Here is a 57,671-nt window from a genome sequence, read left to right on the forward strand (position 1 = left end):
GCGCTCACCAGCATCCCGAGCCCGCCCAGCACGGCCGAGATGTTCGTGACCGCGTCGGGGGAGTTGAGGAGCTGCGAGGCGCCGTCGATCGCGTGCGGCATCAGGAACGGCACGAGCAGCAGGACGGCGGCGTAGACCCACGTGGCCGGCCGCCGCAGCGCGTACGCCAGCTCGAAGCGGAAGACCTCGCCGACCATCACGAGGCCGCCTCCGCCTGCGCGCCGGCACGGGCCCCGAGGACTCCGTTCATCACGCTGAAGTAGACGTCCTCCAGGTCCGGCTCGGCGGGCTCGAAGCCGGGGCCGGGCGCCGCCTCGCTGTGGACGTGCACGAGCGTGCGTCCGCCCAGGAGCCGAGTCGAGATCACCGCGTGCGCCCGCTCCACCTCGGCCAGCGCGCTCTTCTCGATCACCCGGCGCCAGATCCTCCCCCGCATCGCCTCGATCGCCGCGAGCGGCTCCGCCTCGAGCAGGATCTCGCCGCGGTCGATGATCGCCATCCGCGTGCACAGCTCGGAGACGTCCTCCACGATGTGGGTGGAGAGGATCACCGCGCTGTTCTCGCCCAGCTCGCTCAGCAGGTTCAGGAAGCGCACGCGCTCGGCCGGGTCCAGCCCCGCCGTGGGCTCGTCCACGATCAGCAGCCGGGGGTTGCCCAGCAGCGCCACCGCCACCCCGAAACGCTGCTTCATCCCCCCCGAATAGCCGCCCAGCTTCTGCCCGCGCACCTCCCACAGGTTCGTCTGCCGCAGCAGCGCGTCCACCACCTCCCTGCGCGTCCGGCGCTCGGCGATCCCCTTGAGCAGCGCGAAGTGGTCGAGCAGGTCCTCCGCGCTGACCTTGGGATACACCCCGAACTCCTGCGGCAGGTATCCCAGCGTCCTGCGCACCTCGTCCTTCTGGCCCACCACGTCGATGTCGCCCAGGCGGATGCTCCCTTCGTCGGGCTCCTGCAGCGTGGCCAGGATGCGCATCAGCGTGGACTTGCCGGCGCCGTTGGGGCCGAGCAGGCCGTACATCCCCACCGGGATCGTGAGGCTCACGTCCTTCAGCGCCTGCACGCCGTTGGCGTAGGTCTTGGAGACGCCGTCGATCTTCAATTCCATGATTGCGTGACGGTGGTGGACGAACGGGGAGACGAGGTCGGCGGACGCAACCGCAATCGATTGTGCATTCTGATCGGATGTCATTCCGAGCGGCGCCGCTGCTCCGAACCTTCAATCGCGCTGATGCCAGGCGGCGCCCGAGGAATCTGTGACATGCGTCCGAGCAACAGGCGGCCTGTGGCTCGGGAGCCATTCCCGTCCGCCACCGGTTCAGCGGAATCCGAAGATCAGCGGGAAGACGAACGCGACGACCGCCGCCCACCCGGCGAGGACGTAGAGGTAGGTCGTCTGCCAGTCGAGCAGGCGCGAGAAGGCGACGCGACCCCGGAGGAAGCGCGCGTACAGGAAGGCGGAGCCGGCCAGGTTCACCAGCAGGACCACGTTCTCGCCCAGCGCCGCGACCCGGTTGGGCGTGAACCCGAAGTCCGAGATGCGCGTCCCCACCGCCCACAGCGCCAGGAGGTCCACCAGCAGGGCGGTTCCCACCAGCGTCAGCTGGACCCAGTCGTTCAGCGCGGGGCGGGCGAGGTGGTCGCGCGCGGAGAACGAGTAGAGGAGGAGCGCGAAGACCACCACCAGCAGGAGGTCGAAGGCGATGAGGATCTCCCGCGCCGGGTCGATCCCCTGGCCCGTCGCCACCATCGTGGCCATGAAGCCGAGCAGGAGCAGGGCGAAGAGCGGCGAGAAGATCCGGGTCAGCACGGGCGCCATGTTCTCGATGACGCTCTGCTTCGCCTCCACCAGCCAGGTGGCGACGACGGTGGCGCCCGCGAAGCCGGCGGGCACGATCCATTCGCCCACCAGCATTTCCGCGTCGATGCCGATCGCCTGGAAGAGGGCGTGCGTCGTCCCGATCAGCACGCCCCCGCCCAGCGCGATCAGCACGAAGTAGATGAACAGCTCGCCCGTGAAGCGGACGAAGTCCATCCGCCTCTCGTTCCCCCGCCAGCGCCCGCCGACGTAGGCCACGCCCACGCACAACCAGAGCGCGATGGGCAGGTGGATCACGGTGAGGATCAGCGTGTCGGCCTCGGGCGACGTCGTGAAGGGGAACGCGTTCACGGCGGCGGCCGCCACCGCGAACGCGGCGGCGAGCCACATCCGGACCGGGCCCGAGAGCGGACGCTCCCACGCGAAGTACGCGACGATGAACGGGAGGGTGAAGAAAGCGAGGTTGAGCGGATAGAACGTCTCGTCGCCGAAGCCGATCCCGAAGAGCGCCGGGAGCTTGATGGCCACCCCGGCCGCCACGGCCAGGGCCAGCGCCACCCACATCTTTCGCGAGCCGTACGCCGCCGCCGGCTCCGCGCCGGCGTCCGGGCCGTCTCCCGAGAGGACGAGCTGCTTCCAGAGACGCTCCGAATGCTCCCGGGCGAACTCGCGCGTCAGGGCGTCGATCGCCCCCATCCGCTTGACCGCCACCAGGAACGCCTCGTCGGCGGAGAGCCCGTCGGCGCGCAGCGAGGCGATCTGCTCGCGCAGGTGGTCTTCCAGCTCCGCAGCGTCGGAGCCGGTGATCGTCCGGCTCCGGCGCAGGTGCGCCCGCCACGCCTCGATCTGCTGCTCCAGGGCGTCCGCCGCCGCGTCGTCGGGATTCGGGTTCATGCTCAGCCGCGCTGGGGAAAGAAGATGAGGTGCGGAGGGATGGACGCCATCAGTGCCGGCCAGACGTTCCGCAGCGCCTGGTCCACCGTACGCCACTGGCGCCGCTCCTCGGCCAGCTGCTGGCGGCCGGCCTCGGTGACGCGGTAGTACTTCCGCCGCCGCCCCGACTCCGCCTGGTCCCAGCGAGCCTCGACCAGCCCGGAGCGTTCCAGCCGGTGCAGCACCGGGTAGAGCATCCCGTCCGTCCATTCCAGCTCGCCGCCGGACAGCTCGCGCACCCGCTTCAGGATGGCGTAGCCGTAGCTGTCCCCCTCGGCCAGGATCGCCAGCACCAGCGGGGTCGACGAGGCCGCGACGAGGTCCTTGTTGATGCTCATCGGACCCGCGCGCTGCATGTGAGCCGGGGGGCGTTCACCGCGGCGGTGCGAGGCCGCGCATACATAGAGCCGGGATACATAGGACTACAATGTATCGTGGATGACGTACACGTCAAGTACTCTGCGATACAAAGCCGAGCCACGCAACACGTCCGCACAGGAATGTCATTCCGAAGGCGCTCGCCGCCCTGTCGTCCCCGAAAGAAGACTCACACGGAGGGAACGGAGGAAACGGAGGACCTATTTCGTCTTTTCTCCGTTACCTCCGTTCCCTCCGTTCCCTCCGTGTGAGACATGCTGTTGGCTGATTGGGGATGCACCCCCAATCGACCGGAATGGCATCACGATTCCTCCATCTCCTCCGTCTCGCCGGACTGGTAGGCGGCCAGCAGCCGGTCCAGCCGCGGCCGCGAGATGCCGAGGATGCGCGCCGCGCGGCTCTTGTTGCCGCGCGTGTGGGCAAGCACCCGCTCCACGTGCCGCTGCTGCGCCTGCGCCAGCGTCCCCAGCGGATCGCCGCCGTCCTCCTCGTCGTCCGCGGCGGCGAGCGAGGGGGCCAGGGAGAAGCCTTCGGGCGAGAGCGCGGAACCGCGCGCCACCACCGCCGCGCGCAGGATGGCGTTCTCCATCTCGCGCACGTTGCCGGGCCAGTCGTGCTCCTGCAGCATCCGCATCACCGTTGGCGAGATGACGGAGACGTCCTTCCCCAGCTCGCGCGCGGCGCGGGCCAGCAGGTGCTCGGCGAGGACGGGGATGTCTTCCTTGCGCTCGCGCAGCGGCGGGATGCGGATCTCCACCACGCGCAGGCGGAAGTACAGGTCCTCGCGGAACTTCCCCTGCCGCACCAGCTCCTCGATGGGGCGATGGGTGGCCGCGACCACGCGCGCCTGCGTCTTCCGCGCGCGCTCGCCGCCCACGGGGTGGAACTCCTTCTCCTGGATCACCCGCAGCAGCTTGGCCTGGAACGCCGGGCTGGTGTCGCCGATCTCGTCCAGGAAGATGGTGCCGCTCCCCGCCAACTCGAACTTGCCGCGCCGGTCGGCCACCGCGCCGGTGAACGCGCCCTTCACGTGGCCGAACAGCTCGGACTCGAGCAGCGACTCGGCCAGCGCGGTGCAGTTGATCGCGACGAACGGCTCCGCCGCCCAGGGGCTGTACTCGTGGATCGCGCGGGCGACCAGCTCCTTCCCCGTCCCCGTCTCGCCGCGGATCAGCACGGGGGTGCGCGTGGACGACAGCATCCCGATCAGCTTGTAGATCTCGATCATCTGCGGCGAGCGCCCCACGCCGTAGCGCAGCGTGTCGGCCGCGCGGCCGTCGCCGGTCTTCGCGCGCGAGCGGGCGGCGCGGTCGCGCAGGCACCGGGCGACCAGGAGATCGAGCTGCTCGAGGTCGACGGGCTTCACCAGGAAGTCGTACGCGCCGCCGCGGATGGCGCCGATGGTGGTGCCCATGTCCTCGTAGCCCGTCATCACGATCACGTCGGTGTCGGGCATGCCGGCGTTGACCTTCTCCAGCAGCTCCAGCCCCGTCATCCCGTCCATGTGCACGTCGGTGACGAGCACGTCGGGGCGGAACTCGTGCAGCTGCGAGAGCGCGGACTCGGCGCTCCCGGCGGTGCGCACCTCGAAGCCGGCGCGGCGGAAGTGGACCTCGAGCGCCACCGAGGCGGCGGGCTCGTCGTCCACGATCATGATCCTGCGGCTCACGGCATCATCGCGGGTTGTGGAAGCATCTTCGCGTGGATCGTATCGTCGAACTGCAACGGAAAACTGCAACTGCGGATTCGGGCGTGTCCCCCGCTGCGCGGGGGCCGGGCTGCGCGCGCCGTAGGCCACGGTACTACTGTGGCCAACGGCGCCGGGCCCCCGCCGCGCCGGCCATCCCCGCGGACGCCGGCGACGGCTCGCGCGCGGCGGTGTCCCGGCCCTCCGGGCGCGCATCCCTCACGCAGACGCTCGTCGCCGCGCTGTGTTCTCCCCTCCCCTGCGCAGCGGGGGAGGGGCCGAGGGAGGGGGCCAGCCGGGGCGGGTACGATGCCCGGCGAAGCGCACGGATGCCTGTCCGGCTACCCCTCCCGGTACGGGCCCGGTACGGGAGGGGTGGCGAGCCTAGGCGAGCCGGGGAGGGCGCCTACCGCCGCGACGGGTGCGGCGGGCCGGGAGGCGGCCCCGGAGGCGGCCCGTGCGGCGGTCCGGGGATCTGGCCCGGCGGCGGCGGGTTGCCCACCGGGCCGCCGTCGCCCGTTCCCTGGAACTGGCAGCATCCCGACGCGCAGGCCATCCACGCGTACGACAGCCCGGTCTGCAGCAGCCGCTCGACGTCCCACACCACCCCGGGGCCGCCGCCGGACGCCGCTGCGCCACCGGGCCGCATCGCCCCCGTGGCGAGGAAGGTCTGCCGCCACTGCGCCGCCGGCGGGCGCACGGTGGAGTCGGGGTGCTCCTCGTAGGTGAACTGCCACCCCGCCGTCACGCTCTCGTAGATCACCCGCGTGCGGCCGCCGGGCGTCTGGAACAGCGCGATCCCCGTGTCGCCCTTCACCATCAGGTACACCTGCTGGTTGGCGTTGCGCGTGCCGAACCCGATCGACGCCGGCTTGGCGCCGGTGGACCAGGTCACCAGCCCCAGGATGCGCAGGCTGTCCTGCTCCGCCATGGCTTTCGTCAGGCAGTTCACGCCCTTCGCCGCCCAGATGGTCATGTCGGCCGGGCCGCACCCCTGCCCCCGGCAGGGCACCACCGGCCGGGCGTCGCCCACGGGAAACATCACCCCGTAGTCGATCAGGAACCGGGTCACCTGCGACCACGGCTGCCCGTTGGCGGCGGTGAAGTAGCTGGGCGGCACCGCGGGCGGCGGCGTGCACGGCACCTGCGCGGCGGCCGCTGCGGGCGCCGCGGCGGCGGCCACCAGCGCCAGCCCGCGCCGGAGCCGGTGGGAAACGCGCTTTCCGGAACGCATGGGACTTCGTCTCCTGGACTGAAAGGGCGGGGTACCCGGCCGGCCCGGTGCCGGCCGGGGTCACGCTACCGGCGCGGCGGCGCCGGGGGAGGACCCGGAGGAGGACCTGAAGGCGGGCCCGGAGGAGGACCTGGAGGCGGGCCCGGAGGTCCGGGCGGCGGCGGGAGCGGCCCTTGCGGCCCCTTGGGCCCGGGCTTGGGGGGACCGTCGCCGGTGCCCTGGAACTGGCAGCACCCCGACGCGCATGCCATCCACCCGTACTGCAGCGTGACGAGATCCTGCGAGCGATTGCCGCTGTCCGGCACCGCCGGGCCGGCGGCCGCGGACGCGCCCGCGGCCGGACCGAGCAGCTGCTCCACCGTGGTGTCGCGCCACCGCGCCGCCGGGCCGGCCGGCACCCGCACGCTGTCCGCGTGCGTGTGGGCGGTGGTGTCGTAGGCGAACCGCCATCCCGGCGCGGTGCCCACCGGCTGCCGCGCGAACGCCGTCACGCTCCCGCTGCGATAGAGCGCGTACACGGTGTCGCTGCGCACCAGCAGGAACACGGTGCTGTCGGAGTTGTCGGGGCCGAACCCGTACGCGGGGAGGAGGCCCGGTCCCTGTCGCGTGACCCGCCCCACGATCCTGAGCTGGCGCTCGAAGTCCGCCGGCATCAGGCAGTTCGCCCTGTGCTCCGACTGGATCCAGAGCGTCTTCGGCGTGCAGCTCTGGAAGGACCCGTTGCAGAGCGTCACCACCGCGGTATCGGAGACGCCTTCGTCGAACGCCACCCCCGCGCTCGCGAAATAGGCCTCCACCCCGCTCCACGGCTGGTTTCCGCCGATGCCGAAGTACCGCGAGGTGTCCACCGCCGGCGTGGTCTCGCACTGCACCGCGTTCGCTTCGGCGGCGCGGGCGCCCGCCCGCCGGTCGGAAGCCGGCGCGCACGCCAGCAGGATCGCCGCGGGGACCAGCGCCGTCCGCCATCGTGCCGTTCGTCGCATTGTCGCCTCCATTGATGAAGGACCCGGTATGGCTCCGGAGCGGCTCCGGAGCAGTCGCGGCGCGGCGGTGCCGGGCCGCGGTCATTTCGTTCTCGTAAAGGGGATGGAGGAGATCGGGGTGATTGGTTCGGCCCCCAAACTACTCCCCCCGCCGTCGCGCACAAGAAATCCTGTTTCCCCTCCGCGCCTCTCCCGCCGATCCCTCGCCGCACCAGCCGTCCGGGACGATGGACCCGGCGGAATCCCCGGAAAACGGCGACGGGACCGATCCCCGTCTCCACCGTTCGGCGTGTCCCGATCCCGTCGTGGCAGGGGCGGCGGAGGCGCGCGAACCTGGTACACGGTGGCGCATCAGGACTGCCGCGGGCCTTGCATCCGCCGCCCGTGCCCCCCACTATGCGTTTCCCGGCTCAACCAGTTTTCCCCGCGCTATCACCCCCCGCGAATCCGCCGTGTTTTCGCTGAAGCTGCTGGGCTGCGCCGCGCTCGAGAACGACGGCGTCCCGGTCACCGGCCGCGCCGTGCACCGGCGGCGGCTGGCGCTGCTGGCGGTGCTGGCGGCGGCGCGCGGGCGGATGGTGGGGCGCGAGCGGGTGATCGGGTACCTGTGGCCCGAGCATTCGGGCGACGCCGCGCGCCACCTCCTTTCCGAGTCCCTCTACATCCTCCGCAAGGCGCTGGGCGACGAGGCCTTCCTCTCCGCCGGCGACGAGCTGGCGCTGGACCTGTCGGTGGTGCGGAGCGACGTCGCCGACTTCCACCGCGCGCTCGAGGACGACAATCCCGAGCGCGCGGTGGCGCTTTATGCCGGGCCCTTCCTGGACGGCTTCTACGTGGCCGACGCGCCCGACTTCGAGCGCTGGGCCGAGCAGGAGCGCGACCGGCTGGCGCGCGCCCAGGCCCGCGCGCTCGAGGCGCTGGCCGAGGCGGCCGAGGCCGAGGCGCAGCCGCTGCGCGCGGCGGAGTGGTGGAAGCGGCTGGCGCGCGAGGACCCGTACAGCTCGCGCATCGCGCTGCGGGTGATGCAGGCGCTGGAGGCGGGGGGAGAGCGGGCGGCCGCCGTGCGCCACGCCTCGGTGCACGCCGCGCTGGTGCGCAGCGAGCTGGGCGCCGAGCCCGACGCCGAGATCGAGGCGTTCGCCCGGCGCCTGCGCGACGCCCCGCGCCCCGCCCCCGCGCCGCCGCCCGTCGCCGAGCCGGCGCCCGCGCTCGCGGCCGCATCGGCGGGAGAGGGGGCGACGGCGGTGCTCGAGGCGCCGCCCGCGGTCGCGGCCGAGCCGGCCGTATCCCCCTCCCCCGCGCCGCGGCGGGAGGAGACGGTCGTTCCCACGCGCCCCCGACCGCGCCTCACCCGGCTGCGCATCGCGGCGATCGTCGGGATGGTCGCGGCGATCGTGCTCGTCTCCCTCTTCCTCTACCAGCGCGCGTCGAGGGAGCAGGGCGACGCGTCGCTCTTCATCGTCCTCCCCTTCAAGCAGGGGAGCGGGCCGGGGGCGAGCGCGCTCTCGCCCGACCAGGCCGAGCTGCTGGTGTACGACGCGCTCTCGCGGTGGCGCGACGTGCGCGTGGTGGACGCCCAGCGCGCGCGCGACCTGATGGCGCGCCGCGGCACGCCGTCGACGCTCGACCAGGCGCGCCGCATCGCCGCCGACGCGGGCGCGGGGCGGCTGCTGTGGGGCGAGATCACCCCGCTGGGCGACAGCGTGGCGGTGCGCGCGGCGCTGTACGACCTGTCCGACGGGGGCTCGCTGGCGCAGCGCACCGTGCGCGTGGGCCGCGACCTGCACGGCGTGTCGCAGCGCATCGGCGACCTGGTGGCCGCGCTGGTGGGGCGCGGCGGCTCGAGCGGCGAGGCGGCGGGGACCAACTCGCTGGCGGCGTGGCAGGCGTACCAGCGCGGGCGCACGGCGCTGGCCAACTGGGACCTGGACCGCGCGCGCGACGAGCTGGGGCGCGCCGTGGTGCTGGACCCCGGCTTCGCGCGGGCGCACCTGTGGCTGGCGCAGGCGCAGGAGTGGAGCGGCCCGGGGGTGGTGCCGCGGGTGGAGTGGCGCGGCCACGCGGCCAGCGCGCTCTCCGACTCCATCCGCCTCTCGCCGCGCGAGCGCGAGCTGGGGTGGGCGCTCTCGCTCCTCGGCGACCGCCGCTTTCCCGAGGCCTGCGCCGCCTACCGGGCCATGGTGGCGCGCGACTCGACCGACTTCACCGGCTGGTACGGGCTGGGCGACTGCCAGAACAACGACCGGGTGGTGGTGCGCGACCCCGCCAGCCCGTCGGGGTGGCGCTTCCGCAGCAGCGCCAACGCCGCGCTGATGGCCTACGCCCGCGCGCTGCGCACGGTGCCCAGCGCGCTGCAGGCGTTCCGCGGCTCGGGGTTCAAGCGCCTGCAGGAGCTGCTGCAGACCAGCGGCTTCGTGCGCCCCGGCATCGCCACCGGCCCCGCTCCGGGCGACACCCTGCTCTTCGCGGCGTACGCGGCGCTGGAGGGCGACACCATCGTGTACGTCCCCTGGCCGCGCGAGGACGTGGCCGCGCTGAAGAAGGAGACCATCCCCCCCACGCGCGGGCTGGCCGACACGCACAACCGCGGGCTGCTGGTGGACGTGCTGAAGGAGTGGACGCGCGCCTTCCCGCGCAGCGCCGACGCGCACGAGGCGCTGGCGCGCGGGCTCGAGGAGGCGGGGCAGATCCGCGCCGTGCGGCAGGGGGCGCCCTCGGCGTTCAGCGAGATCGCCCTGGCGCGGGGTCTGGCCGAAGACCGCGAGCAGCGGCTGCGGCTGGCCGTGGCGCAGGTGCGGCTGGACCTGCGCGTGGGCGACTTCGCGCGGGCCCGGGCGCGCGCCGACTCGGTGTTCGCGCGGTGGCCCGAGCCGGGGCCGCGCGACGCGCTGGCGATGGCGCCGCTGGCGGTGCTCACCGGCCGCGCCGGGCGGGCGGGCTCGCTGCTGCGCACCGCCGCGCCCGAGCGCGGATGGTTCTTCACCCCGCGCGGCGATTCGGTCGAGATCGCCGTGCCCGTGGCCGAGGCGCAGGCCGACGTGCTGGCCGCCGCGGCGCTGGGGACGCGCGCCGAGGTGCGGCAGGCCGAGGCGCGGCTGCAGCAGCTGCTGGCCGCCTGGGTCGACGCGCCGCGGGTGGGCGCGGCGCGCTCGGCGCTGCTGAACGGGCCGCGGCGCCTGGCCGGCGCGTACGGCATCGCGCCCGAGGCGCCGCTGGCCGACGCCGACTACATGGTCGAGATGCAGCAGATGGTGGCCGCCGGCGACGCGGCCGGCGTGCGCGCGCGGATGGCCGCCATGCGCGAGGCGCTGGGCACGCGCCGCCCGGGCGACATGGACCTGTCGTTCGTCTTCCCGCAGGCCGCGCTGCGCCTGGCGCTGGGCGACGCCGCCGGCGCCCAGGAGGAGCTCGACCGCACGTTGCTGACGCTGCAGGCGCTCCCCTACAAGGTGCTCGACACGCCGGAAGAGGCGGGCGGGCTGGTGGGGATCATTCGCCAGCGCATCCAGCTCGCCACCGCCACGGGCGACACCCGCACCGCGGCCTACTGGCGCAACGCGCTCTCCACCCTCTGGGCCAACGCCGATCCCGCGCTGAAGACGACGGTGCGCTAGTCTGACATTCCAAATTTCACACAGAGGACACAGAGGATAAAGAGAGGCACAGAGGACTGCGGTGAGTTCTCTGTGCCTCTCTGTACCCTCTGTGTCCTCTGTGTGATTGTTTTTCAGGATTGCCGTTCCTCGCGACTGCGGTTGCGGCACAGGGTGATGGATCGGATCATCAGGAGCTTTCCTGACTGAGTCCTGACGCGATCGACGTTTCGTGACGGAGATACAGAACCCCGAACCACACGTCGCGGCGCCGCGGCTGCGCGGCACCGCGCGCGAGCTGGCGCGCTTCGCCGGGCGGCCGAACCTGGCGGCGGGGCTGCGCGCGGCGGTGGCCACCGTGCTGCCGATGGCCGTCGCCGGCGCGCTGCACGTGGACGGTGCGTCGTGGCTGGGGCTGGCCGGCTTCTCCGTGGCGATCGGAGACAAGGGCGGCGCCTACGTCACCCGCGCGCGGACGATGGGCGCGCTGACGCTGGCCATCGCCGTCGCGGGCGTCCTGGGCGGGCTGGCGGGCGAGCGGCCGGGGATCGCGGTGCCGGTGGTGTTCGCGTGGGCGTTCGCGGGCGCGCTGCTGCGGGCGTTCGGCGCGGCGCCCACCTCGGTCGGCATCTCGTCGACCATCACCTTCGTCATCGCGCTGGCGGCGCCGGCGGCGGGGGTGGGAGATGCGCTCGGGCGCGGCGGGCTGCTGCTGGTGGGCGGCGCGCTGGCGCTGGCGCTCTCGCTCTTCCTCTGGCCCATCCGCGCCTATCGCCCCGCGCGCCTGGCGCTGGCCGCCTGCTACCGTGCGCTGGCCGGCTACGCCGACGCGGTGGCCGCCGCCGCGCCGCGCGACTTCGGCGCGTTCCGCACCGCGCTCGAAGCCGCGCGCGACACGCTGGCCGCCACGCGCCGCGGCCGCCCCGGCGAGACCGGGCGCGGCGAGCGGCTGCTGATGCTGGCCGAGGCCGCCGACCGCACCTTCGCGGCGACGGCGGCGCTCGGCGGCGCGACCGACGTCACCCCCGCCGATCCCGCCGACGAGGCGGCGCTGGCGCGGGCGAGAGAGGCCGCCGCGGCCGCCGCCGTCCTCGCGCGCGATCTGGCCGACGCGGTGGAGCGCGAGCGCACGCCGGGCGATCCTCCGCCCTTCCCCGTCGCCACCGAGCCGGAGACGGAGACGCTGGCCGGGCGCCTGGCCGCGTCGCTCCGGCGCGAGGCCATGCGCGCGTGGGAGGCGGCCGCGGGGGTGGAGAGCGGCCGCCCCGTCCGTCTCCCCGAGTCCCCGCCCGCCGATCCCGGCCCGCCGGTCGGCGAGGTGCTGCGCGAGAACCTGACGCTGCGCTCGGTCACCCTGCGGCACGCGCTGCGGGTGGGCGTGACCGCCGCGGCGGCGACGGCGCTGGCGCACGTGCTGGGCGTGGAGCGCGGCTACTGGGTGACGCTGACGGCGCTCATCGTCCTGCAGCCGTCCGCGGGCGCCACGTGGGTGAAGGGGCTGCAGCGGATCGGGGGGACGATGGCCGGCGGCATCGCGGCGGCGGGGATCGGCGCGCTGGTGCACGATCCCCGCGCGCTGCTGCTCGTCACCTTCGTCCTCGCCTGCGCCACCGCGTCGATGCTGCAGGTGAACTACGCACTGTATTCGGCGCTGCTGACGCCCACCTTCGTGCTGCTGGCCGAGGCCGCCGCGCCCGACCGGCACCTGCCGATGGTGCGCATCGCCAACACGCTGATCGGCGGGGCGCTGGCGCTGGTGGCGGCGCGGCTGCTCTGGCCCGCGCCCGAGCGCCTCGCCTTCCGCGGGCGCCTGGCCGAGGCGGTGCGCGCCTGCGCCGCGTATGTCCGCGTGGCCGCGCGGCGCCATGCGGGCGGGGCCACGCGCGCCGAGGCCGACGCGGCACGGCGCGCGACGGGCCTCTCCGTGCTGAACGCGGAGGAGTCGCTGCAGGTGGTGCTGTGGGAGGGGCGCGCGGGGCACGCGCCCGAGGCGGGGATGGCCGCGCTCGCCTACCTCCGCCGCCTAGGCGAGGCCGCGAACGCGCTGGCCTACGCCCCCGCCGCCCCCGACGGCGCAGGAGACGCCGTCGTCTCCTTCGGCGCGGAGGCCGGCGACGCGCTCGACGGCCTGGCCGCGGCGATCGAGACGGAGGGCCGGCAGGTGCGGATCGCCGAGCTCGACGTGCCGCCCACCCCCGACCCGGCGGTGGCCCAGCGGCTGGCCGTCGTCTCCGACGTCGTGGTCGCGCTCGAACGCGTGCTCGCGCGCGGAATCCTGGAGATCGAGAGCCAGCGCACGGAGCAAGCGTGAGAGGGTGTCGCTGAACCTGCGGACACCCCGTCGGGTGTCATCCTGAGGGCGCGGAGCACCGAAATCGCGTTCAACCGAATCCCTGCGCGCCCGAAGGATCTTGCAGGGGCGGACCGGATGTCTGCCCGGAGAAGCCGGAATCTCCCGCGGAGCCGAGTAGATCCTTCGGCCTGCAAACGCTTGCACAGACGCTGATTACGGTCTGGCCGGCCTCAGGATGACGTCCGTGTGGGATCGGTCCGGGTGCAACGATTCCCGAACGAATCCCCGCGGATCCGGGATCAGCCGAAGCGGACGCGGGCGAAGTGGCGCTTGCCGCGCTGCAGCACCAGCTCGCCGGCGGCGGCGACGCGCGCCATGCGGTCCGTCACCTTCTCGCCGCCGACGGAGACGGCGCCCTGCTGGATCTGCCGCTGCGCGTCCGCGTTCGACGAGACCAGGCCCGCGCGCACCAGCAGCTTCGAGACGAGCACCTGCCCGTCGTGCGCGCCCAGCTCCGCGTCGCCGGGCGAGAGGTCGAACTCCGGCATCTCGTCGGGGATCTCCTTGCGCCGGAAGAGCGCGTCGAACGCCTCCTCGGCCTGCTGCCCCGCGCCCGCGGGGTGGTACTGCTCCACGATCAGCCGGCCCAGGCGGCGCTTGGCCTGGTACGGGTTCGACCTCGCCTCCCCCACCGCCGCCTCCAGATCCCCCGACGCCAGGCCGGAGGCGAGCCGGTACCACTCCTCGAGCAGGTCGTCGGGGATGGACATGGTGCGGCCGAACTGCTGGTCGGGCGCGTCGTCCAATCCCACGTAGTTGTCGTAGCTCTTCGACATCTTGCGCTCGCCGTCGGTGCCGCGCAGCAGCGGCATCAGCAGGCACACCTGCGGCTCCTGGCCATAGCGCGGCTGCAGGTCGCGCGCGACCAGCAGGTTGAACTTCTGGTCCGCGCCGCCCAGCTCCACGTCGGCGTTCAGCGCCACCGAGTCGTACGCCTGCATCAGCGGGTACATGAACTCGACGATGGAGATGGGGCGGTTCTCCTCGAAGCGCTTCTCGAAGTCGTCGCGCTCCAGCATCCGCGCCACCGTGTAGCTGGCCGTGAGGCGCAGGATGTCCTTGAGCTGCATCGGCGCCAGCCACCGCGAGTTGTACTCGATGCGGGTGCGGCCGCGGTCCAGCACCTTGTACACCTGCTCGGCGTAGGTGCGGCCGTACTCGCGCACCACCTCCTCGCTCAGCTGCGGACGCAGGTCGCTGCGGCCGCTGGGGTCGCCGATCAGCGCGGTGTAGTCGCCCATCACGAACACCACGTCGTGGCCCAGCTCCTGGAAGGTGCGCAGCTTCCGCAGGCTCACGGCGTGGCCGATGTGCAGGTCCGGCCGCGTGGGGTCGAATCCCTGCTTGACCACCAGCGGCTTCCCGCTCTTCAGCGACCGCTCCAGCTTGCGCGCCAGGTCGTCTTCGGGAACGATCTCCAGCGTGTCGCGCCGGATCTCGTCCATCTGCTCGTTCACGGGGGCAAAGCTCACGTCCGGCACCATCGGTTCGGGAGAATTCAGGTGATTCCGGTGGATGATCACAGGGCGCGGAGTGTAGCCGAACCCCGCGCGCGGGCGCAAGCCTGACCGGCGGCGGTGTCGCGGATTGGGACAACCGTCGCGACCGCACACATATCTCATCGCCTAAATTCTAAATCTACAGATACTTACAGCGGCACGTACAGTGCGGCCGGGGCGTCCCGGCGCCGCGGGGTGCGGCGCCTGGTCGGGGTGCCTGGCGCGTTCCCCACCGAGCGGCGCGCGCCCGGACCAGAGGCGGATCCTTCCCCTCGACCGGAGGTGCTCCATGAGGCCCATCCCGCTCGCGGCCGCGGCCGCGCTCGTGCTGCTGGCGACAGCCTGCGACGGCAGGTCCGGACCCGTACAGCCCGACGGACTCCTCGGCGCGAAGGAGGACCTGAACCGCAGGATCTCGCTCTTCGACGCGTGCGACCCCACCACCTTCAACGCGGCGCTCGGGGCGGGCACCTGCGTGCGCAGCGGCGGGATGACCTTCGACAAGTTCCTGGCGGAGCTCACGGCGCACCAGTCGGTGGGCGCGTGGCACATGACGCCCACCAACCTGACCGTGGGCGTGGGCCAGACGCTGCTGGTGACCAACCGCGGCGGCGAGGAGCACACCTTCACCGAGGTGGAGGAGTTCGGCGGGGGGATCGTGCCGCTGCTGAACCAGCTCTCCGGCAACACGACGGTCGCGCCCGAGTGTACGGAGCTGGAGGCGGACGACTTCGTTCCCGCCGGCGGCACGTACACCGAGGAGGAGGACGAGGCGGGCGTCGAGAAGTACCAGTGCTGCATCCACCCGTGGATGCGGATGACGCTGCGGATCAAGTAGTCGACGCCGACCCGCGAATCCCCGACGCGTCGCGGCCCGCAGCCGCGGCGCGCCGCCGCTTTGGGGCTCGGATCGTCGCGCGCAGCGCCGTCACTTGTTTCGCGGGCGGTGACGGTTACCCGTCCTCGCTCGTCCTCTTGGGGAGATCAACGAAAGCGAAGGAGATGAGCGAGCCTGGTGCGGCGTCCGTGCTGGTGGTGGACGATCTGCCGGAGCAGCGGGAGATCTACCGCGCCATGCTGCGGCACGCGGGGATGCGCGTGCTGGAGGCGCACAACGGGGAGACCGCGGTGGACCTGGCCCGCGCCCACGTGCCCGCCGTCGTGCTGCTGGACGTACGGCTGCCGGACATCGACGGGTTCGAGGTGATGCGGCGGCTGCGGGCCGAGCCGCGCACGCGGCAGATCCCGGTGCTGCTGCTCACCGCGACCTCCGTTCCGGAGGACCGCCTCTACGGATTCGCGGAGCTGCTGACCAAGCCCGTGCCGCCGCGCGATGCGCTGGCGGCGGTCAGGCGCCACCTCTCGAGCTGATGATCCACACCGATCCGGGCTGACGTCATCCTGAGGCCGGCCAGACCGTAATCAGCGTCTGCGCAATCGTTTGCAGGCCGAAGGATCTATCGCTGCGTCAGCACGCAATCCAGTGGGAGGCACCAACACTTCCTCCGGATTCAGCAGGAGGGGGAGCGACCCGGTCCCGGATCGCTCCCCCTCGCTTTTGAACCGGCGACGCGCCGCCGCGATGGAATTCACCCGCCTCCACGCCGGCCTTCCCCCTCATTCGTAGCAGTCAGCGCACCGTCAAACGTTCTGCTTCAATTTCGTAATCAACTGCTGCACCGTCTTTTATGCTTCCAAATCGGATCGCACGGACCGTAACCGACGTAATTCTCGCACGACTTCTGCGAATCACGGCCGCGCAGATGTCCATCACCAGGAGTCGACCAGTGGGAACCAGGCTTGGTTCTGCACTGCTGGCGGCACTGTGCCTAGTGCCCAACGCGTGCACGGGATGGAACACGCGAGTCCTCGCCGCGGACCTGATGGGACGGGAGGCCCCGGTCCTCGCCGGCGAGCATGCCCGTGGCGGGCACGTCGGATCCTTCCCCGCCGAAGTGGCGAGGCTGGTCAACGCGCGGCGCAGGTCGGTGGGATGTCCGCCCCTGGAGTGGGATCCCGGGGCCGCGGCCGCGGCGCAGGCCCACGCGGACGACATGGCGCGCAGGGGGTATTTCTCTCACGTCTCACCCGAGGGCCGTACCCCCATCGACCGGCTGCGCGAGCGCGGCGTGAGGTTCCGCGCGGTCGCCGAGAACATCGCCGTCGGCCAGACGACACCGGAGCAGGTCGTCGGCGCTTGGCTGAACAGCCCCGGCCACCGCGGCAACATCGAAAACTGCCGCTACAGCCGCGCGGGTGTGGGTTTCAGGGACCATCGCTGGGCGGAGGTCCTGCTCAGACCTTGAGCGCCGGACAGTCGAACGCCGGGACCGATCAGGCCCCGGCGTTTCTTCATACGGCCCATCTCTACACGTTCGAGCGGGCCTGCAGGGCGCCACGGACCGCCTCGACCACCCGGTTGGGCTCGACCGGCTTGAACAGCACCGCCTCACAGCCGGATGCACGCGCCTCGTGATCGCTGTCGAACCGGTGCGCCGTCAGCAGGACGACGGGGATCGAGGCCGTGAGCGGGTCGGATTTCAGCAGCCGCGTCGCAGCCAGGCCGTCGAGGTGCGGCATGACCACGTCCATGAGCACCAGGTCGGGCTTCTCCTCGCGCGTCAGCCGGACGGCCTCGTTCCCATTCACGGCGTGCACGACGCGGTATCCGTGGTACTCCAGGATCACGCCGTAGATGTCGCGGTTGTCGGCGTTGTCGTCGGCGAGCAGGACTGTAGTCGTCATCGGGAGTCCGGGGCCATGCAGGCCCCTCGGTGGCGGAGCCGCAGCAAGGTCTGGCAGAGGAGCGGTGCGTTGTAAACGCTTGCGCCATCATAAGTTCCAGCGAGAGCGGCGGACTGCCGGCACGCCGCACCGTTGCAGCGAATTCGTTCGCCCCCTCTTATCATCCCCCTGGATCTCCTCACCTCACGCGCATCGTGTAAACGCGTCTCCGTCCACCGTCGTCTCATGGCGTCCACATCGGATCACTCACCGTTGAACGCCGCGAGTCGTGAGATGAACATCCCCCTGATCCCCCGCCTGACCCTGGCCTCCGCCGCCGCGATGGCGATCGTGACGGCCGCCGCGCCCGCCGCCGCGCAGGAGCGGCGCGAGGAGATGCCCGTCACCCCGGCGCTGGCCGATTCGGTCGCGCGCGCGGCGGCGGACCACGTGGCGTCGAAGTACATCTTCGTCGAGAAGGGCGACGAGGCCGCCCGGCTCGTCCGCCGCGGCGTGCGCGCCGGCCGCTACCGCGCGCTGGCCACCGCGTCGGCGCTGACCGATTCGCTCACCGCCGACCTGCGCCGCGCCACCGGCGACGCGCACCTGCAGGCGGTGTACAGCGTGCAGCCGCGCACCGCGCCGCCCAGCGCCGGCCGCACCGCCGCCGAGATGGCGCGCGACCGCGAGGAAGCCATCTTCCGCAACTACGGCTTCATGGCGCTCACGCGGATGGACGGCAACGTGGGCTACCTGGAGATGGTGCGCTTCGACGACCCCGCGCTCGCCGGCGCGACGCTCGCCTCCGCGATGGAGTGGCTGGCGGGGACGGACGCGCTGATCGTCGACCTGCGCTACAACGGCGGCGGCAGCGCGGCGATGGTGGCGCTGGTCGCGTCCTACTTCCTCCCCGAGGCCACGCATATCAGCACGCTCCACCACCGCGATCCCGCGGACGACGCGCAGCTGTGGACGCTCCCGCACGTCGCCGGACCACGTTATCTCGATCGCCCCGTGTACCTCCTGGTCAGCGGCCGCACCTTCTCCGCCGCCGAGGCGCTCGCGTACGACCTGAAGGCGCAGGGGCGCGTGACCATCGTCGGCGAGAACACGCGCGGCGGCGCCAACCCGGGGGGATGGCAGATGATCGGGACGCACTTCGGCGTGTTCGTGCCCACCGCGCGGGTGGAGAGCGCGGTGACGCACGGCAACTGGGAGGGCGTGGGGATTCGCCCCGACCTGGCCGTTCCCGCCGCGCAGGCGCGCAAGGCCGCGCACCGCGCCGCGCTGGAGCGCCTCCTCGCCGAGCGTGCGGACGCGGACCGCGCCGAGCTCTGGCGCGAGGCGCTGGAGATGCTGCGCGCCGACGACGCGCGCGCCGCCACGGCCGCGCGCTAGCCTCCCGATCGCCGACGAGCGGACGCGTGCCTGCCGACACCACCTCCGAGCCGCTGGACGCGCTCGCCGCGCGGGCGAGGGGCGGCGACGAGGGCGCGTTCGCGGCGCTGGCGGCGGCGGTGCGCGACCCCGTGCGGCGCTGGGCGCTGGTCCGCACCGGCGACCCCGACGACGCGGAAGACGTCGCGCAGGACGTGGTGATCCGGCTGCACCGCGGGCTGGCGCGCTTCGAGGGACGGTCGCGCTTCACCACCTGGCTGTACCGGCTGACCGCCAACGCCGCCGTGGAGCTGCTCCGCGGCCACGGACGGAGACGGCGGCTGCACGACGAGGCGGCGGGAGAGCTTCCGTCGACCGAATTGCGGGACCGCATCGGCGAGATGGAGGACGCGCGGACGGCGGCGCTGGTGCGCACCTTCTTCGCCGAGCTGCAGGGGCGCCAGCGCGAGGTGTTCGACCTCGTCGACCTGCAGGGCTACACCCCGGCCGAAGCCGCGGAGATGCTGGAGATCGAGCCGCCGACCGCGCGCGTGCACCTGCTGCGCGCCCGCCGCGCCCTGCGCGAGCGCATCCTGGCCGCGCACCCGACCCTGATGGACGACCGATGACGATGGACTGCCCGACCGCCCGCGGCCTCCTCCTCGAGGCCGACCCCGCCGAGCTGCGGGGGGATGGAGATTCGCCGCTCGCCGCGCATCTCCGCGAGTGCGCCGACTGCCGGGCGCGCGCGGATGCGATCCTCGCCGGCGAGGCGGAGCTGGACGCCGCGCTGCGCACCCTCACCGCGCCGCGGGCGGGGACGCGCGTCATCCCCCTGCGCCCGCGGCGGAGCGCGGCGATGCGCTTCGGCGCCGCCGCCGTCCCCCTCGCGGCGGCGGCGGTCGCGGCGGGAATCGTCCTGTTCGGGCGCGGCACGACTTCCACGCCCGAACGGCCGGGCGTGATCACCGAACGAATCGCCCGCTCGCTCTTCCCCGCGCCCCCCGTCGTCCGGCCGGAGCCGGGGCGGACCGCGACGGTGCTGAAGACGCGCGATCCGGGCATCACCCTCGTCTGGATCGACTGAACCGGAGATGATGGAGATGAAGATGCGGAAGATGCTCGCGGTGGCGCTGGCGATGCTCGCCGTGGCCGCCTGCGACAATCGGAAGGGGATGCAGGTGCGCACCTACGAGCTGCACCGGCTGACCACGGAGGAGGCCATGAGCCTGCTGACGCCGTACATCAGCGAGGGCGGGATGGTCAGCGGCACCAGCCGGCTGCTGACCGTGCGCGAGACGCCCGCGCAGCTCGACAGCATCGCGCGCATCCTCAAGCGCTTCGACGGCGCGCGGCAGGCGCTGACGCTGCACTTCCAGGTGATCGAGGCGGGCGACTTCGAGGGCACCGACCCCACCATCGCCCGCGTGGCCGCGCCGCTGCGCGAGATGCTGCGCTACCGCGGCTACCGCCTGGTGCGCGCGGTCACGCTCAACGGCGTGGAGGGGCTGCCGTTCCAGCAGAACGAGCAGAACCTGCGGATCACCGGCAAGGTGGACCAGGTCATCCCCGGCCCCGAGGGATCGATCACCCTCGAGGTGGAGGTGGCGGCGCAGGGGGCGACGGTCTCCGCCGCGGTGAGCGGCGCGCCCGGGCAGACGCTGGTGCTTGGCTCCGCGCAGCGGCAGAATGGGACCGGCGCGCTGATCGTGGCCGTACGCCCGGAGCTCGGGTCGATGGTGGCCGGCCAGGCGCCAGGCGCGCCCGCGGTGGTGCCCGCGCCGGCACCCGCGGCGCCGGCACAGCCGTAGCCCCTCATTGTGCATTCCGATCGGATGTCGTTCCGAGCGGCGCCGCTGCTCCGAATCTCCAATCGCGCTGATGCCGGGCGGCGCCGAGGAATCTGTGGCAGGCGTCCGAGCATCAGGCGGCCTGGGGCTCGGGGTGCCGGCCACAGATTCCTCAGGCGCCACGGCGTCGGCATGGAGGACAGGGCGGCGCAGCGCCCTCGGAATGACATTCCTTCCTCCAATGCACAGTCGATCCGGAGATTTGGTATGAGTTGCAGTTACCTCTCCCAGGCTGTTTTGGGAGAGGTCGAAAAAGAGCGACGAGGCAGGTTTCGTCGCTCTTTTTCGGGTGAGGGCCACATCGCGGCAGGACCACGGATCGGAATGTCAGACACGATCGAGATCTTCACCTTCGACACCACGCACCACGCGCTGTGGGCGGAGGAGATCGCGCGCGAACGCAACATCCCCGCGGAGGCGATCCCGGCGCCGGCGGCCGCGCACGCGCGCTGCAACCTGGCGCTGGAAACGCTCCCCGGGGACGTCGCCCGCCTCCGCGAGGCGCTGGAGGCGGAAGGGGTGCCGTTCGCGCTCTACTCGTCGTCGCCGTAGCCGCGGTCGCCCACCGGGCCCACGGGAAAGAGCTCGTCCTCGTCCAGCACGGGGCGGCGGCGCGGGCCGTCGGGCATCTCCGCCGCCACCTGCCCCCAGCGCGTGAAGGTGTCGGCCATCCAGTCGTAGATCGTCTTCATCGACCGCTGCAGCCGCTCCATCCCCGCCGCGCGCTCGTCCGGCGGCAGCGTCAGCGCGTCGCGGAGCTTCAGCGCGCACGCCTCGGGGTCGTACGGGTTCATCAGCACCGCACCCTCGGCCATCTCCTCCGCCGCCCCGGCGAACTCGGAAAGGAGCAGCACGCCGTGCCGGTCGACCTGGCTGGCCACGAACTCCTTCGCCACCAGGTTCATCCCGTCCTGCAGCGACGAGATCATGCACACGTCGGCCAGCCGGTAGAGCATCGCCAGCCGCTCGGCGGGGAGCGACTGCTTGACCAGGTGGATGGGGCGCCACTCGCCGGTGCCGAAGCGCTCGTTGATCTCCCACACCTGCCGGTCGACCTTCTGGGCCAGCTCGTCGTACGCCTCGATGTCGCTGCGGCTGGGCACGGCCACCTGGATGAAGGTGAAGCGCTCGCGGAACTCGGGATAGCGGTCCCACAGGAACTCCAGCGCCTTGAACTTCTCCGGCAGCCCCTTGCTGTAGTCCAGCCGGTCCACCCCGATGCCGATCTTCCCGCCCGGCGGCGCGTAGCGGGCGCGCAGCCGCTCCGCCTGCTCCTCGAACACCCCGGCCATCGCCGCCTGGCGGAACTGGTCGATGTCGATGGAGATGGGAAAGTCGCCCACGTGGCAGGTGTGGCCGTCGACCGTGGCCGTGCGCGCCTGCCAGTCCACGTCGGCGCCGGCCAGCTTGCGGGCGCAGCGCAGGAAGTTGTCGGCGAACTGGGGGAGGTGGAACCCCATCAGGTCGTTCGCCAGCAGCCCCCGCAGCAGGTAGGTGGAGTGGGGCGACAGGCGGAAGATGTCGATAGGCGGGAAGGGGATGTGCCAGAAGTGCGCGAGCGCCAGGTCCGGCCGCCGCGAGCGGACGAAGAGCGGCGCCAGCGCGAGGTGGTAGTCCTGGAACCAGATGGCCGCCTCCTTCCCCCGCACCTCCTCGAGCGTGGCCTCGGCGAAGCGGCGGTTCACGCGGCGGTAGCGCTCCCAGTAGCGCGAGCGGATGCGCGTGAGGTCGGGCCGCAGGTGGCAGAGCGGCCAGAGGAACTGGTTGCTGAACCCCAGGTAGTAGCGATGGATGTCGTGGTGCGTAAGCCACACGCGGCGAAGGGTATACGCCTCCACGCCGGGGGGCACGCGCACGCGGCTCTCGTGGTCGACGGCCGCGGCGTCGGCCTCGCCGCTCCCCCACGCCACCCAGGTGCCGCCGAGCGCCTGCATGAGCGGGTCGAGCGCGCTGGTGAGGCCCCCGGCGGGGCGGCGCACGTCCATCTCGCCCACCTCGTCGCCCCAGCGGTGCTCGTACGGCTCGCGGTTGGAGACGACCACCAGCCGGCGGCCGTCGAAGTAGCGGCGGAAGAGCGGGCCCAGCTCGTCGGGATGGATCGACACGGGGTTCCGGGTGCGTGAGTGCGGAAGTGCTTGAGTGCGTTGGAGATGGCTAACGTCGCCACCCCGCCGCGCGTCTTCTGTTTATCGGCTCGCGCGGGAGCCGGGGTGGTCGAGGGGCGGTTGAAACCGCGGCAACAACCACACGAAGTCCGCCTTCGCGGACTACAGCCGACGGTGCGGACGATGCCTCAGCGCGCGCGACCAGCATCGTCGGAGCCTTCGCCGGGAGCCGGCTCCGCGCGCCGTTGTCGCGGCGGCGCGGATGCCGGTAGTCCGCGAAGGCGGACTTCGTGTCGTTGTTGCCGCGAATTCTTCATTCGCCCGGCATTCCCCGCCGCCGGATGCCGCGCGAGTGCACGGAAGATGCGGCCGCGCCGAACCAGCGCACTTCCGCACTTTCGCACTCTCGCACTCGCGCACTTCCGGCCTCAGAGCTCGAACCGCCGCCGCGCCAGCGCCCTCGCCCGGCCCCAGGCGCGCGTCGGCTCCGGCTCGTCGTCGCCGCGGCCGTCGTCGCGCAGGCGCTCGCGCAGGGCGTCCATCCGGCCGCGCGCGGCGCCGGCGCCCTCGCGGGCGGTGCGGCCGAGCGAGCGGGCGGTGCGCACCACCACGCGGCGCCCCGTCTCCAGCCGCTCGTCGGGGAGGAAGAGGAGCGCCAGGCCGGCGCCCAGCACGGTGCCGAACACGAGGCCGCTCAGCAGGTTCAGCCGCCTCGACGAGTCGTCGTAGTACATGCCGTCCGTGGGTAAACGCATGGTGATGCGAAGCCATCCGGACGGTCCGGCAACGCCCGTGCCGCCCGGGGCTCCGAAGGGCGATAAACAAGCGGCGCATCGGCTTGCGGCCCCTTGACGCCCCGGGTATATATGAACGCCTGCCCCGCCCCGCGCCACCCGTCCCGCTCCGTTGCGGGCACGCGCGGCGGGCAACCGGAACACGAGGCACCTGGAACAATGGCAGACTCCAGCAAGACGGTCCTCCTGGTCGAGGACAACGAGGACAACCGGACCGTCTACCGCACCATCCTGGAGCACTTCGGATACAGGGTCACCGAGGCGCGCAACGGCGAGGACGGCGTGCGCATGGCCCGCGAGGAGCACCCCGACCTGATCCTGATGGACATCTCCATCCCCCTCATCGACGGGTGGGAGGCCACGCGCATCCTCAAGAGCGAGCAGGGGACGAAGGACATTCCCATCATCGCGCTGACCGCGCACGCGCTGGCCACCGACCGCGCCAAGGCGCAGGAGGTGGGGTGCGACGGGTACCTGGCGAAGCCCTGCGAGCCGCGCCGCGTGGTGGCCGAGGTGCAGCGCTTCATCGGCGAGGGGAGCGAGCGGGAGGCCAGGACTTGAGCGATGGGGGGAGCGCCGCGGACGGCCCCGTCCGCGTGCTGGTGGTCGACGACCTTCCCGACAACGTCGAGATCCTGCGCGCGCGGCTGGAGTCGCGCGGCTACGACGTGGACAGCGCCGAGGACGGCGAGGAGGCGCTGCGCAAGATCAAGGACGCGCCCCCGCACCTCATCCTCTGCGACGTGATGATGCCGGGGATCGACGGCTACGAGGTGGCCCGGCGCATCAAGGACGAGGCGCGCACCGGCACCCTGCCCTTCATCCCCATCATCCTGGTCACGGCGCTGGGCGAGACCGAGCACATCGTGCAGGGGCTCAACACCGGCGCCGACGACTACATCGCCAAGCCGTACCACTTCCAGGAGCTCGAGGCGCGGGTGCGCGCCATGCTCCGCATCAAGCGCCTGCAGGACGAGCTCGACCTGAAGAACCGCGAGCTCGAGGTGGTCAACAAGCGCCTGCGCAAGCTCTCCATCACCGACGGGCTGACCGAGCTGTACAACCACCGGCACGTGCACGAGCTGCTGCGCGACGAGTTCGAGCGCAGCCGCCGCACCGAAGAGCCGCTGGCGGTCACCATGATCGACCTGGACCGCTTCAAGGCGGTGAACGACACCTACGGCCACCCCACCGGCGACGTCATCCTCTACGAGACCGCGCGCATCCTCGAGCACACCGCGCGCGAGATCGACATGGCCGGGCGCTACGGCGGCGAGGAGTTCATCGTCATCCTCCCCAACACCGCCGAGGACGAGGCCGCCCGCTTCGCCGAGCGCGTGCGGGCCGCCGTGGAGGAGCACCTCTACCGCGACGAGGCCAACGAGATCCGCATGACCTGCTCGTCGGGCGTGGCCTCGTTTCCCTCCGACGGCGTGGGCGCCCCCGAGCAGCTGTTGAAGAAGGCCGACGACGCGCTGTACGTCGCGAAGGAGAGCGGCCGCAACCGCGTGGTCCGCGCCTCGCAGATGCCCCCCGAATCCGCCTGACGGTGACCGACCCCGCCCCGCCCTCCGTCGCCGCTCGCGCCGCCGAGCTGCGCGAGTCCATCGAGCGCGCCAACCACGAATACTACGTCCTCGACGCGCCGACGCTGTCGGACCTCGAGTACGACCGCCTCTTCCGCGAGCTCAGGAAGATCGAGGAGGAGCACCCCATCCTGCGCACGCCGGACTCTCCGACGCAGCGGGTGGGCGCCGAGCCCGCGTCGAAGCTGGAGAAGACGGAGCACCTGGCGCCCATGCTCTCCCTCGACAACGCCTTCGGCCCGGAAGAGCTGCTGGCGTGGGAGACGAGGAACGCCCGCATCGCCGACGAGGTGCGCACCTCGGGCTACGTGGTCGAGCCGAAGATCGACGGGCTGGCCATCGCCCTCACCTACCAGGACGGCGTCTTCGTCAAGGGCGCCACGCGGGGGAACGGCACGATCGGCGAGGACGTCACCCGCAACCTCCGCACGATCAGGCAGATCCCGCTGCGCCTGCGGACGGGGGACGGCGCGCCGGAGCCGCCGCCGCTCTTCGAGGTGCGCGGCGAGGTGTACATGTCGCTCCCCGGCTTCGAGCGGATGAACCAGGCGCGCGCGGCCGAGGGGCTGGCGACCTTCGCCAATCCCCGCAACGCGGCGGCGGGGGCGCTGCGGCAGCTCGACCCGTCCATCACCGCGCAGCGGCCGCTCCGCTTCTTCGCCTACGCGGTGGAGACGGGGCGCGGCGAGCCGCCCTTCGCCTCGCAATGGGATCTCCTCCAGGCCCTGAAGGCGTGGGGATTCCCCGTCAACGCCCTGGCGCAGGTGTGCGCGGGGATGGACGAGGTGCTGGCCTTCGTCGGCGACTTCGAGAAGACGCGCGGGACGCTGGACTACGAGGTCGACGGCGTGGTGGTGAAGGTCAATCCCCTTCCCCTCCACGTCGAGCTGGGCGTGGTCGGCGGCCGGGAACCGCGCTGGGCCACGGCGTACAAGTACGCGCCGGACCTCGTCGTCACCACGCTGCGGTCGATCGAGATCAACGTGGGGCGGACGGGGGCGCTCAATCCCTACGCGGTGCTGGAGCCGGTGGAGGTCGGCGGGGTGATCGTGAAGCTGGCGACGCTCCACAACGAGGACGACATCCGCCGCAAGGACATCCGCCCCGGCGAGAAGGTGCTGGTCAAGCGCGCGGGCGAGGTCATCCCCCAGGTCGTGGGGCCGATCCTCGAGGAGGGGCAGGAGCGCGCGCCCGAGTGGCGTCTCCCGGACCGCTGTCCCGCGTGCGGGACGCCGGCGGAGCGGCCCGAGGGCGAGGCGATGACCTACTGCCCCAACTCCGCCTGCCCCGCGCGGATCTACTGGGGAATCGTGCACTTCGCGTCGCGCGGCGCGATGGACGTCCGCGGGCTGGGGGAGCGCACCATCCTCCAGCTCCTGCGCCGCCGCCCGGTGGACGAGTCGGGGAAGATCATCCCGGACGTGGAGCCGGAGGACCTCCGCGGCGCGCCGTTCGAGATCGAGGGGATCGGCGAGGCGGAGATCGAACGCGAGGCGCCCGTGGTGGACGGCCGCCCCACGCGGCAACTGGTCCGCGACGTGGGCGACCTGTATACATTAACGCTCGACGACCTGCTCACTCTCCCCGGCTTCAAGCAGAAGTCCGCGCAGAACCTGCTCGACGGGCTGGAGACGTCGAAGCAGCAGGGCTTGGCGAGGGCGCTCTTCGGGCTGGGGATCCGCCACGTGGGCGAGATCGCGGCGCAGACGCTGGCCCGCCACTTCGGCTCCATCGACCGGCTGATGGAGGCGTCGGTGGAGGAGATCGAGGCGGTGCACACCATCGGCCACGTGATGGCCGAGGCGCTGCACGCCTGGTTCGCCGAGCCGCGCAACCGTGAGGTGGTGGAGAAGCTGCGCGCCGCCGGGGTCAAGCTCACCGAGGAGCGCCACGAGCCCGCCGAGGGCCGGTTCTCCGGGCTGACCTTCGTGATCACGGGGACGCATCCGACGATGACGCGGCCGCAGATGGAGGAGTTCATCGCCAGCCGCGGCGGCCGCATCACCGGGAGCGTCACGAAGAAGACCGACTACCTCGTGGTCGGCGAGGACGCCGGCTCCAAGCTCGCGAAGGCGCGCGAGCTGGGGGTGAAGGAGCTGAACGAGGCGCAGCTGCTGGAGCTTGCCGAATCCACCGGCGGCGCGGACGCCGCCGCAGAATCCCCATCCACCGAACCCGCACCCGCCCAGCTGGGGCTCCTATGACCGACACCGCGACCGCGACCCAGGCGAAGTTCGTGCAGATTCCCGCGGGGATGATCTCGTCGATGCGCCGCGCCCTGGCCGGCGACCGCGAGCCGCTGGAGGCCGTGAACCTGCTGCGCCAGGTGGGCTACGAGGTGGGCGAGCAGGTGCACGCCGCGCTCAGCGACCGGCTCGCGGCGAGCGGCGGCGACCCCCGCGAGATGGACGCCGACCACTTCTGGCAGGGGGTGAGCGACTACTTCGAGGGGATCGGCTGGGGACGCGTGGAGCACCGCCGGCTGCACCCCGGCGTAGGCGCGCTCGACCTGGTCGACTGGCTCGAGGCAGGAAGCGACGGCGGCCCCGCGGGATGCCACCTGTCCACCGGCTTCTTCACCGACCTGCTGGGGCGCGTGGCCGGCGCCGGCGTGGTGGTGATGGAGGTGCCCGCCGAGCCCGGCCGCTCGCGCCTCCTCTTCGGCAGCGGCGAAACGCTGGGCGAGGTTTACCAGTCGCTCGCCTCCGGCGCCAGCCTGGACGAGGCACTGGGGCGGCTGCAGAGCTGAGCGGGTGCGTCCTCCGCCTATGGGACGATGCGAGTGAACTCGCGGCTACAACGGCACGCAGTCCGCCTTCGCGGACTTCACCGGTACGAGAGATCGCAGTGAAGTACGACGGCCCGCCTTCGCAGCGGGCCGTTTCGTTTTCCCGCAAGGATACCCGCCCATCGTCATCCTGAGGCCGGCCAGACCGTAGCCAGCGTCCGCGACGACGGCTGCAGGCCGAAGGATCTATAGCCGCGTCAGCACGCAAATCTGCCGGGACGCACCATCTCCTCTCCAGAACCATTCGAATCGCTCACGCCTGCATGTCATACTGATATGACTCCGGGTAGAGTATTGGTACGTCCGACCAGACAGCGTGCTGCCGGCGGTTATAGATCCTTCGGCCTGCAAGCTCTTGCACAGACGCTGATTACGGTCTGACCGGCCTCAGGATGACGTCAGCGTGGGATCCGGCCGGGAGGCATCAACCCAATTCCAGATTTCGTATCATCCTTGCGCTCGTCTTCTACACTTGTATTATATAGGTGTCATTATCCAAACGATCCCTCATCTCCCTCTCCGAGGTCCTGCATGAGCTACGCGCTCACCGAGCTACAGGCCGCGATCCTGAAAGTGCTCTGGGCACACGACGAGACCACCGTCATCGACGTGCACGACGCGCTGCGGGCCGAGCGCCGTATCGCGCAGTCCACGGTGGCCACGCTGCTCTCGCGCATGGAGAAGAAGGGACTCGTGGTCCACCGCGTCGAAGGTCGCCAATATGTCTACCGCGCGCTGGTGGACGAGGGGCAGGTGCGGCGCTCCGTGGTGGCCGAGTTCACCGACCTGGCCGGCCGCCTGTTCGAGGGCGACGTGGCCACGATGGTGAGCCACCTGCTGACCGCGCAGGACGTGGAGGGGCAGGACCTCGCCCGCATCCGCGAGATCGTGGACCGCCGCGAGGCCGAGCTGAAGGGAGGCGACCGATGAGCCCCATCGCACACGCCGTGGCCGCGTGGCTGCTGGCCTATGCCGTCCACAGCACGCTCCTGCTCGGCGCCGCCGCGCTCCTGGCCGGCCGCGTGGTGCGCGACCCCGCCTGGCGCGAGACGCTGTGGAAGGCCGCGCTGGTCGGCGCCGTCCTCACCGTCTCCGTGCAGATGCTGGTGGACTTCCGCCCCGTGGTGGGCCGCTGGTCCTTTCCCGCGAGCCGCGCGGGCGATGCGGTGCCATCCTCCGCGCCCCCGTCGGAGGTGCAGCGCGCGAGTGCAGGCCCGCGCGCCGAATCCCCCTCTCCCGTAGCGGCCACGCAGAAGGTGCCCGCCGCGCCGGCGACGGCCGCCACTCCGTCCCCCTCCGCGCCGTCGACCAATGCGGCGCGCGACGCGACGCCGACGACGGCTGCCGCGCCGCGCGAGCTGCCGTCGCGGACGGGGTGGGGCGCGATACTGCTGATGGTGTGGGCCGCGGGAGCGGCGCTGCTGCTCGCGCGGGTGGTGTGGCGGCAGGCGTCGCTCCATCGCCTGCTGCGCGACCGGCGATTGGTGGACGACGCCGCGCTCCTGGCCCTGCTCGACGAGCTGCGCGTCAAGGCCGGCATCGCCGCGCCCGTACGGTTGACCAGCAGCGAGCGCTGCGCCACGCCGATGGCGCTGGGGACCGGCGAGGTGTGCGTCCCCGCGCGCTTCGTGGCCGGGCTGGCGACCGAGGAGCAGCGCGGCGCCCTGGCGCACGAGTTGGCGCACCTGGCGCGGCGCGACCCGCTCTGGCACCTGGCCGCCGGGCTGGCCGAGGCGCTCTTCTTCTTCCAGCCGCTGAACCGCCTGGCCCGGCGCCGGCTGCGCGAGTCCGCCGAGTACCTGGCCGACGACTGGGCGGTGCGGCAGACCGGCTCGCCGCTGGGGCTGGCGCGCTGCCTGGTGGAGGTGGCCGCCTGGGTCTCGGCCGCGCCGCACCCCGTGCCCGAGGGCGCGCTGGCGATGGCCGAGGGCGGACCGACGTCGCTCGCCCGCCGCGTCGAGCGGCTGGTGCAGCGCGCCGACCTTCCCGCGCTCCCCCGCGTGGGCACACGCGCGGCGGCCGCGCTCGTCCTCCTGGCCGCCGTCGCCGTGGTGGCGCCCGCGGTGGCGCCGATCTCCGCCGCGGCGGAGGAGCCGCGGACGAGCGCCACCATCGACAAGCCCCAGCATCGCGCGCCGCGGCAGGAGCCGGTGGTCATCCGCCATCCCGATCCCGCGCAGCCGCTGGCCGGCCGCTGGGAGTGGGCCGCGGAGCAGGCGCGGCGGAGCAACCGCCGGGCGTACTGGGTCGGCTGGTCCATCACGCCGGTCCCCCTGCGCCACGACGGCGGCTACGTCGAAGGCGGCCTGAACGTCGACGAGCTCGACGACCGGCCGCTTCCCTCGATCGTGGGCGCGTCGGAGCGCGACGCCATCATCCTCCTCCGCATGGGCCCGGGCGGCCGCCTGCAGCAGGTGAGCACGCGCGTGGGACGGCTGGGGATGGCGCTGGGCGGCATCCCGGTGTACTGGCTCGGCCCCGCGCGCACCGGCGAGAGCCTGGACTGGCTGATGGCGCGCGAGCGCTCCGAGAGCTCGATGGAGGTGCGCGACGTCCTGCTCGCGACCATCGCGCTGCACCCCGATCCCAACCGCGTGGTGCCGCTCCTGCTGGACCGGCTGCAGGCTCGCGACGAGGAGCTGCGCGCCGCCGCCGCCCACGGGCTGGGGCGCCAGGCCCGCCCCGACGCGCTCCGGGCGGTGGTCGCCGCCAGCGAGAACGACCCGTCGGAGCGCGTGCGCGGCGAGGCGGTGGAGGCGGTCGGCGAGATGCGGCTGCCCGAGGCGCTCCCGGCGCTGCGGGGAATCCTGCGCGGCTCGCGCCACGTGGACGTGCGCCGCGAGGCCGCCGAGTCGCTGGGCGAGCAGGAGGGCGACGGCATCGCCGCCGAGCTGGAGCAGGTGGCGCGGACCGATCCCGCGTTGGAGGTGCGGCAGGAGGCCACCGAGGCGCTGGGCGAGCAGCCCGCCGAGCGCGCGCTCCCCGTGCTGGAGCGGCTCGCCCGCGCCCATCCCGACGTAGATGTCCGCCGCGAGGCCGTGGAGACGCTCGGCGAGCTGCCCAACCTCGCGGGGCTGCGGCCGCTGGAGGAGATCGCCGCCCGCGCAGGCGACCCCGAGGCGCAGCGCGAGGCGGTGGAGACCATCGCCGAGTACCCGCCCGAGGTCAGCCGCCCGCGTATCCGCCGCTTCGCCACGAGCGCCCGGAGCCCCGAGGTGCGCCGCCAGGCCGTCGAGGAGCTGGGGGGGATGAAGAGCCCCGAGGCGCTGGGCGACCTGGAGGAGATCGCCATACGCGACCGCGACCTCGACGTGCAGCGCGAGGCGGTCGAGTCGATGGGTGAGCAGCCGCCCGAGCGCGCCGTGCCCGTGCTGGTGCGGATGGCGTGGCGCCACCCGGTGCTGGAGGTGCGCCGCCAGGCCGCCGAGACGCTGGGCGAGAGCCGGAGCGAAGCCGCGCTGTCGGCGCTCGACGAGATCGTCGCGCGGCATCCGGACGTGGACGTGCAGCGCCAGGCGGTGGAGACGATGGGCGAGTTCCCGGCGCGCATGGCCCGCGCGCGCCTGGAGCGCATCCGCGCCACGCACCCCAGCCTCGACGTGCGCCGCGAAGCCGCCGAGACCCTCTCCGACCTCGCGTCGCAGTAGAACGGGCCGATCACCCGATCCGGGTCCCCCTTCGTACCGCGGAGTGGCGGTGCGGAGGGGTTCTCGCTTTCTCCCCGAATCCCCGAAAGATGATGGGGAGAATGCGAATGAATTCGCGGCTACAACTACACGAAGTCCGCCTTCGCGGACTACAAATGTGCGTGCAGCCGGAACATCTGCGCGCGCGACGTGCTTCGGTCGATGGATGCCAGATGCGAGCGCCGAAGTCGCGCCTGCTCCGAAGCCGGTAGTCCGCGAAGGCGGACTTCGTGTGGTTGTTGCCGCGGATTCAGCCGGGGGGCTGCCAAGTGCAGATTCTGGAAGGACTTACAACCTGCGGTTCCTACCCACTGTCAGTTGCAACTGTCAGTTCGCTCAGGCCGCCTTCGGCAGGCCTGTTTCCGGCTCGCGCGGACCCGGCTGGGGGGCCGGTTCCGCTTCCAGCAGTGCAACCGCTTCCTGCAAGGTCGGCAGGTCCACGTAGTCGTAGATGCGTCGCATCGTTCCCCACGTGGTGCCCGCAAGCTCTTCCTGAATCGCAGGGGCGAGGTTCCGGAAGCGCGGGTCGCGGATGCCAGCCCGCTTCTCGCCGTGATACCCAAGCCGGGGGAGGTTGATCCCGAGCTTGTTCCGCGCCGCCTTCATCCAGTTGTGGAGCCGCTGGCGCGACACCGGCTGCGCCGGGTCGCTGGGCGCCGGGAGGAGCCACGGTGACTCCCCCAACCCTTCCTCGCGCCGCTTCACCAGCGCGAGCCGGATGGTCTCGATGGCGCGCCCCGTGAGGGGAGTCACGCGCGTCTTGCCGACCTTGTCAAACTCACCGTTCCACCGGACGGTGCCGGCGGTCAGGTTGATGTCCTCCAGCGGGAGCTGGCGGACGCTGTTCATCCTACGCCGGGTCTGGCGGCACAGTTCCATCACCACCGCCATGCGCCAGTTCGGGGCACCCGCCACGAGGCGGTCGTGCAGCTCCTGCGTCATCTCCTGGCGCAGGGGCTTATCCTCCACCGGGGTCGGGAACCCTTCCCACGGGTTGCGCAGCAGGAGCACCGTACCGTCGTCCCGCTCCAACTTCGCCCACCGGAACACCGCGCGCAGGAACCGCACGTCGTTGCAGATGGTCTGTTTCCCCGCCTTGTACGGAAACCCCGGAATCGTCCCCTCTGCCCGCGCCTTCAAGAAGGCGTTGTAGCGGACCCGACCGATCCCGGTCTGCGGCCGACCGTTCGCGCCGATCCGCTCCACGACCGCCTCCGCACCGAAGAACGCCAGGAACATGCGCGCGTCGATGCGGTTGGACCGCTGTGTGCCCGGCTTCTTCGTGGGAACGACTTCACGAAGATACAGCTTCAACAGCTTCCCGAGCGTTAGCGGGCCGTTAATCTTCGGCGTCGCCTCGCCCGGACCCATCTCCCCCCACCTTTCCGCTACCTGCTCGGCCTTCTTCATGGCCTCGGAGCGAGTGGTGATTCCTTCGGCGCTGAGGCAGAGCCGGGTGCGGCGCTTCCGCTGCCGACCCGTCTTCGGATCAATGACCGGACCCCGGTTGTCAAACACCGCCTCAAACCATTCAAGGTAGAGCGGCCCGTCTTTGACTTCTTCGTAGGCGCGGACGCGGTTTCTGCCCTTCTTTCCCGCCGCGTAACTCCACGTCTCCGGCTTAGCCTTATGCGCCATCGTCATTGCTCCCCCTTAACGATGGCGCGCGCAACCTGCAATAGTGAATTTACAGGCTGCTCTATATCTGGCGCAAGTCTTTTATTTTTAGGGGTATAGCCGGGTTTTCGGGGTAGTTCGGATTCGTAAAACAACGGGGCATCTTCTGTCCCAGCTCGACGCACCTTGTCACCCTCGCGCCATAGCCGACGCAAGTGACTGCGCGAAAAGCCGGTTAATTCAACGGCTTCCTCCAGCGTGACGCAGGCATTAACGCGTTCGCGCTCCTCGGCCTCAACGTCCGCCGCGCACTGCTCCAGCGCCGCCGCCTGCGCTTCGGCGCCATAGCGGCGCAAGAGCCCCGCGTGCTCTCTCCAGAGCCTTGCCAGATCCGCACGGTCGTACATCGCCCCTCCCCGAACGGTCTTCGCCCGAATGCGCCCGACTCTGAGAGTGCCCTATAAGCGGGCCGAGGTGCTACAAACAGGCGTGTCAGATTCAACGGGTAGGACCGTCCTTTCCGCTACAAGGTTTCACAACAATTTGTCTAATTCCTTTTCAGACAGCAGCTCTGTAAGTCGCGCCGATGCAGGGGGTCACGCGAAAACGGGTGTTTTTGATAGAACGCAAATGACTTGCGCTGTCACGGGAAAGACTACGATTCGGACGGAGTAATCCGTGCCCGGTGGCGGATTCGGTGTATGTACGCGCAAAGACGCGCCGCACTGAATGCGCCGGATCGGGCAAGAGAAAAAGTACAAGTTGTCGCTGGGGCGTCATTTCGACACGATTCGCGACAGAGAAGGCGTGCCCACTGTCGTCACCGGAGGAGGACGATTCCCTGTCGCTAGAAAAGGACAGCGGTGGATATTCCGGTCGGAATGCGCGAGCCACGACCTACGCCCGCTCCTACTACGCCGCCCCCTATAGCGCAACTCGCAACGCGTTCGTAATGTTGAGGTGCTGACCCTTATTGATCCTTCCAGCATTAACCCCCGCAGAGATGGTCAAGCGTGCTGCTCGCGTGAGCCGCGCTGCGCGGCCCTGGCGCATTGATCGGGCGCCTCTACCACGGCCGTGGATCGACGTGCTGAACGAAATCCCTTCGGTCTTCGGTCTGGAGCTGGCCACGCTGGTGCGGCAGCTCTGGCTCGCAGCGGAAGTCGATGGTACGGACGTAATTCGGCCAAAGCTGTTCGCCCCTACCACCGCCGTTCACGTCGGAGAGCGTCGCACTGAAGCACTCCACGAAGCTCCCCGCGGCGCCCGCGCGCCTCTCCGGGTGCTGATGCGACTGACTGGCCGCCGACCGCCGACCCGTGCCGAACTCGCCGCGGCTTGCGAGACATTGGCGGACTGGGCTCAGGAGGCGGGCCACACCGAAACCGCAATTCAGATCGCCGAAGCGGGTGCGGCGATCAGTCCCGGCCCACGCTCCTCATTCATCGCTGCGCGAACAAACCGGTATGCAGATGAGACCTGGCGTTCGGAGATCTTCTATGCACGGGCAATTCGCGTTGCCTACCGTCTCCAAGACTGGGATACGTACGTGCGTGCGCACCTGGGTTACGCCCGCCTAGAGTCTGATCGAGGACGCGTGCGTGCGGCCGCAGGGCACTTCGTATCCGCGGCCCGCGTCGCGCTCGACCAAGGTCACGCGTGGCTCGCAGCGCAAGTGTATCACGACCTCATCTCCCACTACTACGAGCTCGGGGAGACGAAACGGGCTTTCGACGCCGCGATCCGCGCGCTCACCATCTATCCACGCCATCACGAGCGCTATCCGCTCGCTGTGCACGACTTCGCTGTGCTGCTTCTCCTGCAGCGTCGGTATGCCGAGGCGTGGCCTCTATTGAAGATTCTGATAAGGGCGCCCCTACGGCCACACGACGAAGTGATCGCGTGGGGCACATATGCGCGCGCGGCAGGGAGTCTGGGGCACCATGAGGAATACGCCGAGGCGGAAGCGCGCGTGTTGAGACTCACGCCGCATTATCCGACGTTCGCGGCAGCAGCGTACCTAGGTTTGTCCATCGGCGCTCACGCGCTCGGGGACGACGAACTCGCCCGCCATTATGTCGAGCGTGGAATCACGATCGCCGAGCGACGGCGCGACCGCCAAGCCTTGCGGGAACTCCGTGAAATCGAAAAAGAGATCGAGGAAGGTGTCGAGCTGGTGCCGGCTCCCCCACTCCGAGGGGAGCCGGCGGACCGCCTGGCTGAACTCGCTGGGCTGCTCAACGAGCACGTCCGCGCTTGGCGCGCGGAGACCTGGACCCGGAAGGAGAACCAATACGGGCTTGCGACGCTAGGCCCCGTATAGCGGGTTTCCTCAGTTTCCAGAGCCCGCGAAGATTCCCCCGCGGTTGTTACTTGAGTCGGCCGTCGCGTCGTGGGACGCGGCGGCTGATTGCCGTACATCCCGTTCCGAGCTGCTGGTCGGAAGTCTCTCGCACGCGGAGACGAGCACGGCGACGGCGGCGAGAAGGGCAAGCTTGCGCATGGGGGTGTTCCCTCGACTAAAGAGGTGATTGGCGGGCAGCCGAAGTGAAAAAATCGGCTCCACAATTGTAAATCCGCCCACACGCTTCACGCCACCTGACACGGGTACTCACTTCCCGTCACCGAGCACGCCCTTCGCAGATGGGTTACCGCGCTCGTACGGGTTGCCAAATTTCGTCTAATTGCTTGTCAACAAAGCATTTCCGTGTCACACGATACCCTGCCCATTTACCGCCACCGGGTACGCGGCTGGACGGCGTACACATTCGCCGTCAATGTTCTCGCCCAGTGAATTTTCCGGCTGAAAGTGCTCGCGGCTGCTCTACCCGGCAGCGACACCATTCCGGTCGGAATGCGCCAACGGGTCGTTAAATCCGCACGAGCGAAGGCGAAAAGCGCGCACGGCCCCTCCGCCGTGCGGGCGCTCCGCAGGGCGAACGATCAGGCCGAATCGGACCGGAGGGTTTCTTAGAGGGACGGGATGAGCAGAACCGACCTGCAGAGACTGCACGACGATCTCGCCGGAGTCGCGCGCGCGATTGCACGACTACTTCTGCGTGAACGCTACGACGAGGCTGAGCTGGCTGAACTGGAAGTGCGGCGCGACGAGTTGAGGCGAGAAATCGCAACACATCAGGAACCACCCAAGCCCGAGACTATTGAGCTCCGTCTCCCCGGTGAGTATCGCGAGCTGCCATCCCACAGATCGCAATGATAGCGCTAACGCCGTCCCCGCCTGCGCGCGCCGGCGCGACGCCTGATGACCTGGAACGCTTTCGGGACGCTCTGCGGCGGGCGATCCGTCGCTCCGGGCTCCGGGTCGTCGCGCGAGAGGTCTGCATGTCTCCATCGGGGCTGCAAAAGTTCATTGACGGCACAATCCCCTATAGCCGCACGGTTGAGCGGGTGCGGAGTTGGTACTTCCGGAAAGCTGGTCTCCATGAAGTACCACCCGACGAAATAGCAGACAGCCTATCTCGTTTCGTAGCAACACTGCCCGATCCCACACAGGGTGTGCTGAACCTTCTCTCCGCGATAGACCAATCCTATGCCGAGCAGGGAATGCTCTCTCCGTCCTGGATTATTGCCGTGCGTTCACGGCTGGCGGCGTAGGGCTGTGGCTATGGAAGGATCGAGCCGCAATAACAGCCGCGTGAAGCTCGGAACGAAGCCGTGTCGCGACGAAATAATATCAGCATATCGGACGGCTGAACCGCCAGCGACTTTCCGCAGTGTCGGAGCTGGGTTGGGGATCTCGCGTGAAACGGTCCGGCAGTCAGTACTGGCATGGGAGGCAGCGACCGGAGAACTGCTTCCCCGCTGGCCCGAGCGAAAACGGGCCGCGACACCGCCGGCGGCGCCGGCGCCGCCGCCTCCCTCCATCGCCCAGCGCCTCCTCCGGAACGCCTGTCCCAACCCGGGCACGGGCTGTTGGGAGTGGCTCGGGCCGAACAGCAGGAACCCGCAGTTCTGCGCGCTTCAGGAGAGGTACGCCTACCGCGTTGCATACGTGATGTGGCATGGGCCTATCGCGAAAGGGCATATAGTCAAGCGTACCTGCCGCAATACCCGCTGCATAAACCCTTGGCATCTGGAGGCGCTTACGTATGTGGAAGCGTTTCGGAAGTATGGCCGTCGCCCCCGACGGGCTCGCGCACCGAAAACGCACTGCATGCGTGGGCACGAGCTGACGCCCGAAAATACCCTCTCCAATCCGGGTTATGCGATACGGGATGGCGTAAGGATTCGTGTTGAGCAGCGGATATGCCGCATCTGTCGCGAGGCGTATCTAGCGCAATACCGACCACCAGCTCCCCCCCCGCCGCCGCCGCCCATCCGGTCGATCAAAGATCCCGACGAGCAGGAGATCGAGCGGATCGTACGAGCCGCCATCTCCGCACCGAAAGCGAAGCGGCTGGAGACGATCATTGAACGGCTCTCCAGGGCCGTGAACTGGTGGGGGGACTGGACCATCGAGCACAGGCCGAAGGCGGGCGAAGGGTGGTTCGACTTCCTCCGACGAACCGGCCGCCAAGCTCATTGGCTTGAGTGGGCCGTCTGCCGGATTCTCGACGATCCGCGTGTGCAGCAAAAGGTGCTGGCGATCAATCCTGAGATCGACGATCCGCTCTTAAGACGGGAGGTTCCACATCATGTCCGCACGTCGGATTGAAGAAAATGACCTACCCGACGACGAGCTGCTCAGGCGGCACTGGGACTCCGGTTCCGGAGATGCCGGAGTGGCATTCTCGGTGATCTACTTCCGCTACCGCGAAACCGTCAGGGACGCGATGGAAGCGGCGGGATTATCCCGGACCGCGGCCGAGGAACGCGTGGGTGCGGTTTTCATCCGCGGGCTCAACCGCGAGTCGGGCGGGGCTCCTGGGGGATCGCTGCGCGATCATCTCCTCGCCGTCGCGGCGCGGGTGGCTGTCGATCCGGACTGGGACGTGTTTTGACCTCGCGCCGCATTCCGACCGGAATGCCGGGCTCGGGGGAGACGAGCCCCCCACTCGCCCGGCGCGCGGAGGAGGCCGAACCTCGCGCCCCAGCAGCTTCAGTTCGTGAACAGCCCACCGATCCGCAGCAGCTCAGAACCGGGCGTGGTGGAAGCATCACGCTGAGCGGGGGATAGGCGGTTGGCTCGGAAGCCCTCCCGCTGGTTCATTCGCTACCACGCGCAGCGCATGCTCCGGTTCAAGCTCGACACGGATGCGGCCGTGCAGGAGCTGGTCGGGTCGGCGCTGCCGCCGCTGGTGTTCGTCCATACCTACGAAGTGCTGAGTCTACTCTTCGCCTGGCTCATCGTGGAGCCAGAAGCGCGCGCCGTCCTGATTGACCCTGAACGGCTTGCCGGGCTCGAGGAGATGATACTGCTGGCCGCCTACGACACGGCCATTCGAGACCCGCTGGCCGTCATCGTCTCACGGTTATGCGAGCCGTGTGCGACAGACGCGAAACTCGCATGGGCGTGCCTCTGTGCGGCTGAATGGGCGAGAGCCCAGGGATTCGTCGGGGTGATGCTCGTATTCGCTCATTGCGCGGCGGCGGCGTCCGATTCCATCGCTTACTACTTGGTCGCGGAACTGGCGACGGTGAGTGTGGAGCTGTCGCGGATCCCCGCCGGCAGCGAGCCGGCGCACGCACGCGATCTCTACGCGCGTTGGAAGCAACTCGCCGAGATGGTAGCAGAAGAGAGCTGCTTCGTATCCTTGACCGGCGCAGACTTGTCCGAAGGGTTCAAGCACGCCCTGCCGGAGAGCGGGCGGTGCCTGCAGTAAACCGCGAGACGGCGCTGGACTTCGCGGAAATCGCCGGGCAGGCGCACGCCAAGCGCGCGCTTGAAGTCGCTGCCGCTGGTGGCCACAGCATCACGCTGGTCGGACCTCCTGGCGTTGGGAAGACTGCGCTGGCCCGTAGTCTCATCCACCTCCTTCCCCCCTTCTCGCAGGCCGAACGCGACGAGGTAGTCGCTGCTGGCGGCGACGTGGCCGGTCTCGTTCGGCCGGTGCGTGAGATCGACAACCTCGCTTCGCCGACGGCTGTGCTCGGAGGGAAAATCGAAGGAAAGCAGCACCTCGGTGAGTTGTCGCGAGCCCACGGTGGGGTTGTGATCCTTGATGAGCTGCCGAGGATGCGTCCGGAGGTGCGCAATGCGCTGGCGGATGTTCTGATCAGCGGGTGTGTGCCCGCGGAAGGTGTGGGGAACGTGATCCACGTTCCCCACGGCACTCACAACGTGCGGCGGCCAGCCGCCGTGACCTGTCTGCCAGCGGCTGTCGTGATGGTAGTCGTGATGTGCCCGTGTCCCTGTGGCTATTTCGGTCACGGCCAGCGGCGCTGCACGTGCACGCCAAGCGAGGCCGGCCGCTACTTGGCTGGCTATCCCGATGATCTGCTCCAGCGCGTCGAGCTCCACGTCGAGCTGCCCCCTCTCCGATATCGCGACCTCGCGGAGAAACACCGCGAGCGGAGCGAGTCCGTAGCCGGCCAGGTGCAGGCTGCGCGCGACCGGCAGCGTGATCGGTGGGGCGACGGGTTGCTCCGCCTCAATTCGCGGGTGCCGTGGGGAGAGGCTGAACCGCACTGTCGACCGAGCGCGACGGGTGTGCGTCTGATCAAAGTCGCGACTGAGCGGCTTGGATACAGCGAGCTTTCTCGAACCCAAGTTCTACGTGTGGCTCGCACGATTGCGGATCTTTCCGCTGAAGACACCATCGGTGGGGTTCACGTCGCCGAAGCAATCCAGTCATGCGTTAACCCTTGGCTTCGGCTCAGAAAGCCGGATTATTCCCATGAGCGCTGAAGCAGCTAGGGCGGCCGTCGGATTTTATGGCGTGCAGATCCTACCCCGCCTGCGGGCGATGGACCCTGACGTGCGGCGCAAGATGCTGGTCGAGGCAAAGTCATTGAGCGGCGAGGTGACGCTCCAGCATTCGCGAGGACCGCATCGGCTGCCCGGCTGGGATGCTCCGCTGTCGGGCCTCCAAGTCGTCACCATCATGGTGTTCGGCCTTTTCGTCGAACTTGGTGAACGCCAGGATCTCTGCGAGCCCCTCATGGAGACGTGGCCGATAGCCGACACTCTCCTTCTGGTCGACAGGTCCAGTGGCACCGGCTGATCGCCGGGCATGCGGGCCTCGAATCGCATTCCGCTTGCTTGTCACGTCTTCCGGTGATTAACTTCAGGCATATTTGCAGTCATACCTCCCGCGGCTCATGGAGCAATGCCGGATGCCAACCTGGAGTGAGGGTGAGCCGGTCGAGGCGGAGCAGATCAAGGCTCTGATGGAGGCGATGGGGTTGAACCAGAGCCAGTTCGCCGAGATGGCGGAGCTTTCCCAGCCTTACGCGAATCGCCTCGTAAACGCCAACCGCGAGGTGGTGAAAGGCCCCTTGCGCGTGCTGCTGCGGTGGCTTTTCGCTGAGTATGGGATCGAGGGGGGGCGTGCTCCCGTTCCGTCCATCGCTGTCAAGAAAAGGCGGTGATCCCATTCCGACCGGAATGAAACTGCGGGTGAGGGCATGTCCCCCCTGGCGGGGGGCCGGGCTGCGCGCTGCGTAGGGCACGATACGACTGTGCCCAACGCAGCCGGGCCACATCCGCGACAAACCCCGTCGCGGCCGTGTCCCGGCCCTCCGGGCGCGCATCCCTCATGCAACTGCCGCTACGGACAACCGCACCGTCGCGATCTCTCTCGCCCTCGCAGCACCGGCGCACCAGTGCGGCGCTGCGCGCCGCGGAAACCCGCGCTTCGGGGACAGCTCTAAGGTCCCACTACGCGCGGGTTTCCAACGGCAACCGAGAACGGCTCAAGCGGATTGATGGCGGCGTTTGCTGGCGGCGCTGCGCGCCGCGGGCCGTTCCGCCACCCACCCCTGCCTAACCCCCGCGCTTCGCGCCCGGCCGGGGTGGCAGGCTGCACGGCCATCCCCCCGCGCCGCGTCGCACCGGCGCCCGACCTGGGCACCCCGGAGGGGACCCCGCCCAGCTCGCGCGCCTTCTCTCCGCCGCGCACCCACAACCACCCCACGAAGCGAACGGCACCACTGCGAACGGCACCCAGCGCCGGCGTCCGGGCCGTGGGTGCCTGCGTCCGTGCGGCCGCTGGCGCTCCTGGTCGCGCGGGACTCCGGACCGGGCCGCGGGTGCTCGTCGCTTCGCTCCTGCGCGCCCACGCCCCTTCCCGCGCGAGCGGACACGCGCTGGTCGCGCGTGCTTTTTCCTTTTTGAACTGCTCGATCGGGGGGTGTCGGCCTCGGAACGGGGCGAGCTGCTGCGCGCGGGGCGAGCTGGGCCCCGGTGAGTAGGTGCGGAGCGCCCCCCGGAAACGGCGTAACCGCCGTTTCCGCAATGAGTTATGGCGTGGCCGCTTTCACGCGGAGACGAAGATTTCCCTTGCGCGCGCTTATGCCTATGATTATATTCATAGGCATAGAGACGAGGGAGCGGCGCCCATTCCGGCCGGAATGGAGCAGCGAGCAGACCCGAGGCACGGAGCCGAGGAAATGGCGACCAAGACGAAGCGGGGCGCGCTGGTGATCCTCACCCTTCACCACACCTGCGGCGACGTGCAGTGCGAGGAATGCGGATTCCCGATCTTCACGGGCGACAGCTTTTACCACGATCCGCGCACGGAAGCCGTGACGTGCTCCGAGCAGTGCGCGGCCACCATCCGCCTACGCGGCGACCTGCGGCCGTTCTGAGCCGCGCCAGCAGTACCACCGATCCCGAGCAGGATGCGCACAACCACCAGACAAGGAGCCCGACCGATGCCGAGCACGAATCGCAGCGCCACCCAGCAGGACCGCACCGACCGCCCGAGCCTTTACGCGACCGTCACGGCTCGCATCGTCTCCGAGCTGCGCGAGGGCGCCGCGCCCTGGGTGCGCCCGTGGAGCACGGACGGGCTCGACTCGTTCCCCCGCAACGGCCTGACCGGGCGCCAGTATCAGGGAAACAACATCGTGCTTCTCTGGCTCGCCGCGTACTTCTGTGGCTTCTCGTCGAACCAGTGGTACACCTATTTGCAGGCGCAGGAGGCTGGCGGCCAGGTGCGGCGCGGGGAGAAGGGTATCCACATCCTGAAAGCCGGCCGGATGCAGGTGAAGGAGGACGAGCAGCAGGAACGCGCCGAGGCCGAGGGCGAGAAGGAGCCGCGCACCCGGAAGTTCCTGCGGACCTACGTCGTTTTCAACCGTGACCAGATCGACGGGCTCCCGGCCGAGGTGCGGGCGCCGGGACTCTCCGAGGCCGAGCGCAACGCCCGCGTCGAGGCGTTCTTGACCGCGACCGGGTCCAACATCGTCCAGCACGCCACCCGTGCGTTTTACGCGCCGGATCTGGACCTCATCGGAATGCCGCCGTTCGCCCGCTTCCGCAGCGCGTCTCACTTCTACGCGGTGAACTTCCACGAGCACGGCCATTGGACGGGCGCCGCGCACCGGCTGGACCGTCTCCCCTCGCGCGCGCAGAAGGGCACACCGGAATACGCGCAGGAGGAATTGACCGCCGAGCTGGTGTCCGCGTTCTTGTGCGCCTTCTTCGGTGTGGACGGCGACCTGCGGCACCCCGGCTATCTCGCCCACTACATCGCGCACCTTGAGAACGACGAAGGCGCGTTCTTCCGCGCGGCCACCGCCGCACGTCACGCGGCGGACTATCTACTGCACCTGACCGGCAACGCCCCCGTGCCCACGGCCGAGGACGCCGAGACCGAGGACGAGGACGGGGCCGGGGTGCGCGAGCTGGCGCAGGCCGCGTAAGTAGGCGCGCGGGCCGGGCTTCCGGCACACACCGGGAGCCCGTCAGTCCGCATAAAACCCTTGCGCCGGGGTATGCCTGTAGCTATATTTACAGGCATAGACAGCAGGATGCGCACAACCAACCAACCACAGGAGCGAGCAATGCCCAAGACCAAGACGCAGGCCGACGAGCAGCAGCAGGGCGGGAAGCAGCGGAAGGGTCGCACCGCCGCGAAGGACGAGCAGCCGCAGGGCGCCCCAGTGATCGAGGCCGAGGGCGGGAGCGTGAAGGTGCAGGGTGTGGAGGTGGACGCGGCCGATTCCATTCCGACCGGAATCCCGCTTCCGGACGGGAGCACGTTCATGGTCGTTCAGCCGGGCGAGCTGGTGCACGACCCCGAGATCGACCCCGGCCGCGAGCCGGAAGAGTACGCCGCCGATCATCCGAAGATGAAGGAGATGGTCGCGAGCATGAAGGCGTTCGCCGCCGGGAACAAGCTGGGCATCGGCAACGACACGCCCGTCCTCTGCCGCCGGAACGACGCCGGGCAGCTCCTGATCGTGGCCGGGCGCCGCCGTCACGCGGCCGCGGGGTACGCCGGGACCAAGCTGGCGATCGTGGTGCGCGCCATGACCACGAAGCAGGCCCGCGTGTCCGCCACCGTGGAGAACGGGCAGCGTGAGGGCGCATCCGTGCTGGGCGAGGCGCGCCAGTACCGCGACCTGCGCGAGAAGGACGGGATGAAGGTGGAGGAAATCGCCGCCGCCGTCGGGAAGCAGCAGGCGTACGTCAGCAAGCGCCTCGCGCTTCTCACGCTCCCCGATTGGGTGCAGGCGATGCTGCGCACGGGAGAGCTCACCGAGGGCACCGCCTACGAGGGGATGGCACGCTACGTCAAGGTGCCGGAGCCCGCCGCGTCCGAGATGTGGGCGGTCCTGCACCGCCGCTGGGACGAGATCAAGTCGCAGGGCGCGACCGCCGAGCGCATCCGCAACACGCTGGGGCAGATCGCGCGCAACCTGAGCCGGTCGATGGACCCCGCCACGTCGTACCCCGGCGAGGACGCCCCCCTGTTCGACCTGGCCGCGCACGACGCCGCGTGCACCTGCAAGCGCCCCAAGATCCGCCTGCACGACACGATCAAGGAGCACGCCCGCTGCTACAACGTACCCGTGTGGGACGAGTTGCAGGCGACGGCGAGGGCGGAGCGGCGCAAGGGGCTCCAGAACGGCAACGGTAACGGTCACGGGCACGACGAGGGCAACGCGCCGCAGCAGCCGATCCCCACGCCGGTCAAGGCGCGCCCCACGGTGACGCCCGCCGCCTACACCGTGCCGGCATGGAGCGACGTGACCGCGACGTACGGCCCCAAGGCGGACGAGTACAAGCTGTCCGACGACCGGCTTCCGGCCGAGCTGCACAGCGCCAACCCCGTCAAGGTGCTGGACGTGAGCCAGCTTTCCCCCGACGTGGTGCAGTGGGTGCAGGCACCCTACGGCGGCCGGTTCCGCCTGATCTGCACCGACGCGCCCGCGCTGGATCGTGCCGTGAAGGGCGGTGCTAAGATCCTGCGGGAGCGGACCGAGCGCATGCGCCAGCAGGAGCAGGCCGCGTTCCGTGAGGCGGCGGCGGCGGTCGACTACCGCAGCGCCGAAGTGATGGCCGCCCTGATCTTCAACTACGGCGAGGCGCCGCGCACGTTCGCCACGGACACCGGGAAGCTGCTGGGAATCGACCTCGCCGGAAAGAATCTGGACGAGTGCGCGAAGCTGCCGAAGAAGGATCTGACCCTCATGCTGCAGGCCATCGCCGTCCGGGTCCAGAAGGGCGAGACCTACACCCGCGACACCGTGCCGGAGCGTGCGCGGGAGCAGGTGGAAGCCGAGTGCGCCGAGGACTTCCGGGCGCTGCTGGCGGCTGTCCCGGTTCCCGAGATGACCAAGGCGGGGATCCTTCTGGACCGGGCCGCGCGGGTAGACGCGGGGCGGCAGGGCGCGGAGGCGCTGATCCACTGGTACGACGACACCGAGCCCGCCGCCCGTGCCGACGAGCTGAGCGAGTACGCCCGGGCGTGGGCCGAGATGGTGAACGACTTCCGCACCGAGGCCAACGGGCTTGCGGCTGATGCGGAGGCGTTCGGGATCGAGCTGGACGCCATCGCCAACCCGCACGGGGACGGCTCACTGGCGGACCTGATCGCGGCGGCGGCGGTGGCTCTTCAACATCCTACCCTCGCGCTCATCGCGGCCGAGGCCGAGCGGCAGGGCGAGCAGCCAGAGGACGGCGGGGAGGGCGCTTCGGCGCCCGCCCCCGAAGCCGAGCCGGACGAGCAGCCGGTGGACGGCGGGGAGGGCGCTTCGGCGCCCGCCCCCGAGGCCGAGCCGGGCGAGCAGCCGGTGGACGGGGAGGGCGCTTCGGCGCCCGCCCCCGAGGCCCAGGACGCGCCGAACGTGATCCACGTCCCCGAGGGGACGCACACCGTCCGCCGAGGCGCCAAGAAGCCGGGCGAGCGCCGCCCCCGGCGGGAGCGTTAGACCGAGCCTATGGGAAAGACGACGCGGAAGATGCAGGCCGGAGCGGAGGGCGTGCACAGCGCCCTCTGCCCCGCTTGCTTCACTAGCTCACATGTACGCGTGAAAGACCGAACCGTGACGGCCGAGCTTTCCGTGTGCGTGCACTTCAAGCGCGCCGACTACAACAGCGATACAGGCGCGATGTGGGCCACGTTCGATGTACCCGAAGGAACGCGCTGATCCGGCGGATGCCGGGCTTCGGGGGGACAGGCCCCCCGCTCACCCGGCGACCAGCGGAACCCAACACCAGATTCCAGCGAGGCTCTTCATGAAAGGCGATCCCTACTGGCTGACGGCGAGACGCGACGGCACCTGCTCCGGCTGTAATGGCAAAGTCCGCCGTGGCGACCAGATCTTCTACTATCCCAGCAGCCGGTCAGTCTACTGTGCAGCAGACGGGTGCGGTGGCCGAGCGTCACGCGACTTCGACGCGTGCGCGTTCGACGAGGCGATGGTGGCGGGATGGTGAGGGCGCAGGTGCCGGGCGCGAAGTCGAGCGGCCCGGCACCCCGCCCAGCGGGTGCCGGGCTCGGGGGAGACAGGCCCCCCGCTCGCCCGGCTTGGGGATGAACTGCCGTGCCATGCTCGGGGGAGACAAGCCCCCCACTCGGCCGGCATAGGGAGACGGCGCGGGGCTGGTGCCCAGCCCCGCGCCGTCTATCTTCGTTTCCCCGCCGCCGGCGAAACTAAAAAACGTCGGTGCCGTGCTTGGGGAGGACAAGCCTCCCGCGCGCACGGCTCGGTACGGGTTACGCCCCCCCAATGTCCTGGTGCTCAATGGCCCGAGACCGATGACCGCCCCACCATCCACCCGAGCCGCATACGCGGCCGTGTTCGGCGAGCTGCGCTCCGCGCTGACGGCGCTCCAGCGACTCGGCGCCCGTGCGGGCCCCGAGGATCGGGACCAGCTCCGCGCCGCGCTGGCCGCGGCGCGTGAGCTGGTGCGCACCGCCCAGCTCCGCACACGTGCGGAGTGGGCAGCCCGTGGCAACCTCCAGCGAGGTGCCCTATACCTCGAGCTCGCGGATAAAGAGAATATGGACGCCGCGGAGAAGCTGCTGAGGAAACGATGACCCGACACCTTGGTGGCAGGCGCAGCGCAGCCCTCCATTCCGACCGGAATGGAGGGCTGCGTCGCTGGGCCACGTTCGCCCCCCGAGGTGCCTTCAGTTTCGCGACCCCGATTCCTTGGTCCAGAGGAATCAGATCGGATCTCCAAGCCCGCGATCGTGACCGTCCCTATAGTATGCTTCTTCCTCATCGAGTGTCGGACGCCGGCGGGCGAAAATCGTCTCGGCTTCGCTAACGGCACGGTCAATGTCGCGCTTCAGTCTCTCGGCGGCTTCGCGTACTTCTCCGATTCCGCGACACTCCGGCGACAGAAGTATCATCCCGTCACTCGCCGTGCCGGACTCGGACGGGACGAAGTGGACCGTGTGCCCCATCTTTGGCCTGTAGCGCAAAGCAATCCGTGGCATCTTCCTTCCCCCTCCACTTGCACCCCGAAACTGCGCTCCTCCCCGGAGCGGCGTTAGAGTGCCGTGATCGACGCGGTGATAGCTGCAACCTCGGTGCCCGATAGGCTGGTCTCCCGAAATGAGAACGGGCCGCCTAGATGTGCGCAGAACCGCGATGCACTCTGATTGCTAAAGCTCCCGTAAACCATGCGCGCCTTTGCATAAGATCCGATCCAAGCCGCTCGCGCTCTCGTGATTGAGACGAACAATAAGCGTGCGGCCTCAAAAACCAGCCCTGGATATGGTGCTCTCCAGTGACCCGGAATAATCTGGTCCTCCAAACCAGGTGTGAATACGATCTGAGCATCAAGGCCCTTCGCACTGTGCATGGTCATCACTCTAACACGCTTGGGTAGCAATCCCTCCTCCGGAACTGTCTTCCCAACGCGGTGATAAACAGCCTCCAAGACTCGGGACTGCTGCCCAGGGTTATCCGCCCAGAGGAAATCGCGCAACTCTGAAAGGTTCATTTCCGAAGGCAGCGTAGCCTTGAATGCATCCCACTTAGCGAGTTCCGTCGCTGGTCTCACCTGCGCGAGCAGTTGTCTGATCGCGTCAGCGCGATCAGCCAACAAATCGCCTGATTGCCACTCGGTAACCGTCGCGCAGAGTTTCTTTATGTTGGCTACGGCAGTAGCCGCACGGCCCTTAAAAACTCCAGCTGGCGTATCACCGTAAAAGAGATCGCGAAAATTCAGGTTGTTGCCTAATACGGCATCACCCACTGACTTGCAGGTGCCGACACCTACACCACTGCTGACACCGAGAATAACCCGGTGAGCCGTATAGTCATTCTTATCACAAGCAATCCGAATCATTGAATGGACTGCACGTCCCGCGTCCGAGTCGATAAAACCTTCGTTCTTTGGCGGCTCGAACTCAACTCCGGCTGCCTCGAGCGCTTCCGCAAGAGGCTTTGTCTGTAAACGACGGTTGCTCAGCAGAATCATAATCTGCCGCGGGTCGACACCAGCGGAAATAAGACCTCGGCAGGATTCCGCGATCACGCGAGCTTCGGCCTTTTCGCTCTTGAAACGCCAACGGTGACATACCCCCTGCACCGGCGGGTCGGATTCTGCGTAAGCGGAGGACAGGATCTTGCCAATTCTTCCGGCGGGCGAATGGGATCGAATCAACGCTTGGGCTGCTGACAACACGGATGGAGTGCAGCGGAGGCAATCCACGAGTGTATGCTGGGTGCACTGCGGGTGTTTCTGTGGGAACGTCTGAATGCCTTCCGGCGATGCGAACCGAAATGAATAAATGCTCTGGTCGTCGTCTCCCGCGATGAGGGTCGTTGCGCCAGCCCGGATAATCTCCTCAACAAGTTCAAGATCCATTGGGTTCAAGTCCTGAAACTCGTCAACGATCAAATGGTTGATGCTCAAGAGCTCGATGGGATCCAGCACACCCGCGCGAACTTGTTGAAGACACTGCCGAATAATCTCACCCGGTAAGACGCAGCAGTAAAGCTGCGAACGCCCGGCATGAAAGGTCTGAAAACTCTCTCGCTCCGCATCCGAGATGGGTGGATCGGGAGGTATGTAATTGGGTGGCCCCCACACACCCGTGCTCCAGAATGCCTCGTGATGAGACCGAATGCTGTCGCAGCGATCTGTGCTCCCTATGCTTGACCATGCATTGAACTCCTCGTCGTACACGTTATCGACTTCCCACGTATCAAGGACCAGTGGAGAGGCAGGATAGTGAGTTAGGAGATTGGCTTTCCGCAGCATACGGAGGGCTAACGAGTGGAGCGTGGTAACACTAACATCGCTTCCGGCATTGTTTCCTTTGTCACGAAGGTATTTTTCTATCCGTAATGCGAGGTCTCGTGCAGCCGCACGCGTGAATGAAACCACCGCGATCTGCTTCGGATCTACCCCATTCGTGAGAAGATGAAAAACACGCTCACCGATCGCGAACGATTTCCCCGTCCCGGGCCCCGCGACCACCCGTATTTGTGGCGCGGAATCATGTGCCGCATGAAACTGTGTTTCCTGTGCCGCAGCGATTTGTTCAGGCCGAATACCCATGTAGTTCTCCCCGAAGGCGTGGGAAACTGAATCGCGTTTGCTTACTTGGCAGGGCAGGCCAGGACCCCGGTTGTGCGTTGGGCTACGAAGCTTCCGAATGCTCCTGCATACAAGTCCGACGGCCATTTCTTCGCAAGATCCCCTTTCGTTGGAGAAGGGGGCCGGCATTCCGGTCGGAATGCGCTGCGGGCGCCCGGAACAAAGCTCGAGACTCTCTCCTGCCTCCGTCGAAAACACACAGCTCGATTAACCACGCCTTAAACTGCTCGCAGTCGGGCTTTACGGCCGCAACCCGGAGCGTGCCGTAGCGGTAAGTGATGGGGAACACCTGGAGCGAGCAGTGGCTTTCGATAACTCGACGGCTCGCAAGCTCGCCGATCTCGTATCGAAAGCCGCGCTCGCTTTTTCGCACGCTGCGCGTGCTCAAAAGGGATGGCGCCGATGGCGCAGCAAACCCGTGAACAGCGGAAGCCCCGGGGGCTTCTCCGCGCTACCGACGAGGAGTGGAGGGCGATCTGCGAGCTGGCCAAGGAGGCCGGTCGCCCGACCATGAGCTGGGTGCGCGAGCACTGCACTGGCGCGCCGCCCGCGCCGGCGTCCCGGCGCCGGGCGCGTGCGACGGGCTCCCGGCTCCACCAGCTCAGCCGCATCCTGAACAACCTGCGGCAGCTCGGCCGTGTGGCCGCGGAAGACGGTGACGCGCCGGCCGCCGAACGCCTTGCGGCCGTGGCCGAGGAGGTGGAGGCCGTCGCGATGGCGCGGCCCGATCCGCGCGCGTCCGAACCTGCGGCGGTGGCCGCGCTCGTCGCGGCCGGGGTCGAGCTGAACACGCTCGCCCACCGAGCCAACGGCCAGGAGGAGCTGCCCCCGGCCGCCGAGCTGGACCACGTGCTCGCCGCCGTCCTCGCCGCGGTGCGGCTGGAGACGGCGCCGTGATCGGCAATGTCAACAAGGCCACTGGCGGCCTGGGCAAGGGATTCAAGGGGCTGCTGTCTTACCTTGAGACGGGCAAGGACGGGAAGCAGCTCGACCGCATAGACTGGGTCGAGTCCCGCAACCTCGGCACGGAGCGGCTGGACCTCGGCGGCCGCTTCATGGCCGCCACCGCGCGCGAGTCCGTCCGCACCGAGAAGCCCGTCTTCCACTTCTCCGTCAGCTTCGATCCGGACGATCCTATCAACCGCGACGTGATGCGGCAGGTGGCGGACGGCGTGCTGCGCGACCTGAAGCTCGACCAGCACCAGGTGCTGATCGTCGCGCACAAGGACACGCCGCACCGCCACATGCACTTCGTGGTCAATCGCGTCCATCCCGAAGAAGGCCGCGCATGGAAGCCGAGCCACACCAAGCGGAAGATCGAGGCGAGCCTGCGGCGGCTCGAAGTGGAGCACGGGCTGCGCATCGTGCCCGGCCGCCTCGCGCCCGTGCCAGAGCGCGTGCGGGAGCCCGCAGCGGAGCGTCCGGCGCCATCCCCCCGGCCGGCGCGCGGGGACGCGGCGTTCTTAGACGACGTGACGGCGCGGGCCCGCCCCGTCTTCGAGCGGGCGCGCTCGTGGGCTGAGCTGGAGAGCGGCCTGGCGGAGGCCGGCCTGCGGGTCCGCATGAACGGCCGGGGCATGTCCGTCACCGACGGCCAGCGGGAGGTGAAGGCGTCGGAGATCCACCGCGCCTTCTCCCGCAATGCCATCGAGAAGCGGTTCGGCACCTACTCAGCCTACCGCGCCCGCGTCGCGGTCGCGGACCGTCCCTCCGCGCAGCGCGAGGCGTCGGGGACCGCCGCGCCTCCCCATCCGGGTGCTGCTCGGTCGGCTCCGGCGGCGCAGACCGATGGCGCCGCGCATTCCGGTCGGAATGCGCAGACGCGCCCGCCGGTGGCACCGGGCGAGCGCGTCTTCTGGCGTGCCTACCGCCGGTTCAACGACGACCTGGCGCAGCTCTACGAAAACCCGGTCGAGGCCCGCAAGGCGATCCTCCGGGCCGCCGCGCGCGTCCCCGAGCGCGTCGCCGCCGAAATGCGCACTTCACCAGATCGCTTTGGACCGCTGAAAGCCGCCGAGGGAGGGGTACGGGAAGGCCGCGCCGCCGCCGCGGCTGATAGCGCGAATCTGTTCCTTCAAGCGCGCGCCGACCGTCCCCGGCCCACGTTGAAGGAGCTGCAGGACCGCATCGCCGAGCACGGCGACGCGCTGCGGCAGGCGCGCGCCCACCCCGACGCCGTGCAGGCGAACGGCCTCGCCAAGATGGAACTCCGGCTCGCGGAGGAACGCCGGGGCTACTACTTCCGAACCTTGGAGGGCGCGCGAGAGGGGCTGGGCCGGATCTACGCCGATCCGTCGGCGGCCGGTCGCAAGATATGGCGCGCCGTTCAGCGCGAGGGGAGGGCCGCCGTCGAGAGGGACATTCGCACGCGCCCCGAGCGGTTCGGTGCGTTGAAAGGCGAGGAACGCCGCCGCCTGTTCGGCGTCTGGCGTGAGGTGGATACGTCGGCCGCGCGGGCGAGCGCGCCAGACACCGCGCGCGCGGTGGGTATCGCGGCCGAGGCCCGCGAGCAGGGGCCCTCGCGCCAGCAGCTCGCGCAGCTGCGCGCCCGCGTGGCGGGCACGCAGCGCGACCTGGACGCGGCGCGTGCGGCGCCGGCGCCGAGGCGGTCGCCGCAGCAGATCGAGCTGGAGATTGGCGCCCTGATGCAGAAGGCTGCAGCCCAGGCGCAGCGGGTGGCGACCGGCACGCTCGGCCCAGTTGCGGCGGGACCGCAGCAGCTCCTCGACCGGACCAGGATCAAGCACATCCAGCAGCTCGCCGTGATGGTGAAAGCTCCGCAGCTTGCGGTCGCGAAAGCTGCGTGGGAGTTGGCGGTGAGACTCGCTCGCGGCGATCGGGAGCACGAACGCGACCGCGGCGGGCGTTGACGATTCCGACCGGAATGTCATGTAGCAGGGCTACAGGTGTCTCGCATGATACCGCCACTGATGGTTTCCGTGGCCGCCGGTGCGGGTTTCAGCGGCGCTCGAAGGCTTGATAATACGTTCACTTCTGTCGCGTGATCGGAACTGCACGGAAGTTGAACTCGTTAGACCCGTACGGCAATACCGAGACACGCAGTGTGACGAGTTGCAGATGTGTTGCTTCCACCGGCACCGTGGGGAATTCGATTCTGAGAGGAATCGGTGTATCGACGACGAGCCGACGGTCAAGGGATTCGCCGCCCACACCTCGGACCTTCACACTCTCGGATACATGCCTGTCCCCGAAGTTGTCATAGGCGACTGTCGCGGCGCCGCCATTTATCCGGATGTCAATATCCCTCTCCGTTGTGATGTTCAACAAGCATGTCACGCCGGTAACGCGACCAGTGCACTCGATTAGATTCGCAATGATGAATTCGTCCCTCGGTCCCCGGATGCTTTGCAGGACTGCTCTCCCGCTCAAGGTCTCGAACTTGATCGAATCGGGAATCGATGACTCTTCAAGCGCTTCCGCTGAGGAGTCAATCGTTGCCGCCAGTGCGTTGGTGAACGAATCAGCAGGCATTGGCCGAGCCATGAATGCTCTGTACTCTGCCTCATGCTGCAACCAAGCCCGAACCGGGAAGAACGCGAGGCTTCCCCAGAAAACGATCGCCCAAACACTCTCAAATCCGAATTTAAGGAGCGCTGATCGTTCGAACAGCGGTCGTTCCTCGGCGTGCGTGTTCGGCGGGTATACGGCTGCAATGATCCTCGAGAAACCCAACGGGTAGAATCCGGCCACACCCTCGAACTGCCGCGAGAACGAACTTACATCGGCACCTGTTACTGCTGCGTAAATTGCGATCACCGAGAACACCGCGGCCGTTCGCGCGATTAGCGCGACCCAGAAGAACAGGCCGATCACTGCCCACAGCGCCACAGTCACGCAACAGATCACCAATCGAAGCAGTCCCATGGCTGACATCCCTTGGATCGCGGTGGTCCTAGCGAATCGCTAAGAACTCGTGACGTAGAGTCCGTAGGCGATTATTGCGGCAGCGTTCTTGGCAGTCAGAGCCGCTGCCTGATAGGCGACCTCTAGCCGGTCGTGTCGCGGTTTGCCTATCAAATTTCCCGATGACGTCTAACGCATAACGACACAAGGGTCAGGGGTGCGGAGTCGGCGCGCAAGACTCTCGTCCACCAAAAGCATGGCCGGTTCGCCCGGCGTACGCGGTCGCGTACTTGGCCAGGGTGCGGTCGTTCTCGGCCGCGACCAGCTCTTCCAGCACCGGCCGCATCCAGCTCGGCGTTGACGGCTCGGACGCATTCCGACCGGAATGTGAGCACTTGCGTATCCTCCGGCACGCGTCGCTACAATTCCCAGGCTGACTCTTCACCAACCGAACTGCCGCCGCATTCCGACCGGAATGCAGCGGTCCGCGTCTCTCCCCCCGAAAGGAGGAAACGTGCAACCCTCTACACCTACTCCAAGCGTAAATCACTGGGTACTTGCCTTCATCCTCCCAAACCTCGGCATCAACAGCGAGCATTCATACTTTCAGCAAATCTCGCCTGCCCTTTCGCTTGGGCTGGAGGGCATAGCGATTGTTCCATTTGGGGATAGTCGTTTTGAGGCGATCCGGCGAGAGTCGGGTAGCGCGCGAGTCCTCGCGGGGGGGTTTAAGGATGAGAATAGCGAAAGCGTTGAGCCATCTGCGCTCCTCATTCGTGAGGACTACGCCGCAGCTATTGGTCGCGATGTGGCACCGGTGGTCGCGTTCCGCAACGCTGTCGCTCTCACGTTCATCTTGCCTGCACGGGCGCGGCTTGCTGCCCAGGTGGGATCATCTTCCGTGAGTTGGGCTGACTTCTTCGATTTTCACCCGACGGTAGTTGGAATCGACAACAAACTCCATACACACACGCCGGCCGTGACGTCGATGTGGGTTCGTGAGAATAAATTCCTCGCGATGCCTGATCCAAGCATAGCCTATGGCACGGAGCTCGGACTTCCGGACCCTTTTCTGTCCTCGAGTCTAGGGAAGCTCTGGTGGAAACGGTTTATCAGGCCAAAGAAAGATGATGTGTTCAGTCGTCTAGTTTTCCGTTCGCTTGAACTAGCCTACCATGCGTGCTCGCTGACGAACAAGAATCAAGCATCGCTCAATGACTATGGCCTTCAGGTAGCACTGTGGGTAACAGCCTTGGAGGTCCTTGCCCGGCCCACGCGAGGAGACGTGAATCAGAGCGAGGTCCTCCGATTGATAAAGAGTTATCCGTGGGAGAACTGGCTCCTAAGTCGCAATCGCTTCACACTCCGCTTCCGGTCCCGATCTGGAGGATGGAACTACTCGCGAGGGAATGCCGTCCAAAAGGCTTGTAATGCGCTCTACCACGCTCGCCATCGCTTCATTCACGGGGATAAGGTCGATGTCGATCTGATGATTCCACAGATCGGCTCCGCGAGGCCAGCATTGCCGCGTTTAGCTGCAACCGTATATCGGGCCGCACTCGGCGCCTTCTTGGAACGTCGGTACCAAAGGTCCAGATCATGGGATATGCTGGAGTATCTTACATTTGACCGCTATGAAAAGGCTCTCGCGAACCTGGTCGGCCAAACGTGAGAAGCCGGCGGGCGTCGGTCGCGCAGCTCGCGAAAGGGGGGTCAGGCGCGCTTTCGGATCGGTCGCGTTTCGCCTGTATTAGGATTCCGCCACTCTGCCGTTCCGTCGCGCTTCAGAAGCACTCCGCCCGTCTCGACTAGCACTGTTGCAAGCCAGTCGATTGGGAGCGCGGCATCCGGCAAGGCCGGATCGATGAGAACGGCGCCGTGTTCCAGCGACAACGCTCCTTCACGGCCACTCATCCGGTCCCTGAAACGCCACGTCCAAATCTGGCCATCGAAGTCCGGTTCCCATAGATCGCAGGTAGACAACAGGGTCGCCTTGATCCAATGCTCGGCAGCGCGTGCATTGTTCAACCTCTCCTGCTCTTCCTCTGAGGGGACATGCACCATTCGATTGTCTCCGCTTCGATAGGCGAGGTTCAGTTGTCGATCAGGGCTTACGTCTCGAATACGCGCGGCCAGGTGACCCAAAACGTCGTAGGGGCCCTGCCTAATCGCATTCCGACCGGAATGTGCCCCCGGTCCCCTAGTTCTTAATACTCTGATTACAATAGGGATGGCAGAGCTGGATGTTCTCAGGATCCCCCGTCCCACCCTCTCGCTTGGGTTGGTTATGGTCGTACGAGAGTGACTTGTCAGGGTCCAGATAGCCGCCACAGATAGCGCAACAGGGCGCCCCCTCCAGAGCAATGGAGATAAACGCTTTGCTCTTGACGTGTTCTGAAAACTCCGAAGCGGTGGTCCTCGCCTCGCCCGTGAGAACCTTGCCCTTCAGACCGGCAGTCTCCACCAGCCACTCGTCGGTTACCGCCTCGCCCACAACTACCTTCTCGACGAGCGCCTCCAAGAGAAGCTCGTACACACGCGTTCTCTTCTTGCTTGCCTGCCTCTGCAAAACAGTGGCGATGAGATCCTTGTTGTCAATGAGGGCCGTCTCCAGCTTCGCTCTTGCTGCGGTGAATTTCTTGAAGAATCCACCGTCGTTATTTACAAGCTTCCGTCCGATTAGGGCTACTGTGCCCATGAACATCGGTCCGGAGTGAACGCCGGTCGGACCATAAAAATAGACGGCGGGGTGCAATCCCAAGCTGCCGCGATCATTCCCTGTGATCCGTCCGGCCAAGCGCATCGAACGCCTCAGCACTTCCAATGTGGCTTCACCTGTATCATCATCCGGATAGTCTAGGAGGCGCGCTGGCTTGCCTTCCTGGTTGCGGTTTGCGATCAACATGAAGTCAATCAGGACCTCCAGAGCCGCACGAATGCCCTTCGACCCTCCGAGAGGAAGGTCTAGGGTCTTGATAGGCCGCTTTAGTTCAGGCTCAAACAGAATCTGATGGAGGTTAGAGGCGCTCTCCTCGATTGCTTTAGCCTTATCGGATGGGAACGCCGACCAGTAACGGTGGCCTTTGCCTGCGCGAATCACCGCACGGGCAGCTATTGCAATAGGGCGCCTACGGTTCCGGAGCAGAAGTTCTTCAATCTCGTCGAGCGGAGTACCCTCAGTGTTGATCTTAAAGAATGACTCCTCTGCCTTTTCGGCATTACCGCTGACCCACTGGATAGGGAGAGCGCGAGACGCCAGTGCGGTGCCGCGGCGTCTCTCGTCATCAGGAATGTCGGGAAGCTGCAGCCGTGCATTGATCTGTGCATACTTGCCGACACGTTCTTCCACTAGATCCCGAGTCCGCTTAGCGATCCGTTTTTGCTCCGCCGAGATCTGATAACCGAAAAAGGACTGGGAAATGGCACCGTCCCCGTAATCATCTTCCAGCCACGAACGAAGGACGCTCAACCGATGCCCACCATCAATAACGAATAGATACAACGGCGATTTCCATAGAATGACCGAGGGAATTAGGTCGCCGTTCACGAAGCACTCCAGAAGCGAAACGACCTGTTCGGGCGACCAGTGGTTGGTCTCGCGCTGGAAGTCCGGTTTCCGGAGAATGGGAAGGATCAAGCTACCGGCCGTCAAATCCCTGAGCCCGACTGAAACAATACTGTCGACGGCCGGCTGCTCGTCCGGTTGGAGGGCGAAGTCCGCACGGGCGATCATTGCGTCGAGATTGACTAAGTTGCGCGAAGCCAAGGTCGTTGATTGGGTTTCTTGTGGGCGAGGTCCCCCCCTGCCAGCGCGTAATCATAAACACAGAAGGCGCGCGCGAGAAGCGTGCAAATCACGGGCCCCCTACTCATTCCGACCGGAATGCGGCGAAGCGCGAAGAGGGCGCCTTCCCCCCGAAAGGCACCCGCCGCACGCCGCCTGACCATCCGGCGTCTTAGCTTCGCATCGTCCAGCCCGCGCCGTCGCGCAGGACCACGACAGGCCGGGTAGGTAGCGGCACACGCCGACGGAGGTGTGGCACGCTACGCTCGCTCACGCCACCAGCCGGACCGGCGCTGCGCGCCGCGACCGGCCGCCCTGCGTCTGCGCATCCGCCGCGATGACACTCGCGCAGTTGGGATGCGCGGCCAGGTCCCGCCCCTCGCTTCGGCAGAACTGCAGCGCGATGGCCCACAGCGCGGTGGACGCGCGTGCCTGTCCGGCCCAAAACGCGGTGTCGTACCGCCGCGACCGGTGCCGCACCTGTAGCGACGCGATCGGTTCCTCGCCTTCCGCGATGCGCCGATCCGGCGAGCTGCACGCCGCGAGCGCCGCCGCCAGGAGCAGCAGCCGCGCGCGCCTGCTCCGCTGGAGCATGGTTCCCTCCGGGGTTGTCGATGGTGGCCGAGCCGACACGCGGCACGGCGGCGGTATCCGCCGCCACCGGCGCGCTGCCGGTAGAAATCTGGATCGTGGGTGCCTGCACCTCGGCGTCGCCATCGGCCGGGACGACGAGCTCGACGGCCGCCGCGCGCGCCGAGAGCGCCGCCAGCGAGCTGCTGGCGACGGTGACGCGGTAGCGGCCGGGCCGCGCCCGCGCCACGTACCACGCGCCGTCCGTGAAGGTCGTGGCGGCCGTCACCTGGCCGTGCTCGCCGGCCAGCTCCAGCGTGATCCCGCCGAGCGCCGCGTCCGCCAGCCCCGCGACCTGCCCCCCGACAGGCCGCGTCTGCACGACGGGGAAATCCACCGTGATCGCCCGGTTCGGCACCGGGCGCACGCGGTGCTCCGGCTGCGCCGGCGTGAGCGCCGGGTCCGCCACCGCGTTCGGGTGGATGCGCACGTACGCGACGTCATACGGCGAGACGTTCCACCGGACGTAGCGCCCCC

50 protein-coding genes (1 of these 50 running past the window's edge) are annotated in these 57,671 nt (G+C 68.8%); 32 read left to right on the forward strand and 18 right to left on the reverse strand.

The features are described from left to right. The 7 genes from VF092_21345 to VF092_21375 form a co-directional block, all read right to left on the reverse strand. Positions 1–197: hypothetical protein (locus VF092_21345; protein HEX6749852.1), on the reverse strand; the 197-nt coding region annotated here is incomplete at its 3' end. Next, positions 197–1,105 (reverse strand): ABC transporter ATP-binding protein, encoded by a 909-nt coding sequence (locus VF092_21350; protein ID HEX6749853.1) that lies wholly within the window; start codon positions 1,103–1,105, stop codon positions 197–199. The genes VF092_21345 and VF092_21350, both read right to left, overlap by 1 nt. 210 nt (positions 1,106–1,315) lie before the next feature. Beyond that, the gene (locus VF092_21355) at positions 1,316–2,710 is read right to left on the reverse strand and encodes a permease prefix domain 1-containing protein (protein HEX6749854.1); all 1,395 of its coding nucleotides are present in this window, start codon (positions 2,708–2,710) and stop codon (positions 1,316–1,318) included. A gap of 2 nt (positions 2,711–2,712) precedes the next feature. Continuing rightward, entirely contained in the window at positions 2,713–3,087 is a 375-nt protein-coding gene (locus VF092_21360; GenBank protein HEX6749855.1) for a helix-turn-helix transcriptional regulator, read from the reverse strand. A gap of 341 nt (positions 3,088–3,428) precedes the next feature. After that, positions 3,429–4,796, reverse strand: coding sequence for a sigma-54 dependent transcriptional regulator (locus VF092_21365; GenBank protein ID HEX6749856.1), 1,368 nt, complete (start codon positions 4,794–4,796; stop codon positions 3,429–3,431). A 424-nt stretch (positions 4,797–5,220) separates the two neighbouring features. After that, positions 5,221–6,048: a hypothetical protein gene (locus tag VF092_21370; GenBank protein ID HEX6749857.1), complete on the reverse strand. Its 828-nt coding sequence runs from the start codon at positions 6,046–6,048 to the stop codon at positions 5,221–5,223. Between the two features lie 65 nt (positions 6,049–6,113). Continuing rightward, complete coding sequence (locus VF092_21375; protein ID HEX6749858.1) at positions 6,114–7,031, reverse strand: hypothetical protein; 918 nt, start codon at positions 7,029–7,031, stop codon at positions 6,114–6,116. 452 nt (positions 7,032–7,483) lie between these two features. On the opposite strand from VF092_21375, the gene VF092_21380 reads away from it, so the two are divergent. Together VF092_21380 and VF092_21385 are read left to right on the forward strand one after the other, a co-directional pair. Further along, positions 7,484–10,645 (forward strand): BTAD domain-containing putative transcriptional regulator, encoded by a 3,162-nt coding sequence (locus tag VF092_21380; GenBank protein HEX6749859.1) that lies wholly within the window; start codon positions 7,484–7,486, stop codon positions 10,643–10,645. A 211-nt stretch (positions 10,646–10,856) separates the two neighbouring features. Continuing rightward, positions 10,857–12,935, forward strand: coding sequence for an FUSC family protein (locus VF092_21385; protein ID HEX6749860.1), 2,079 nt, complete (start codon positions 10,857–10,859; stop codon positions 12,933–12,935). 281 nt (positions 12,936–13,216) lie between these two features. On the opposite strand, the gene tyrS is transcribed toward VF092_21385, so the two are convergent. After that, a complete protein-coding gene (gene tyrS / locus VF092_21390) occupies positions 13,217–14,449 on the reverse strand; it encodes a tyrosine--tRNA ligase (protein ID HEX6749861.1) in 1,233 nt (410 codons plus the stop codon). A gap of 316 nt (positions 14,450–14,765) precedes the next feature. Here tyrS and VF092_21395 point away from each other — a divergent pair, with 316 nt between their 5' ends. From VF092_21395 to VF092_21405, 3 genes are all read left to right on the forward strand, one after another. Then, positions 14,766–15,314: a hypothetical protein gene (locus VF092_21395; GenBank protein HEX6749862.1), complete on the forward strand. Its 549-nt coding sequence runs from the start codon at positions 14,766–14,768 to the stop codon at positions 15,312–15,314. Positions 15,315–15,478: 164 nt separating this feature from the next. Next, positions 15,479–15,847: a response regulator gene (locus tag VF092_21400; GenBank protein ID HEX6749863.1), complete on the forward strand. Its 369-nt coding sequence runs from the start codon at positions 15,479–15,481 to the stop codon at positions 15,845–15,847. A gap of 416 nt (positions 15,848–16,263) precedes the next feature. Next, entirely contained in the window at positions 16,264–16,782 is a 519-nt protein-coding gene (locus VF092_21405; protein ID HEX6749864.1) for a CAP domain-containing protein, read from the forward strand. A gap of 61 nt (positions 16,783–16,843) precedes the next feature. Here VF092_21405 and VF092_21410 read toward each other — a convergent pair whose 3' ends face one another. Next, on the reverse strand, positions 16,844–17,221 hold the full coding sequence (locus VF092_21410; GenBank protein HEX6749865.1) for a response regulator: 378 nt from the start codon (positions 17,219–17,221) through the stop codon (positions 16,844–16,846). A 273-nt stretch (positions 17,222–17,494) separates the two neighbouring features. Here VF092_21410 and VF092_21415 point away from each other — a divergent pair, with 273 nt between their 5' ends. From VF092_21415 to VF092_21435, 5 genes are all read left to right on the forward strand, one after another. Further along, complete coding sequence (locus tag VF092_21415) at positions 17,495–18,598, forward strand: S41 family peptidase (protein ID HEX6749866.1); 1,104 nt, start codon at positions 17,495–17,497, stop codon at positions 18,596–18,598. 26 nt (positions 18,599–18,624) lie between these two features. Then, positions 18,625–19,206, forward strand: a complete 582-nt coding sequence (locus VF092_21420; GenBank protein ID HEX6749867.1) for an RNA polymerase sigma factor — start codon at positions 18,625–18,627, stop codon at positions 19,204–19,206. A 2-nt stretch (positions 19,207–19,208) separates the two neighbouring features. After that, positions 19,209–19,664 carry a hypothetical protein gene (locus VF092_21425; GenBank protein HEX6749868.1) on the forward strand — a complete coding sequence of 152 codons (456 nt, stop codon included), beginning with the start codon at positions 19,209–19,211 and terminating at the stop codon, positions 19,662–19,664. 16 nt (positions 19,665–19,680) lie between these two features. Further along, on the forward strand, positions 19,681–20,388 hold the full coding sequence (locus tag VF092_21430) for a hypothetical protein (GenBank protein ID HEX6749869.1): 708 nt from the start codon (positions 19,681–19,683) through the stop codon (positions 20,386–20,388). 363 nt (positions 20,389–20,751) lie between these two features. Then, positions 20,752–20,979 (forward strand): putative Se/S carrier-like protein, encoded by a 228-nt coding sequence (locus VF092_21435; protein HEX6749870.1) that lies wholly within the window; start codon positions 20,752–20,754, stop codon positions 20,977–20,979. On the opposite strand, the gene VF092_21440 is transcribed toward VF092_21435, so the two are convergent. Next, positions 20,961–22,532, reverse strand: coding sequence for a trehalose-6-phosphate synthase (locus VF092_21440; GenBank protein HEX6749871.1), 1,572 nt, complete (start codon positions 22,530–22,532; stop codon positions 20,961–20,963). The two genes, VF092_21435 and VF092_21440, sit on opposite strands and share 19 nt — an antisense overlap. A 428-nt stretch (positions 22,533–22,960) precedes the next feature. Further along, on the reverse strand, positions 22,961–23,266 hold the full coding sequence (locus VF092_21445) for a hypothetical protein (GenBank protein ID HEX6749872.1): 306 nt from the start codon (positions 23,264–23,266) through the stop codon (positions 22,961–22,963). Positions 23,267–23,485: 219 nt separating this feature from the next. Here VF092_21445 and VF092_21450 point away from each other — a divergent pair, with 219 nt between their 5' ends. From VF092_21450 to VF092_21475, 6 genes are all read left to right on the forward strand, one after another. Next, positions 23,486–23,887 (forward strand): response regulator, encoded by a 402-nt coding sequence (locus VF092_21450; GenBank protein HEX6749873.1) that lies wholly within the window; start codon positions 23,486–23,488, stop codon positions 23,885–23,887. Next, positions 23,884–24,873, forward strand: a complete 990-nt coding sequence (locus VF092_21455; GenBank protein HEX6749874.1) for a diguanylate cyclase — start codon at positions 23,884–23,886, stop codon at positions 24,871–24,873. The genes VF092_21450 and VF092_21455 overlap by 4 nt, the downstream gene beginning before the upstream one ends. A gap of 2 nt (positions 24,874–24,875) precedes the next feature. Beyond that, positions 24,876–27,116 carry an NAD-dependent DNA ligase LigA gene (gene ligA, locus VF092_21460; GenBank protein HEX6749875.1) on the forward strand — a complete coding sequence of 747 codons (2,241 nt, stop codon included), beginning with the start codon at positions 24,876–24,878 and terminating at the stop codon, positions 27,114–27,116. Then, entirely contained in the window at positions 27,113–27,661 is a 549-nt protein-coding gene (locus VF092_21465) for a hypothetical protein (protein HEX6749876.1), read from the forward strand. The genes ligA and VF092_21465 overlap by 4 nt, the downstream gene beginning before the upstream one ends. A 570-nt stretch (positions 27,662–28,231) precedes the next feature. Next, the gene (locus VF092_21470) at positions 28,232–28,630 is read left to right on the forward strand and encodes a BlaI/MecI/CopY family transcriptional regulator (GenBank protein HEX6749877.1); all 399 of its coding nucleotides are present in this window, start codon (positions 28,232–28,234) and stop codon (positions 28,628–28,630) included. Beyond that, positions 28,627–31,347 carry a HEAT repeat domain-containing protein gene (locus VF092_21475; GenBank protein HEX6749878.1) on the forward strand — a complete coding sequence of 907 codons (2,721 nt, stop codon included), beginning with the start codon at positions 28,627–28,629 and terminating at the stop codon, positions 31,345–31,347. The genes VF092_21470 and VF092_21475 overlap by 4 nt, the downstream gene beginning before the upstream one ends. Before the next feature lie 375 nt (positions 31,348–31,722). On the opposite strand, the gene VF092_21480 is transcribed toward VF092_21475, so the two are convergent. Then, a complete protein-coding gene (locus tag VF092_21480; protein ID HEX6749879.1) occupies positions 31,723–33,030 on the reverse strand; it encodes a tyrosine-type recombinase/integrase in 1,308 nt (435 codons plus the stop codon). Then, positions 33,027–33,410 (reverse strand): hypothetical protein, encoded by a 384-nt coding sequence (locus VF092_21485; protein HEX6749880.1) that lies wholly within the window; start codon positions 33,408–33,410, stop codon positions 33,027–33,029. Before VF092_21485 ends, VF092_21480 begins: the two co-directional genes overlap by 4 nt. 680 nt (positions 33,411–34,090) lie before the next feature. On the opposite strand from VF092_21485, the gene VF092_21490 reads away from it, so the two are divergent. The 13 genes from VF092_21490 (at position 34,091) to VF092_21550 (ending at position 46,397) form a co-directional block, all read left to right on the forward strand. Further along, the gene (locus tag VF092_21490) at positions 34,091–35,326 is read left to right on the forward strand and encodes a tetratricopeptide repeat protein (protein ID HEX6749881.1); all 1,236 of its coding nucleotides are present in this window, start codon (positions 34,091–34,093) and stop codon (positions 35,324–35,326) included. 660 nt (positions 35,327–35,986) lie between these two features. After that, positions 35,987–36,220 (forward strand): hypothetical protein, encoded by a 234-nt coding sequence (locus VF092_21495; protein ID HEX6749882.1) that lies wholly within the window; start codon positions 35,987–35,989, stop codon positions 36,218–36,220. A 957-nt stretch (positions 36,221–37,177) separates the two neighbouring features. Beyond that, positions 37,178–37,678, forward strand: a complete 501-nt coding sequence (locus VF092_21500; GenBank protein ID HEX6749883.1) for a hypothetical protein — start codon at positions 37,178–37,180, stop codon at positions 37,676–37,678. Then, a complete protein-coding gene (locus VF092_21505; GenBank protein HEX6749884.1) occupies positions 37,659–37,964 on the forward strand; it encodes a hypothetical protein in 306 nt (101 codons plus the stop codon). Before VF092_21500 ends, VF092_21505 begins: the two co-directional genes overlap by 20 nt. A gap of 228 nt (positions 37,965–38,192) precedes the next feature. Continuing rightward, positions 38,193–38,786 carry a hypothetical protein gene (locus tag VF092_21510; GenBank protein ID HEX6749885.1) on the forward strand — a complete coding sequence of 198 codons (594 nt, stop codon included), beginning with the start codon at positions 38,193–38,195 and terminating at the stop codon, positions 38,784–38,786. After that, positions 38,774–39,811, forward strand: a complete 1,038-nt coding sequence (locus tag VF092_21515; protein HEX6749886.1) for an ATP-binding protein — start codon at positions 38,774–38,776, stop codon at positions 39,809–39,811. The genes VF092_21510 and VF092_21515 overlap by 13 nt, the downstream gene beginning before the upstream one ends. Next, positions 39,801–40,127: a hypothetical protein gene (locus VF092_21520; protein ID HEX6749887.1), complete on the forward strand. Its 327-nt coding sequence runs from the start codon at positions 39,801–39,803 to the stop codon at positions 40,125–40,127. The genes VF092_21515 and VF092_21520 overlap by 11 nt, the downstream gene beginning before the upstream one ends. Before the next feature lie 112 nt (positions 40,128–40,239). Then, positions 40,240–40,494 (forward strand): helix-turn-helix transcriptional regulator, encoded by a 255-nt coding sequence (locus VF092_21525; protein ID HEX6749888.1) that lies wholly within the window; start codon positions 40,240–40,242, stop codon positions 40,492–40,494. Positions 40,495–41,514: 1,020 nt separating this feature from the next. Then, complete coding sequence (locus VF092_21530; GenBank protein HEX6749889.1) at positions 41,515–41,712, forward strand: hypothetical protein; 198 nt, start codon at positions 41,515–41,517, stop codon at positions 41,710–41,712. A 66-nt stretch (positions 41,713–41,778) separates the two neighbouring features. After that, positions 41,779–42,771 (forward strand): ArdC-like ssDNA-binding domain-containing protein, encoded by a 993-nt coding sequence (locus VF092_21535; protein ID HEX6749890.1) that lies wholly within the window; start codon positions 41,779–41,781, stop codon positions 42,769–42,771. A gap of 141 nt (positions 42,772–42,912) precedes the next feature. Further along, the gene (locus VF092_21540; protein ID HEX6749891.1) at positions 42,913–45,285 is read left to right on the forward strand and encodes a ParB/RepB/Spo0J family partition protein; all 2,373 of its coding nucleotides are present in this window, start codon (positions 42,913–42,915) and stop codon (positions 45,283–45,285) included. A 307-nt stretch (positions 45,286–45,592) separates the two neighbouring features. Further along, positions 45,593–45,793, forward strand: coding sequence for a hypothetical protein (locus VF092_21545; protein HEX6749892.1), 201 nt, complete (start codon positions 45,593–45,595; stop codon positions 45,791–45,793). Positions 45,794–46,154: 361 nt separating this feature from the next. Continuing rightward, positions 46,155–46,397: a hypothetical protein gene (locus VF092_21550; GenBank protein HEX6749893.1), complete on the forward strand. Its 243-nt coding sequence runs from the start codon at positions 46,155–46,157 to the stop codon at positions 46,395–46,397. A gap of 458 nt (positions 46,398–46,855) precedes the next feature. Here the strand turns inward: VF092_21550 and VF092_21555 are convergent, their stop codons facing one another. Beyond that, on the reverse strand, positions 46,856–48,877 hold the full coding sequence (locus tag VF092_21555; protein ID HEX6749894.1) for an ATP-dependent helicase: 2,022 nt from the start codon (positions 48,875–48,877) through the stop codon (positions 46,856–46,858). Positions 48,878–49,318: 441 nt separating this feature from the next. Between VF092_21555 and VF092_21560 the strand changes: the two genes are divergently transcribed. Both VF092_21560 and VF092_21565 read left to right on the forward strand, forming a co-directional pair. Then, positions 49,319–49,813, forward strand: a complete 495-nt coding sequence (locus VF092_21560) for a hypothetical protein (protein ID HEX6749895.1) — start codon at positions 49,319–49,321, stop codon at positions 49,811–49,813. Next, positions 49,810–51,786, forward strand: coding sequence for a relaxase/mobilization nuclease domain-containing protein (locus VF092_21565; GenBank protein ID HEX6749896.1), 1,977 nt, complete (start codon positions 49,810–49,812; stop codon positions 51,784–51,786). The genes VF092_21560 and VF092_21565 overlap by 4 nt, the downstream gene beginning before the upstream one ends. Positions 51,787–51,904: 118 nt before the next feature. Here the strand turns inward: VF092_21565 and VF092_21570 are convergent, their stop codons facing one another. Further along, the gene (locus VF092_21570) at positions 51,905–52,801 is read right to left on the reverse strand and encodes a hypothetical protein (GenBank protein ID HEX6749897.1); all 897 of its coding nucleotides are present in this window, start codon (positions 52,799–52,801) and stop codon (positions 51,905–51,907) included. Between the two features lie 493 nt (positions 52,802–53,294). Here VF092_21570 and VF092_21575 point away from each other — a divergent pair, with 493 nt between their 5' ends. After that, positions 53,295–54,452 (forward strand): hypothetical protein, encoded by a 1,158-nt coding sequence (locus tag VF092_21575; protein ID HEX6749898.1) that lies wholly within the window; start codon positions 53,295–53,297, stop codon positions 54,450–54,452. A 41-nt stretch (positions 54,453–54,493) separates the two neighbouring features. Here the strand turns inward: VF092_21575 and VF092_21580 are convergent, their stop codons facing one another. From VF092_21580 to VF092_21590, 3 genes are all read right to left on the reverse strand, one after another. Continuing rightward, the gene (locus VF092_21580; protein HEX6749899.1) at positions 54,494–54,844 is read right to left on the reverse strand and encodes a hypothetical protein; all 351 of its coding nucleotides are present in this window, start codon (positions 54,842–54,844) and stop codon (positions 54,494–54,496) included. Positions 54,845–54,980: 136 nt separating this feature from the next. Beyond that, complete coding sequence (locus VF092_21585; protein HEX6749900.1) at positions 54,981–56,546, reverse strand: DUF262 domain-containing protein; 1,566 nt, start codon at positions 56,544–56,546, stop codon at positions 54,981–54,983. Between the two features lie 190 nt (positions 56,547–56,736). After that, positions 56,737–57,671, reverse strand: the end of a protein-coding gene (locus tag VF092_21590) for a hypothetical protein (GenBank protein ID HEX6749901.1). Its footprint extends 2,170 nt past the window's final position; only the last 935 of its 3,105 coding nucleotides appear in the window; its start codon lies beyond the right edge, outside the window — the gene reads right to left on this strand; the stop codon is at positions 56,737–56,739.

The sequence above is a fragment of the Longimicrobium sp. genome, from assembly GCA_036377595.1.
In the GTDB taxonomy this organism is placed as follows: domain Bacteria; phylum Gemmatimonadota; class Gemmatimonadetes; order Longimicrobiales; family Longimicrobiaceae; genus Longimicrobium.

Bases quoted from the DNA above. Each gene is read 5' to 3' on its own strand.
- VF092_21375 (HEX6749858.1), bottom strand. From the start codon at position 7,031: ATGCGACGAACGGCACGATGGCGGACGGCGCTGGTCCCCGCGGCGATC.
- VF092_21355 (HEX6749854.1), bottom strand. From the start codon at position 2,710: ATGAACCCGAATCCCGACGACGCGGCGGCGGACGCCCTGGAGCAGCAG.
- VF092_21400 (HEX6749863.1), top strand. From the start codon at position 15,479: ATGAGCGAGCCTGGTGCGGCGTCCGTGCTGGTGGTGGACGATCTGCCG.
- VF092_21470 (HEX6749877.1), top strand. From the start codon at position 28,232: ATGAGCTACGCGCTCACCGAGCTACAGGCCGCGATCCTGAAAGTGCTC.
- VF092_21535 (HEX6749890.1), top strand. From the start codon at position 41,779: ATGCCGAGCACGAATCGCAGCGCCACCCAGCAGGACCGCACCGACCGC.
- VF092_21510 (HEX6749885.1), top strand. From the start codon at position 38,193: ATGCTCCGGTTCAAGCTCGACACGGATGCGGCCGTGCAGGAGCTGGTC.
- VF092_21530 (HEX6749889.1), top strand. From the start codon at position 41,515: ATGGCGACCAAGACGAAGCGGGGCGCGCTGGTGATCCTCACCCTTCAC.
- VF092_21395 (HEX6749862.1), top strand. From the start codon at position 14,766: ATGAGGCCCATCCCGCTCGCGGCCGCGGCCGCGCTCGTGCTGCTGGCG.
- VF092_21525 (HEX6749888.1), top strand. From the start codon at position 40,240: ATGCCAACCTGGAGTGAGGGTGAGCCGGTCGAGGCGGAGCAGATCAAG.
- VF092_21500 (HEX6749883.1), top strand. From the start codon at position 37,178: ATGCGTGGGCACGAGCTGACGCCCGAAAATACCCTCTCCAATCCGGGT.
- VF092_21480 (HEX6749879.1), bottom strand. From the start codon at position 33,030: ATGACGATGGCGCATAAGGCTAAGCCGGAGACGTGGAGTTACGCGGCG.
- VF092_21465 (HEX6749876.1), top strand. From the start codon at position 27,113: ATGACCGACACCGCGACCGCGACCCAGGCGAAGTTCGTGCAGATTCCC.
- VF092_21570 (HEX6749897.1), bottom strand. From the start codon at position 52,801: ATGGGACTGCTTCGATTGGTGATCTGTTGCGTGACTGTGGCGCTGTGG.
- VF092_21430 (HEX6749869.1), top strand. From the start codon at position 19,681: ATGAAGATGCGGAAGATGCTCGCGGTGGCGCTGGCGATGCTCGCCGTG.
- VF092_21445 (HEX6749872.1), bottom strand. From the start codon at position 23,266: ATGTACTACGACGACTCGTCGAGGCGGCTGAACCTGCTGAGCGGCCTC.
- VF092_21540 (HEX6749891.1), top strand. From the start codon at position 42,913: ATGCCCAAGACCAAGACGCAGGCCGACGAGCAGCAGCAGGGCGGGAAG.
- VF092_21555 (HEX6749894.1), bottom strand. From the start codon at position 48,877: ATGGGTATTCGGCCTGAACAAATCGCTGCGGCACAGGAAACACAGTTT.
- VF092_21435 (HEX6749870.1), top strand. From the start codon at position 20,752: ATGTCAGACACGATCGAGATCTTCACCTTCGACACCACGCACCACGCG.
- VF092_21450 (HEX6749873.1), top strand. From the start codon at position 23,486: ATGGCAGACTCCAGCAAGACGGTCCTCCTGGTCGAGGACAACGAGGAC.
- VF092_21370 (HEX6749857.1), bottom strand. From the start codon at position 6,048: ATGCGTTCCGGAAAGCGCGTTTCCCACCGGCTCCGGCGCGGGCTGGCG.
- VF092_21360 (HEX6749855.1), bottom strand. From the start codon at position 3,087: ATGAGCATCAACAAGGACCTCGTCGCGGCCTCGTCGACCCCGCTGGTG.
- VF092_21495 (HEX6749882.1), top strand. From the start codon at position 35,987: ATGAGCAGAACCGACCTGCAGAGACTGCACGACGATCTCGCCGGAGTC.
- VF092_21410 (HEX6749865.1), bottom strand. From the start codon at position 17,221: ATGACGACTACAGTCCTGCTCGCCGACGACAACGCCGACAACCGCGAC.
- VF092_21505 (HEX6749884.1), top strand. From the start codon at position 37,659: ATGTCCGCACGTCGGATTGAAGAAAATGACCTACCCGACGACGAGCTG.
- VF092_21560 (HEX6749895.1), top strand. From the start codon at position 49,319: ATGGCGCAGCAAACCCGTGAACAGCGGAAGCCCCGGGGGCTTCTCCGC.
- VF092_21580 (HEX6749899.1), bottom strand. From the start codon at position 54,844: ATGGTGCATGTCCCCTCAGAGGAAGAGCAGGAGAGGTTGAACAATGCA.
- VF092_21545 (HEX6749892.1), top strand. From the start codon at position 45,593: ATGAAAGGCGATCCCTACTGGCTGACGGCGAGACGCGACGGCACCTGC.
- VF092_21415 (HEX6749866.1), top strand. From the start codon at position 17,495: ATGAACATCCCCCTGATCCCCCGCCTGACCCTGGCCTCCGCCGCCGCG.
- VF092_21520 (HEX6749887.1), top strand. From the start codon at position 39,801: ATGAGCGCTGAAGCAGCTAGGGCGGCCGTCGGATTTTATGGCGTGCAG.
- VF092_21350 (HEX6749853.1), bottom strand. From the start codon at position 1,105: ATGGAATTGAAGATCGACGGCGTCTCCAAGACCTACGCCAACGGCGTG.
- VF092_21485 (HEX6749880.1), bottom strand. From the start codon at position 33,410: ATGTACGACCGTGCGGATCTGGCAAGGCTCTGGAGAGAGCACGCGGGG.
- VF092_21475 (HEX6749878.1), top strand. From the start codon at position 28,627: ATGAGCCCCATCGCACACGCCGTGGCCGCGTGGCTGCTGGCCTATGCC.
- VF092_21425 (HEX6749868.1), top strand. From the start codon at position 19,209: ATGGACTGCCCGACCGCCCGCGGCCTCCTCCTCGAGGCCGACCCCGCC.